Annotated in this window: 49 protein-coding genes and 1 other RNA gene (2 of these 50 running past the window's edge); 21 read left to right on the top strand and 29 right to left on the bottom strand. The window is 65.5% G+C overall.

Annotated features, from left to right (window positions below; all coding sequences use genetic code 11):
* The 3 genes in view from OMP44_RS09490 to OMP44_RS09480 are tightly spaced (at most 16 nt apart) and all read right to left on the bottom strand, a layout consistent with a single transcriptional unit that may run on beyond the window.
* Positions 1-142, bottom strand: the 5' end (the start) of a protein-coding gene (locus OMP44_RS09490; protein WP_280307516.1) for an ABC transporter permease. It extends 836 nt beyond the left edge of the window; 142 of the gene's 978 nt are visible here — the first part of the coding sequence; its start codon is at positions 140-142; its stop codon lies off the left edge, out of view.
* Positions 139-1,695, bottom strand: coding sequence for a sugar ABC transporter ATP-binding protein (locus OMP44_RS09485; protein ID WP_280307515.1), 1,557 nt, complete (start codon positions 1,693-1,695; stop codon positions 139-141). Before OMP44_RS09485 ends, OMP44_RS09490 begins: the two co-directional genes overlap by 4 nt.
* A 16-nt stretch (positions 1,696-1,711) precedes the next feature.
* Positions 1,712-2,668: a sugar ABC transporter substrate-binding protein gene (locus OMP44_RS09480; RefSeq protein WP_133860613.1), complete on the bottom strand. Its 957-nt coding sequence runs from the start codon at positions 2,666-2,668 to the stop codon at positions 1,712-1,714.
* Between the two features lie 208 nt (positions 2,669-2,876).
* Between OMP44_RS09480 and OMP44_RS09475 the strand changes: the two genes are divergently transcribed.
* Positions 2,877-3,425, top strand: a complete 549-nt coding sequence (locus tag OMP44_RS09475; RefSeq protein WP_187979347.1) for an adenine phosphoribosyltransferase — start codon at positions 2,877-2,879, stop codon at positions 3,423-3,425.
* 403 nt (positions 3,426-3,828) lie between these two features.
* On the opposite strand, the gene OMP44_RS09470 is transcribed toward OMP44_RS09475, so the two are convergent.
* From OMP44_RS09470 to pnuC, 5 genes are all read right to left on the bottom strand, one after another.
* Positions 3,829-4,134, bottom strand: a complete 306-nt coding sequence (locus OMP44_RS09470) for a putative quinol monooxygenase (RefSeq protein ID WP_280307514.1) — start codon at positions 4,132-4,134, stop codon at positions 3,829-3,831.
* Positions 4,135-4,198: 64 nt separating this feature from the next.
* Positions 4,199-4,747: a GTP cyclohydrolase I FolE gene (folE, locus tag OMP44_RS09465; RefSeq protein ID WP_133863117.1), complete on the bottom strand. Its 549-nt coding sequence runs from the start codon at positions 4,745-4,747 to the stop codon at positions 4,199-4,201.
* Positions 4,748-4,810: 63 nt separating this feature from the next.
* A complete protein-coding gene (locus tag OMP44_RS09460; RefSeq protein ID WP_280307512.1) occupies positions 4,811-5,365 on the bottom strand; it encodes a Smr/MutS family protein in 555 nt (184 codons plus the stop codon).
* A gap of 37 nt (positions 5,366-5,402) precedes the next feature.
* Positions 5,403-5,930, bottom strand: coding sequence for an AAA family ATPase (locus OMP44_RS09455; RefSeq protein WP_187979344.1), 528 nt, complete (start codon positions 5,928-5,930; stop codon positions 5,403-5,405).
* Entirely contained in the window at positions 5,927-6,490 is a 564-nt protein-coding gene (gene pnuC, locus OMP44_RS09450) for a nicotinamide riboside transporter PnuC (protein ID WP_280307727.1), read from the bottom strand. The genes OMP44_RS09455 and pnuC overlap by 4 nt, the downstream gene beginning before the upstream one ends.
* Before the next feature lie 266 nt (positions 6,491-6,756).
* Here pnuC and OMP44_RS09445 point away from each other — a divergent pair, with 266 nt between their 5' ends.
* From OMP44_RS09445 to OMP44_RS09435, 3 genes are all read left to right on the top strand, one after another.
* The gene (locus OMP44_RS09445; protein WP_158896727.1) at positions 6,757-7,593 is read left to right on the top strand and encodes an undecaprenyl-diphosphate phosphatase; all 837 of its coding nucleotides are present in this window, start codon (positions 6,757-6,759) and stop codon (positions 7,591-7,593) included.
* Positions 7,590-8,090 carry a DUF1294 domain-containing protein gene (locus tag OMP44_RS09440; RefSeq protein WP_273861501.1) on the top strand — a complete coding sequence of 167 codons (501 nt, stop codon included), beginning with the start codon at positions 7,590-7,592 and terminating at the stop codon, positions 8,088-8,090. Before OMP44_RS09445 ends, OMP44_RS09440 begins: the two co-directional genes overlap by 4 nt.
* Positions 8,091-8,167: 77 nt before the next feature.
* A complete protein-coding gene (locus tag OMP44_RS09435) occupies positions 8,168-9,961 on the top strand; it encodes a gamma-glutamyltransferase family protein (protein WP_431312629.1) in 1,794 nt (597 codons plus the stop codon).
* Between the two features lie 142 nt (positions 9,962-10,103).
* On the opposite strand, the gene mqo is transcribed toward OMP44_RS09435, so the two are convergent.
* From mqo to OMP44_RS09420, 3 genes are all read right to left on the bottom strand, one after another.
* On the bottom strand, positions 10,104-11,600 hold the full coding sequence (gene mqo, locus OMP44_RS09430) for a malate dehydrogenase (quinone) (RefSeq protein WP_187979341.1): 1,497 nt from the start codon (positions 11,598-11,600) through the stop codon (positions 10,104-10,106).
* 455 nt (positions 11,601-12,055) lie between these two features.
* On the bottom strand, positions 12,056-13,645 hold the full coding sequence (locus tag OMP44_RS09425) for an ABC-F family ATPase (protein ID WP_187979340.1): 1,590 nt from the start codon (positions 13,643-13,645) through the stop codon (positions 12,056-12,058).
* A gap of 240 nt (positions 13,646-13,885) precedes the next feature.
* Complete coding sequence (locus OMP44_RS09420) at positions 13,886-14,302, bottom strand: response regulator (protein ID WP_273861502.1); 417 nt, start codon at positions 14,300-14,302, stop codon at positions 13,886-13,888.
* Between the two features lie 250 nt (positions 14,303-14,552).
* On the opposite strand from OMP44_RS09420, the gene OMP44_RS09415 reads away from it, so the two are divergent.
* Positions 14,553-14,747, top strand: a complete 195-nt coding sequence (locus OMP44_RS09415; RefSeq protein WP_280307509.1) for a hypothetical protein — start codon at positions 14,553-14,555, stop codon at positions 14,745-14,747.
* A gap of 71 nt (positions 14,748-14,818) precedes the next feature.
* On the opposite strand, the gene OMP44_RS09410 is transcribed toward OMP44_RS09415, so the two are convergent.
* Positions 14,819-16,027: an MFS transporter gene (locus tag OMP44_RS09410; protein ID WP_280307508.1), complete on the bottom strand. Its 1,209-nt coding sequence runs from the start codon at positions 16,025-16,027 to the stop codon at positions 14,819-14,821.
* Positions 16,024-17,232, bottom strand: coding sequence for an MFS transporter (locus OMP44_RS09405; protein WP_187979335.1), 1,209 nt, complete (start codon positions 17,230-17,232; stop codon positions 16,024-16,026). Before OMP44_RS09405 ends, OMP44_RS09410 begins: the two co-directional genes overlap by 4 nt.
* 145 nt (positions 17,233-17,377) lie before the next feature.
* Here OMP44_RS09405 and OMP44_RS09400 point away from each other — a divergent pair, with 145 nt between their 5' ends.
* Positions 17,378-17,770 (top strand): DUF192 domain-containing protein, encoded by a 393-nt coding sequence (locus tag OMP44_RS09400; protein ID WP_273861505.1) that lies wholly within the window; start codon positions 17,378-17,380, stop codon positions 17,768-17,770.
* Positions 17,771-17,981: 211 nt separating this feature from the next.
* On the opposite strand, the gene OMP44_RS09395 is transcribed toward OMP44_RS09400, so the two are convergent.
* On the bottom strand, positions 17,982-19,337 hold the full coding sequence (locus OMP44_RS09395; protein ID WP_280307506.1) for a substrate-binding domain-containing protein: 1,356 nt from the start codon (positions 19,335-19,337) through the stop codon (positions 17,982-17,984).
* A 69-nt stretch (positions 19,338-19,406) separates the two neighbouring features.
* Positions 19,407-20,219 carry an exodeoxyribonuclease III gene (gene xthA / locus OMP44_RS09390; protein ID WP_187979332.1) on the bottom strand — a complete coding sequence of 271 codons (813 nt, stop codon included), beginning with the start codon at positions 20,217-20,219 and terminating at the stop codon, positions 19,407-19,409.
* A gap of 121 nt (positions 20,220-20,340) precedes the next feature.
* On the opposite strand from xthA, the gene OMP44_RS09385 reads away from it, so the two are divergent.
* From OMP44_RS09385 to OMP44_RS09350, 8 genes are all read left to right on the top strand, one after another.
* Positions 20,341-22,074, top strand: coding sequence for an autotransporter assembly complex protein TamA (locus OMP44_RS09385; RefSeq protein ID WP_280307504.1), 1,734 nt, complete (start codon positions 20,341-20,343; stop codon positions 22,072-22,074).
* Complete coding sequence (locus OMP44_RS09380) at positions 22,071-25,763, top strand: translocation/assembly module TamB domain-containing protein (protein ID WP_280307502.1); 3,693 nt, start codon at positions 22,071-22,073, stop codon at positions 25,761-25,763. The genes OMP44_RS09385 and OMP44_RS09380 overlap by 4 nt, the downstream gene beginning before the upstream one ends.
* Before the next feature lie 79 nt (positions 25,764-25,842).
* The gene (gene tpx, locus OMP44_RS09375; protein WP_273861508.1) at positions 25,843-26,343 is read left to right on the top strand and encodes a thiol peroxidase; all 501 of its coding nucleotides are present in this window, start codon (positions 25,843-25,845) and stop codon (positions 26,341-26,343) included.
* 158 nt (positions 26,344-26,501) lie between these two features.
* On the top strand, positions 26,502-27,737 hold the full coding sequence (locus tag OMP44_RS09370) for an MdtA/MuxA family multidrug efflux RND transporter periplasmic adaptor subunit (protein WP_133863099.1): 1,236 nt from the start codon (positions 26,502-26,504) through the stop codon (positions 27,735-27,737).
* Between the two features lie 9 nt (positions 27,738-27,746).
* The gene (locus tag OMP44_RS09365; RefSeq protein WP_280307500.1) at positions 27,747-30,878 is read left to right on the top strand and encodes a multidrug efflux RND transporter permease subunit; all 3,132 of its coding nucleotides are present in this window, start codon (positions 27,747-27,749) and stop codon (positions 30,876-30,878) included.
* A gap of 1 nt (position 30,879) precedes the next feature.
* Positions 30,880-33,990, top strand: coding sequence for an efflux RND transporter permease subunit (locus tag OMP44_RS09360; RefSeq protein ID WP_280307499.1), 3,111 nt, complete (start codon positions 30,880-30,882; stop codon positions 33,988-33,990).
* Positions 33,987-35,468, top strand: a complete 1,482-nt coding sequence (locus OMP44_RS09355; RefSeq protein WP_280307497.1) for an efflux transporter outer membrane subunit — start codon at positions 33,987-33,989, stop codon at positions 35,466-35,468. Before OMP44_RS09360 ends, OMP44_RS09355 begins: the two co-directional genes overlap by 4 nt.
* Positions 35,469-35,613: 145 nt before the next feature.
* Positions 35,614-36,030: a DUF6232 family protein gene (locus OMP44_RS09350; RefSeq protein WP_280307496.1), complete on the top strand. Its 417-nt coding sequence runs from the start codon at positions 35,614-35,616 to the stop codon at positions 36,028-36,030.
* Positions 36,031-36,202: 172 nt separating this feature from the next.
* On the opposite strand, the gene OMP44_RS09345 is transcribed toward OMP44_RS09350, so the two are convergent.
* Entirely contained in the window at positions 36,203-36,514 is a 312-nt protein-coding gene (locus OMP44_RS09345) for an SCP2 sterol-binding domain-containing protein (protein WP_007158414.1), read from the bottom strand.
* A 258-nt stretch (positions 36,515-36,772) separates the two neighbouring features.
* On the opposite strand from OMP44_RS09345, the gene sohB reads away from it, so the two are divergent.
* Together sohB and OMP44_RS09335 are read left to right on the top strand one after the other, a co-directional pair.
* Positions 36,773-37,798: a protease SohB gene (gene sohB / locus OMP44_RS09340; RefSeq protein WP_280307494.1), complete on the top strand. Its 1,026-nt coding sequence runs from the start codon at positions 36,773-36,775 to the stop codon at positions 37,796-37,798.
* Positions 37,799-37,847: 49 nt separating this feature from the next.
* Positions 37,848-38,840 (top strand): YhdH/YhfP family quinone oxidoreductase, encoded by a 993-nt coding sequence (locus tag OMP44_RS09335; RefSeq protein ID WP_280307492.1) that lies wholly within the window; start codon positions 37,848-37,850, stop codon positions 38,838-38,840.
* Between the two features lie 58 nt (positions 38,841-38,898).
* Here OMP44_RS09335 and OMP44_RS09330 read toward each other — a convergent pair whose 3' ends face one another.
* The 10 genes from OMP44_RS09330 to OMP44_RS09285 all read right to left on the bottom strand — a co-directional run bounded on the left by OMP44_RS09330 (position 38,899) and on the right by OMP44_RS09285 (position 48,315).
* Positions 38,899-39,399 carry a DUF934 domain-containing protein gene (locus tag OMP44_RS09330; RefSeq protein ID WP_133863093.1) on the bottom strand — a complete coding sequence of 167 codons (501 nt, stop codon included), beginning with the start codon at positions 39,397-39,399 and terminating at the stop codon, positions 38,899-38,901.
* Positions 39,383-41,041 carry a nitrite/sulfite reductase gene (locus tag OMP44_RS09325; RefSeq protein ID WP_280307491.1) on the bottom strand — a complete coding sequence of 553 codons (1,659 nt, stop codon included), beginning with the start codon at positions 41,039-41,041 and terminating at the stop codon, positions 39,383-39,385. The genes OMP44_RS09330 and OMP44_RS09325 overlap by 17 nt, the downstream gene beginning before the upstream one ends.
* A gap of 203 nt (positions 41,042-41,244) precedes the next feature.
* Positions 41,245-41,320: non-coding RNA, sX9 sRNA (locus OMP44_RS09320), on the bottom strand.
* Positions 41,321-41,381: 61 nt separating this feature from the next.
* Positions 41,382-42,197, bottom strand: coding sequence for an iron uptake system protein EfeO (gene efeO / locus OMP44_RS09315; protein WP_280307490.1), 816 nt, complete (start codon positions 42,195-42,197; stop codon positions 41,382-41,384).
* Between the two features lie 21 nt (positions 42,198-42,218).
* A complete protein-coding gene (gene efeB / locus OMP44_RS09310) occupies positions 42,219-43,511 on the bottom strand; it encodes an iron uptake transporter deferrochelatase/peroxidase subunit (protein ID WP_280307488.1) in 1,293 nt (430 codons plus the stop codon).
* Positions 43,508-44,662, bottom strand: coding sequence for an iron uptake system protein EfeO (gene efeO / locus OMP44_RS09305; RefSeq protein ID WP_280307722.1), 1,155 nt, complete (start codon positions 44,660-44,662; stop codon positions 43,508-43,510). Before efeO (OMP44_RS09305) ends, efeB begins: the two co-directional genes overlap by 4 nt.
* A gap of 41 nt (positions 44,663-44,703) precedes the next feature.
* Positions 44,704-45,558, bottom strand: a complete 855-nt coding sequence (gene efeU, locus OMP44_RS09300; RefSeq protein ID WP_133863088.1) for an iron uptake transporter permease EfeU — start codon at positions 45,556-45,558, stop codon at positions 44,704-44,706.
* 149 nt (positions 45,559-45,707) lie between these two features.
* Entirely contained in the window at positions 45,708-46,730 is a 1,023-nt protein-coding gene (locus OMP44_RS09295) for a twin-arginine translocation pathway signal protein (RefSeq protein WP_280307487.1), read from the bottom strand.
* A gap of 51 nt (positions 46,731-46,781) precedes the next feature.
* Complete coding sequence (locus OMP44_RS09290) at positions 46,782-47,186, bottom strand: 3-phosphoshikimate 1-carboxyvinyltransferase (protein WP_133863086.1); 405 nt, start codon at positions 47,184-47,186, stop codon at positions 46,782-46,784.
* 100 nt (positions 47,187-47,286) lie between these two features.
* Entirely contained in the window at positions 47,287-48,315 is a 1,029-nt protein-coding gene (locus OMP44_RS09285; RefSeq protein ID WP_280307486.1) for an RNA methyltransferase, read from the bottom strand.
* 85 nt (positions 48,316-48,400) lie between these two features.
* On the opposite strand from OMP44_RS09285, the gene OMP44_RS09280 reads away from it, so the two are divergent.
* The gene (locus tag OMP44_RS09280; protein WP_133863084.1) at positions 48,401-48,703 is read left to right on the top strand and encodes a DUF1883 domain-containing protein; all 303 of its coding nucleotides are present in this window, start codon (positions 48,401-48,403) and stop codon (positions 48,701-48,703) included.
* Positions 48,704-48,738: 35 nt separating this feature from the next.
* Here OMP44_RS09280 and OMP44_RS09275 read toward each other — a convergent pair whose 3' ends face one another.
* Positions 48,739-49,866, bottom strand: coding sequence for a PQQ-dependent sugar dehydrogenase (locus OMP44_RS09275; RefSeq protein WP_280307484.1), 1,128 nt, complete (start codon positions 49,864-49,866; stop codon positions 48,739-48,741).
* A 93-nt stretch (positions 49,867-49,959) separates the two neighbouring features.
* A complete protein-coding gene (metH, locus tag OMP44_RS09270) occupies positions 49,960-53,670 on the bottom strand; it encodes a methionine synthase (protein WP_280307482.1) in 3,711 nt (1,236 codons plus the stop codon).
* A gap of 233 nt (positions 53,671-53,903) precedes the next feature.
* Between metH and OMP44_RS09265 the strand changes: the two genes are divergently transcribed.
* The 3 genes from OMP44_RS09265 to nfuA all read left to right on the top strand — a co-directional run bounded on the left by OMP44_RS09265 (position 53,904) and on the right by nfuA (position 56,539).
* The gene (locus OMP44_RS09265) at positions 53,904-54,905 is read left to right on the top strand and encodes a response regulator (RefSeq protein ID WP_133863081.1); all 1,002 of its coding nucleotides are present in this window, start codon (positions 53,904-53,906) and stop codon (positions 54,903-54,905) included.
* Between the two features lie 2 nt (positions 54,906-54,907).
* Positions 54,908-55,873 carry a sensor domain-containing diguanylate cyclase gene (locus OMP44_RS09260; RefSeq protein ID WP_017640577.1) on the top strand — a complete coding sequence of 322 codons (966 nt, stop codon included), beginning with the start codon at positions 54,908-54,910 and terminating at the stop codon, positions 55,871-55,873.
* Between the two features lie 81 nt (positions 55,874-55,954).
* Positions 55,955-56,539: a Fe-S biogenesis protein NfuA gene (nfuA, locus tag OMP44_RS09255; protein WP_133863080.1), complete on the top strand. Its 585-nt coding sequence runs from the start codon at positions 55,955-55,957 to the stop codon at positions 56,537-56,539.
* A gap of 59 nt (positions 56,540-56,598) precedes the next feature.
* Here nfuA and OMP44_RS09250 read toward each other — a convergent pair whose 3' ends face one another.
* The gene (locus OMP44_RS09250; protein ID WP_133863079.1) at positions 56,599-57,009 is read right to left on the bottom strand and encodes a PA2817 family protein; all 411 of its coding nucleotides are present in this window, start codon (positions 57,007-57,009) and stop codon (positions 56,599-56,601) included.
* A 142-nt stretch (positions 57,010-57,151) separates the two neighbouring features.
* Here OMP44_RS09250 and OMP44_RS09245 point away from each other — a divergent pair, with 142 nt between their 5' ends.
* Positions 57,152-57,229: the start of an ABC transporter ATP-binding protein gene (locus tag OMP44_RS09245; RefSeq protein WP_133863078.1), read on the top strand. The gene runs 855 nt beyond the window's last position; 78 of the gene's 933 nt are visible here — the first part of the coding sequence; its start codon is at positions 57,152-57,154; its stop codon lies beyond the right edge, outside the window.

The raw sequence follows: 57,229 nt of genomic DNA, 5'->3' as shown, positions 1-57,229 counted from the left end.
TGAAGGTGGCGTAGGAGAGAAAGTGGCTGCTCATCAGGGAGAACAGCACGATCATGGTCAGCAGGGCAGCGGCCAGGCCGATGTAGGTGCCCAGGCCCAGGCCGAAGGCGCGCCGGGAAGAGGTGACGGGAAGGCTGCTCATCGAATGGCTTCCTGAGAAAGGGTTTGCGGCGGGACAGGTTCTTCCAGCAGGGCTTCGCGGGAGCGATAGCCGGCGAAGGCGGCGGCCAGCAGCCGCTCCTGATCCCAGTCATGGCGTTCAAAGGTGGCTTCCAGGCGGCCGGCGGAGATCACGCCGATCCGATCGCAGATCAGCATCAGCTCGCGCAGGTCGCTGGAGACCACGACCAGGGCCTTGCCCTGGCGGGTGAGTTCGGCCAGCAGGCCATAGATCTCGAACTTGGCGCCGACGTCGATGCCGCGCGTGGGTTCGTCGAACAGCATCACCTGGCAATCGCGTTCCAGCCAGCGTCCGATCACCACCTTCTGCTGGTTGCCACCGGAGAGTTCGCCCACGGGCTGGGTGCCGTCGTTGCAGCGGATGCGCATGCCCTTGATATGGCGCTCGGCCAGGGCCGCTTCGCGTGTGCCGCTGACCAGGCCCTGTCGCGCGACCTTGGCCATGTTGCCCAGGGCGATGTTGGCGCTGATCGGCTGGCTGAGCAGCAGGCCTTCGCCCTTGCGATCCTCGGTGATGAGGGCGATGCCCTGGCGCACTACCTTGGCCGGCGAACCCAGGTCGACCGGCTTGCCGGCCAGGTGCACCGTGCCGGAATCGGCGCGATCGGCGCCGAAGATCAGGCGCAGGAGTTCGGTCCGTCCGGCGCCGATCAGGCCGGAGATACCATAGATCTCGCCAGCGCGGACGCTGAAGGAGACATCCTGGACCTTGTCGGCGCGCGAGAGACCCTTGACCTCCAGCAGGGGCGGGCCGAAGCGGCGTTCGCCCATGTCGAGGTGCTCGCCGAGATCGCGGCCGACCATGAGGCTGACGATCTGGTCGGTGCCATACTCGGCCATGGGCGCATCGGCCACCTGCCGACCATCACGCAGCACCACCAGTTGCTGGGCGATGCGCTTGAGTTCTTCCAGGCGATGGGAGATGTAGACCAGGGCCACGCCCCGGGCGCGCAGGCGCTCGATCTGCTCGAACAGCAAATCCACCTCGCGCGAGGTGAGCATGGCGGTCGGCTCGTCGAGAATCAGCACCCGGCAATCGCCGATCAGGTTGCGGGCGATTTCCACCATCTGCTGGTGACCTACACCCAGTTCGGCGATGGCGGTATCCGGATCTATGGCCTCCAGGCCGACCTGGGCCATGGCCAGCCGCGCCTGCTCGCGCAACTGGCGGCGGTCGATCCAGCCCAGTCGCCGGGGCAGGCGATCGAGAAAGAGATTTTCCGCCACGGTGAGGGTGGGCAGCAGATTGAGTTCCTGCATGACCATCCGCACGCCCTGGGCTTCCGCCTCACGGCGGCTGCCCGGGGCATAGGGTCGGCCGAGGAAGCTCAGCTCGCCGGTGGTGGGTTGCACCAGGCCACAGAGGATCTTGGACAGGGTGCTCTTGCCGGCGCCGTTTTCCCCGGTGAGCGCCAGCACCTGGCCGGCGCGCAACTCCAGGTCCACGCCGCCGAGTACCGGCTGGGCATAGGTCTTGCCGATGCCACGGGCGCTGAGGATGACCTCGGACGACATGGGGGCTCTCCTTGGCTCAGGGCTGGGTGACGAGTTCGACCGGCGTCTCGATCACGCCGTCCTTGGCACCGGTGGGCTCGCCCTTGACCAGCTTGAGCGCGGCGTCGATACCGAACACGGCCTGCTTGGCGGCGAACTGGTCGGCGGTGGCGAGGACGCGACCGTCTTTCAGCATCGGGTGGATGGCCTTGATGTTGTCGTAGCCGACGATCTGCACCTGACCTTTCTTGCCCGCGGCCCGTACGGCGGAGACGGCGCCCAGCGCCATGCTGTCGTTGCCGGCCAGCAGGGCCTTCAGGTCGGGGTATTCGTTGAGCATGGCTGCGGCGACGGCGTTGCCCTTGTCGATTTCCCAGTTGCCGGACTGCACGCCGACGATCTTCATGCCGGCCGCTTCCATGGCGTCCTTGAAGCCTGCGGTGCGCTGCTGGGCGTTGGTGGTGGTGGAGACGCCCTCGATGATGCCGACCTGATCACCCTGCTTGAGCTGCTTGGCGAGGTACTCGCCCACCAGGCGTGCGCCCTTGCGGTTGTCGGGGCCGACGAAGGGAATGTCCAGGGACTTGGACTTGAGCACCTCGGGATCCAGGCGATTGTCGATGTTGACCACCTTGATGCCGGCGTCGCTGGCTTTCTTCAGCACCGGGACCAGCGCCTTGGAGTCGGCCGGGGCGATGACCAGGGCGTCGACCTTGGACACGATCATCTGCTCGACGATACGGATCTGGCTGGAGGTGTCGGTCTCGTCCTTGATCCCGTTCGAGATCAGATCGAAGTCGGCGGAATGCTCTTTCTGGTAGGTCTTGGCGCCGTCTTCCATGGTCAGGAAGAATTCGTTGGCCAGGGACTTCATGACCAGCGCGACCTTGGGCTTTTCGGCGGCCGTGGCATGACTGGCGGTGAGCGGCAGGATCAGCGAAGCGGAGGCGAGAGCGATAGCCGCCAGCAGGCGGGCAGGGCGAAAGGCCAGCATAGGGGAATCTCCGAATTCTTATGGTTCTTGTGGTCGCGCAAACGTTTGCGCGTTATCGAGGATGTCCGCTTCGCTGGTAGCTGTCAACGCGACTCACTACATGAATCGATTCAGCGCGCAGGGATGGCGGGTTGGCCCTGGCCGGGCGGGCACCGGTATACTGGGCAATCGTATTCAACCAGGCGCCCGGCGCCCAAGAGTCTCTGCCATGTCCTTTTCCGAATCCGCCCTGAAGTCCCTCATCCGTGCCGTGCCCGATTTTCCCAAGCCGGGGGTGATCTTCCGGGACATCACGCCACTGTTCCAGTCGCCCGAGGGGCTGCGCGCCGTCATGGCGGAGCTGCTAGAGCGCTATCGTTCGGCGACCTTCACCCACGTCGGGGCGCTGGATGCGCGCGGATTCCTCATCGGCCCGATCCTGGCCTACGAACTGGGCAAGCCGCTGGTGCTGTTCCGCAAGCAGGGCAAGCTGCCCGCCGAGCTGCTGACCGAGGTCTACAGCACCGAATACGGCGATTCGGTGATCGAGGTACACAAGGACAGCGTCGGTGCCGGTGATTCGGTGCTGCTGGTCGACGATCTCATCGCCACCGGCGGTACCCTCGTCGCCGCCGGCAACCTGATCCGCCGCCTGGGCGCCGAAGTCCACGAAGCCGCCGCCATCGTCGACCTGCCCGAACTGGGCGGCTCCAGGCGCCTAGAAGCCGCCGGCATCCCCACCTTCGCCCTGACGAGCTTCGCGCTGTCCGAGTATTGAGTTGCAGTCGATCGCGACCATCGCGGTCCGCACTGCTGTGCCTTTGCTCTCGTTTATCGCGGCCATGGGCCGCTCCTACAGGTACACCGAACAAATGTAGGAGCGGCCCATGGCCGCGATTGCGTCCAGCCCGTAGCGTGGAAAACCGCGTAGCGTTTTCCACCTGATGCCGATGCCCGTTCGTGGACAAGGCTGCGCCGTTGTCCACCCTACGACGGTGGTACCTTTGCGGGACCGGCCGCGTCTGCAGATCGCCATGGCCGTAAAAGGTCAATCAAGTCGTAGGTTGGGTTGAGCGCAGCGAAGCCCAACAGCTCCTGCCTTTGCATCGGTCCCGTTGGGCTTCGACGAGGGAGCCGTCTCGGCCCACTCTACGCTTCATCGCAACCCAGGCAGCCTGTCGTCAAAGCTCAGCCGTAGGCTTTTTGGGCGCCAGCGGATACAGATCCACCTCGTCCGCCAGCTTGGGCAGCTCGTCGAGGAAGGCGAGGGTGTGTGGCTGGTTGAAGTGGTCGTCCTGGGCGGCGACCGAGATCCAGCGGGCCTGGACCACCCAGACGTCATTGTCCTCGCTACCCTGGAATACCCGATAATCCAGGCACCCCTCGTCGTGCACTGCCACCGCGGCCAGATCCAGCAGGTGGGCGCCCAGCGCCTGGGAACGTTCGGGTTGGGCTCTGAACAGGGTAAGGCTGTGGACGTCCGCCATGGCGTGCAGGTCTCCTGGAGATTCCAGGCTTCGACCCTCCGGGCTGGCGGACGTCGCGGCCGACTCAGCGATTGATCAGGCTGAGGAATTCGGCGCGGGTGGCATCGCTGGCGCGGAACTGGCCGAGCATCACCGAGGTGACCATGGAGGAATTCTGCTTCTCCACGCCACGCATCATCATGCACATGTGCTGCGCCTCGATGACCACCGCAACACCGGCCGCACCGGTGACCTTCTCGATGGCTTCGGCGATCTGCCGGGTCATGTTTTCCTGGATCTGCAGTCGGCGGGCGAACATGTCGACGATGCGTGCCACCTTGGACAGCCCCAGCACCTTGCCCTTGGGCATGTAGGCGACGTGGGCCTTGCCGATGAAGGGCAGCATGTGGTGCTCGCACAGCGAGTAAAGCTCGATGTTCTTGACCAGCACCATCTCGCTGTTGTCCGAGGTGAAGAGCGCCTCGCCCACCACCTCTTCCAGCGTCTGGGTATAGCCGCGGCAGAGGTACTGCATGGCCTTGGCCGCGCGCTTGGGCGTGTCCACCAGCCCCTCCCGGCCGATGTCTTCGCCAAGTCCGGTCAGGATCGAGGAGTAGTGCTGTTCGAGAGACATTTGGGTTCCTGTTTGTCGATAAGGAGGTTGGCGCTCGGATGAGACGTCATCCGAGTCGCGGAGTCACTCGTCGTGACCTTCGAGCATGGTGCGCTTGAGCAACACATAAAGCGAGCCGGTGCCGCCGTGGCGGGGCAGGCAGGAGGTGAAGCCCAGCACCTGGGCGTGCTGGCGCAACCAGGTGTTGACGTGACTCTTGATCAACGGCCGACGCCCATCGACGCGCGCGGCCTTGCCATGGGTGATGCGCACGCAGCGGATTTCCAGGCGGGTGGCCTCGGCAAGAAAGTCCCAGAGGGTCTCCCGGGCTCTTTCCACGGTCATGCCGTGCAGGTCCAGGCTGCCCTCGAAGGGGATCTGGCCGCTCTTGAGGCGCTTCAGCTGGGTGTCCTGGACACCATCGCGGCCCCAGTAGAGTTCGTCTTCGGCGCCTACATCAATGACGAAGGCATCGCTCAGGCCATCCACCCGGGTCGTGGTCGAGGTCCTGGTCGCATTGGCCCGGCGCTGGGCGATCTGGCCCAGGTCGGCGCGTGACTTGCCGGTGTCGGCGCGATCCTGCCTGAGCGGACGGATCCCGCGGGTGAAGTCAGCGAAAGAGGCATCGTCGTCGTGCATGGCGTTCTCCGGTGTAGGACGTCATTCTACCGACGGGTCAAGACTCGTGCAGCAATCGGCTCACCGCGGCCAGCGCGGCCCTTTGCCGCTCGGGCCAGTCGCCGGCGATTTCCAGCACCGGCTGGCCATGGGTCCGCAGCCAGTCCCGGCAGTTGGCGAAGAATGCCAGGCGCTCGGTGAGCTCCGGCTGGCAGCGCTGACCGTCGTCCTGCCAGGCGACGTCGCGCGGGTCGAGCAGCAGATGCAGGTCATAGCGGCGTGCCAGCAGCGCCGGTTCCAGCCAGGCGGGCGCGGCATCGAACAGCAGGCGACTCCACAGCAGGTTGCTCAGCAGATGGGTATCCAGCAGCAGCAAGGCCGGTGCACTGGCCCGCGCCTGGTCTTCGCGACGCAATTGCTCGCGGGCGATGAGCTCCACATCCGCCAGGCTGGTGTCGGTGCCATGCGCCTCGCAGTATTCGCGAACGTACTCGTCGACCCGGACACCGCCGAATCTCTCGCTCAGGATCGTCGCCAGCCAGGATTTGCCACTCGATTCGGGGCCGGTCAACACCACCACCTTCATCGTGCGGTCGCCAGGGCGCGGCGCCAGTCCAGCCAGCCATAGGCGGCGAGGCCGACAAAGACCGCATAGAGGATCGCGGTGGGGTAGAGGCCCTTGTAATAGAAGAGGCCCACATAGATGACGTCCAGCACGAACCACAGCATCCAGCATTGCAGCCGCTTCTGCGCCATCCAGAACTGCGCGACCAGGCTGAAACCGGTAAGCGCGGCATCCAGCCAGGGCAGGGCGGCGTCGGTATGGGTGCCCATGAGATAGCCGAGGGCAAGACTACCCAGCGCACCTACGGCCAGACCCGTCAGCAGGGGCCTCGCCGCGAGGGAGCTGACCACCCGACCCTGGTGCTGCTGGCCACCCCTCAGCCATTGCCACCAGCCATAGAGCTGCAGCACTGCATAGATGCACTGCAGCAGCATGTCGGAATACAGCTTCACGTCCAGGAAGATCCAGGCGTAGAGCACCACCATCACCAGCCCGATGGGCCAGGCCCAGATGTTCTGGCGGACCGTCAGCCAGACGGCGATCACCCCGAGAACGGCGGCCAGCAGCTCCACGGGCGACATGCCCAGCAGGGTGGTGAGGGACTCCAGAAACGACATGCTTCACATCCGGAAAGATTGGATTTGTCATTGTACGGCACCTAATGGCCGTCTATCGGTCTCTTCAACCGGTCTCGCTCTGGTAAGGTGCCGGGCGCTGACTTCAGCACATGCTGTCTTGGGTACCGCGAAGGGCCATGCCCTGCGGAGCGTCACGGTTCGAACCCCGTTGCCGCCGGAGCCTGCAGCTCCGGCTACCTGCAAATGTTTCACTTGGATGGAGTAATACCATGGACCTATGGAGTGCCTTGCAGGCGCTGATTCTGGGGATCGTCGAGGGCATCACCGAGTTTCTGCCGGTTTCCAGTACCGGCCACCAGATCGTGGTGGCGGATCTGATCGGCTTTCGCGGCGATACCGTCATTGCCTTCAACATCGTGATTCAGTTGGCGGCCATCCTGGCCGTGGTCTGGGAGTACCGCTTCAAGGTCTTCGAGATCGTCACCGACCTGCCGCGCAAGTCCTATGCGCAGCGCTTCACCGGCAATCTGATCGTCGCCTTCCTGCCCGCTGCGGTGCTGGGCGTGATCCTTGGTGATCTGATCCACGAATACCTGTTCAACCCCATCACCGTGGCCTTCGCCCTGGTGATCGGCGGCGTGATCATGATCTGGGCGGAAAAGCGCAAGCATCGCATCCGCGTGGAGGAGGTGGACGACATGCGCTGGCATGACGCCCTCAAGGTCGGCTGCGCCCAGTGCCTGGCGATGATTCCGGGCACCTCGCGCTCCGGTTCCACCATCATCGGCGGCCTGCTATTCGGCCTGTCGCGCAAGGCGGCCACCGAGTTCTCCTTCTTCCTGGCCATGCCGACCATGGTGGGTGCGACGGTCTACTCGGTCTACAAGTACCGCCACATGTTCGTTCCCAGCGATGCGATGATCTTCGCGGTCGGCTTCGTCACCTCCTTCATCTTCGCCATGCTGGCGGTGAAGGCGCTGCTGAAATTCATCGGCAACCACAGCTATGTGGTCTTCGGCTGGTACCGCATCGTCTTCGGACTGCTGATCCTGGCCACCTGGCAATTCGGCTGGATCGACTGGCACGCGGCCAAGGCGGCCGGGTGAAACCCGAGCAGGAACAGCAGAGCCGGCGCAAGCCGGCTCGTGCGGCTACGCAGAACGCGTCCCCCAAGGCCGCCAAGCGGGCAGGGTCGCTGACGCCCTACCAGCAACGCGCGGCCATCGCCCGCCAGGACATGCTGGCGCTGTTGCAGATCGCGGTCTTCATCCTGCCCTCGGTGGGCATGCTGTCCCAGGCCTTCGGCCGCGGGGTGCTCTGGCCGTTGCCGCTCTATCTGGTCGCGAGCATCGTCACTTACCTGCTCTACAAGCACGACAAGCAGCGCGCCCGCGACAAGGGCTGGCGCGTGTCGGAGCGCATGCTGCACCTGGGCGAACTGCTCGGCGGCTGGCCGGGCGCCCTGATCGCCCAGCAGCGATTCCGCCACAAGACCGTCAAGCTGAGCTTTCGGCTGGTGTTCTTCGCCATCGTCGCCCTGCACCAGCTGCTCTGGCTGGATGTGCTCTGCGGCGGCTTTCTGCATCGTCACCTGCCGCTCTAGGGCAGGCGCGGCGGCGCAGGGCCGGATGATGGGCTAGGCTTGGCGGGCGAAAGCCCCCGTTGCCCAGGAGCCCCACGTTGCGAACCCCCTTGTCGATCCTTACGCCTCTCTTCCTGTCCCTGACTCTCGCGGCCTGTAGCCAGAGTCGCGAGACCTCCTTGCCCACGGCTCCCGAGGCCGGTTCCGGTTACCGCCCTGGGTTGACGGCCAGCGCAGCCACCCGGCAGATGGCGGCGGCGGCCAACCCCCTGGCCGCCGAGGCAGGGCAGGAGATCCTGCGCCAGGGTGGCTCGGCCATCGATGCCGCCATCGCCATGCAGGCGGTCCTGACCCTCGTCGAGCCGCAATCCTCGGGAATCGGCGGCGGCGCCTTCCTGCTCTACTGGGACGGTCGCAAGGTCCAGGCCTACGATGGTCGCGAGACCGCGCCGGCGGGCGCCACGGAAAGGCTCTTCCTGCATGCGGATGGTAGCCCCATGGCCTTCGAGGAGGCGCGTATCGGCGGCCGTTCGGTCGGGGTGCCCGGGGTGTTGCGCGCCTTGGAGCTGGCGCATCGCGACCACGGCAAGCTGGCCTGGCAGGTGCTGTTCGAGCCGGCCATCCGCCTGGCCCGCGAGGGTTTCCCGTTGTCGCCGCGACTGCATAACCAGCTTGTGCACGATCCCTTCCTCAAGCAGTCGCCCGGCATGGCCGCGCTGTACCTGGATGCCCAGGGCCAGGTGAAGCCGGTGGGTACCCGGCTGCGCAACCCCGAGTTGGCCGAGACCCTGGCGCTGATCGCCCGGGAAGGCGCCGCGGCGCTCTATCGTGGCGACCTGGCCAAGGCCATCGCCACGGCGGTGCAGCAAAGCCCCAATCCCGGCAGCCTGAGTCTCCAGGATCTGGCTGGCTATCGTGCCAGGACCCGTACGCCACTGTGCACCGACTACCAGCACTGGCGTGTCTGCGGCATGCCACCGCCCGCCGGCGGCATCACCGTGGCCCAGACCCTGGGCATCCTCCAGGCCCTGGAAGCCCGTGATCCGGCCTGGGCCCTGGCGCCGCTGCGGCCGGTGCCGACCGCGCTGCCGGCGGGCCAGGAGCCGCGTCCCGAAGCCGTGCATCTGATCGCCGAGGCCGAGCGCCTGGCCTATGCCGATCGTGCCCAGTACGTGGCCGATCCGGAGCTGGTGCCGGTCAATGTCAAGGGTCTGCTCGATCCGGGCTATCTGGCCAGTCGCGCCCAGCAGGTTGGTGAGCGCAGCCTGGGCAAGGCCGCGCCGGGTGTTCCGCCCGGACCGACCCTGGCCTGGGCGCCGGACCGCTCGCCGCTGCGCATCTCTACCTCCCAGGTCGTGGCCGCGGATGCCTGGGGCGGCGCCCTGTCCATGACCACTACGGTGGAGAGCTACTTCGGCTCCCATCTGATGGTAAAGGGCTTCATGCTCAACAATCAGCTGACGGACTTTTCCTTCGTGCCGCAGGAGAAGGGCCTGCCGGTGGCCAATCGGGTGGAGCCGGGCAAGCGACCGCGCTCGACCATGTCGCCGACTCTGGTATTCGATCGCCAGAGCGGTGAGCTGCTGGCCGCGCTGGGCTCGCCGGGCGGTTCACAGATCGCCGGCTATGTGGTCAAGACCCTGGTCGGCCTGCTGGACTGGCAGCTGGATCCCCAGGCGGCGGCGGGCCTGCCGAATTTCGGCAGCCGCAACGGCCCCACCGAGCTGGAGCGCGGCGAGACCACCCCGGCCCTGCGCCAGGCGCTGGAGCAGCGTGGGCATCAGGTGCGCGAGGACGAGATGACCAGCGGCATCCAGGTCATTCGCCGGGTCGGATCTGGCTGGCAGGGGGGTGCCGATCCGCGGCGGGAAGGCGTGGCGCTGGGGGATTAGGCGGAAGCCTGGCGGATAAAGACTCCCTCACTCCAGCCCTCTCCCGGGCGAGGAGGAGGCGATTGGACGGGATAGGGAGCTTCGAAGCAGGTTTGCGGGGAAGAAGACGCCGGACCGGGTGAACGGTCCGGCATCTGCGGCATCACGCCGGCTGGTCGAGTTGCAGCACCCGGGTGGTGCGTTCGCGCACTTCGCGCAGCAGCTCCGGTTCTTCCGCGAGCTTGTGGCCGAAGGCCGGGAACATGGTGCGCAGCTTCGCCTGCCACTCTGCGCTCTGATAACGGCTGGGGAAGCAGCGCTCGACCAGGGTCAGCATGATGGACACCGAGGTGGAAGCGCCCGGGGAGGCGCCCAGCAGGGCGGCGATGGTGCCGTCGCCGGAGGCGACGATCTCGGTACCGAACTGCAGGACACCGCCTTTCTGCGGATCCTTCTTGATGATCTGCACCCGCTGGCCGGCCACTTCCAGGCGCCAGTCCTGCTTGCGCACGGCGGGGTAGAAGGCACGCAATTCCTCGACGCGCTGGTCGAATGACTGCAGCACCTGGCCGACCAGGTAGCGGGTCAGCGGCATGTTGTCCCGCGCCACGGCGAGCATGGGGCCGATGTTGCCCGACTTGATCGACTTGGGCAGGTCGAGGAAGGAACCGCGTTTGAGGAACTTGGTGGTGAAGCCGGCAAAGGGTCCGAACAGCAGCGACTTCTTGCCATCCACCACCCGGGTGTCCAGGTGCGGGACCGACATCGGCGGCGAATTGACCCCGGCCAGGCCGTAGACCTTGGCCTGGTGGCGCTCGACGATGTGCGGATCGTCGCAGCGCAGCCACTGGCCGCTTACCGGGAAACCGCCATAGCCAGCGCCTTCGGGGATGCCCGACTTCTGCAGCAGCGGCAGGGCCGCGCCCCCGGCGCCGAGAAAGACGAACTTGGCGATCAGCGTCCGGGTGGCACCCGAACGACTGTCCTCGATGGTCAGGCGCCAGCGCTGGTCGGCCTCGCGGGTCAGGTCCACCACCTTCTGGTTGTAACGGACCTGGGTGCCGGGGCGGGTCTGCAGGTGGCCCAGCAGGCTCATGGTCAGGGCGCCGAAGTTGACATCGGTCCCCCCGGCCACATGGGTCGCCGCCACGGCTTCGGTGGCCGGCCGGCCTTCCATCACCAGCGGCATCCACTCGCGCAGCTTGGCGTGATCCTCGGAATACTCCATGCCGTCGAAGCAGGCGTGGTCCTTGAGCGCTTCATAGCGCTTGCGCAGGAAGGCGATGTCCTTGGCGCCATGCACGAAGGACATGTGCGGCACCGGGCTGATGAAGGCACGCGGCGAACCGAAGTGGCCTTCCTCGACCAGGTAGGACCAGAACTGCCTGGAGGCCTCGAACATGCCGTTGATGCTGAGGGCCTTGGTGACGTCGATGCTGCCGTCCGCCTTTTCGGGCGTGTAGTTCAACTCGCAGAGGGCCGCATGGCCGGTTCCGGCGTTGTTCCAGGGGTTGGAACTCTCCGCCGCGCCTACGTCGAGCAGTTCGAGTACCTCGACGGTACTCGTGGGCTCCAGCTCCTTGAGCATGACCGCCAGGGTCGCGCTCATGATTCCCGCGCCGACGAAAACGAAATCCGACTCTTCGTTACCACTGTGCATTCATCGTACTCCTGAGACAGTGTCTCGCTTTACACCTGAGGGAGAGCGGGCGTCGGAGCCCGACCTCGAGTTGGGCAACCCCGAGCTGGCCGCGAACGGACAGGCAGGGGTGGGCAACCGGTAGGGCATGGCAGTCAGTTGCGACAGCAGCCGTCCGGCAATGTTCTGATTTATTGAGTGGGGGCCAAGCGTCCTGGCAGGCCGGCGGAGGCCGGTGCCAGGAGGGGCGATCAGGATGCGACAGGGAACCCGTCGAGCGTGCCGGAAGGGGGCGCTACGTGTTACGAGACGTGGCAGGAGACCCCTGGTCTCCCGGCGCAAACGATAGGTGATGATCGCGGCGATCCTGGTCGAGTACCCGTTTCGGTGCGAAATGATACCTAGGGTAACTGCTTAGGGCACCATCTATTTTGTTCGTGTAGTGGGTGGCGCGACCCACTACACGAACCCTGGGGTCAGCCGTTGATGCCCTGGCTGCGCAGGTAGTCGTCGTAGCTGCCGCTGAAATCGACCACGCCGGTCTCGCTCATGTCGAGGATGCGGGTCGCCAGGGACGAGACGAATTCGCGGTCGTGGCTGACGAAGATCAGGGTGCCCGGATAGTTTTCCAGCGCCAGGTTCAGCGCCTCGATGGATTCCATGTCCAGGTGGTTGGTGGGCTCGTCCATCACCAGCACGTTGGGCTTCTTCAGGATCAGCTTGCCGAACAGCATGCGCCCCTGCTCACCACCGGAGATGACCTTGATCGATTTCTGGATGTCGTCGCTGGAAAACAGCATGCGACCCAGGGTGCCGCGTACCATCTGCTCGCCGCCCTGCGTCCATTGGCCCATCCACTCGAACAGGGTGGCATCGTCAGCGAAGTCCTCGGCATGGTCCTGGGCGAAATAGCCGACATCAGCGCTGTCGGTCCACTTCACTTCACCGCTCTGAGGAGCCATCTCGCCCACCAGGGTGCGCAGCAGGGTGGTCTTGCCAATGCCGTTGGGGCCGATGATGGCGACCCGCTCGCCGGCTTCGATCTGCAGACCCAGACGCTTGAACAGCGGGGTGCCGTCGAAGCCCTGGGTGACGTTTTCCAGGGTCACCGCCTGGCGGTGCAGCTTCTTGTTCTGCTCGAAGCGGATGAAGGGGCTGACGCGGCTGGACGGCTTGACCTCGTCCAGCTGGATCTTGTCGATCTGGCGCGCCCGGCTGGTGGCCTGCTTGGCCTTGGAGGCGTTGGCCGAAAAGCGGCTGACGAATTGCTGCAGTTCGGCGATCTGGGCCTTCTTCTTGGCATTGTCCGACAGCAGGCGCTCGCGTGCCTGGGTGGCGGCGGTCATGTACTCGTCGTAGTTGCCCGGGAACAGACGCAGTTCGCCGTAATCCAGGTCGGCCATGTGGGTGCAGACGCTGTTCAGGAAGTGGCGGTCGTGGGAGATGATGATCATGGTGCTGTTGCGCGCGACCAGGATGCCTTCCAGCCAGCGGATGGTGTTGATGTCCAGGTGGTTGGTCGGTTCGTCGAGCAGCAGCAGTTCCGGATCGGAAAACAGTGCCTGGGCCAGCAACACCCGCAGCTTCCAGCCGGGGGCGACGGCGCTCATGGGGCCGAAGTGCTGGTCCTGGGGGATGCCCAGGCCGAGCAGCAGCTCGCCCGCCCGCGCTTCGGCGGTGTAGCCGTCGTATTCGGCGAACTGCACCTCAAGCTCGGCCACGGCCATGCCGTCGTCTTCGCTCATTTCCGGCAGGGAGTAGATGCGGTCGCGCTCGGCCTTGACCTTGGCCAGCTCGGCGTGGCCCATGATCACGGTGTCGATGACCGTGCAGTCCTCGTAGGCGAACTGGTCCTGGCGCAGCTTGCCCAGGCGCACGTTGGGTTCGAGCATCACCTGCCCGCCGGTGGGCTCGAGATCGCCCCCGAGAATCTTCATGAAGGTGGACTTGCCGCAACCGTTGGCGCCGATCAGGCCATAGCGATGGCCGTTGCCGAATTTGACGGACACGTTCTCGAACAGCGGCTTGGCGCCAAACTGCATGGTGATGTTAGCGGTGGAGATCAAGGGGGGTACCTGTAAGGGGTTTCGGACCGGAGTTCGGCCGCTGTCCGGGCCGGCAGGCGGCCAGGACAGAGCGTTTCGATCGGATGGGCAGAGGTCCAGCGGGCAGGGTCAATGGGCAGCGACGGTGCGCGGCGGCCTGGCTGGGCTGCGGTAAAGGCGGGCGGTGCCCGACATGCCGCCTATTGTGTCATAGCTGCGAGGTCGTTTGTACGGGGCAGGCGGCGGCCGGGTGTCGCTGGACTAGTGGGCGGTCGGGCCGGGAGAGCCAGGGCGTGGTACCACGTTCCAGACCGCGTCGGTCAGTTGATCCAGCGTCCAGGGTTTGTGTAGGAAGGGTATTCCGGACGGAATGTCATTGCGCAGGCCGGTGTAGCCGGACATCAGCACGACGGGCACCCCGGGCCAGCGTTCGCTGACGATCCTGGCCAACTGCACGCCATCGATCACCCCCGGCATCCGCACGTTGGACACCACCACGTTGACCTGCTGCCAATGCCGTTCGAGAAACTGCAGGGCGGCATCGGCAGTGCCAAAGGTCTCCACATGGAAGCCTTCCTGTTTCAGGACCTCACGGACCAGCGCTTGCAGCAGCAACTCGTCTTCCGAAACGACCGCGAGCAGATTCGAGGCGTGAGGGGGGAGAGCGTTGGTTTCCATGGACGGCCTTTCCTGGGTGGAGAATCTTCTCAGTCTAGTCAGGCCTGGACCTTCCGCCTGGCCAATCGCCAGGATGTGCGGCCGCACCTGCTGCCAGGCTTGGCGAATTCTGTCCTGGAAGGTCACCAGCCGCTCTGGCGTACACCAGTCAGTTGCCTGCCATCCGGCGACGTGCGGTAGGGGTCTGGATGAAACATCCGGCCCCGCCGACCTACTAATCTCTGAGACCGACCGGCACAGGAGCCACGGCATGATCCTTTCTCTTTCTCTCGCGCCCGACACCACCTCGCCGCTGGCCCTCTGGCTGGGCGGCGATCAGGCACCGCTGAACGACTCCGACATGGTCGACGAGGAAATCGATACCGAGATCCCCGACGAGATAGTCGAGAACCTGACCGAACCCGCCAAGCCCCCGGCGCCGATCCCGGATCCTGGTCCGCTGTAGGGGTTACAGGAGCCGGCAGGCGACATCCGCTAAGTGATTCGCAGGTGCCTGACGCTGACGCTATCAGTTGGTCAGGTTGGCGGCATGTTCGGCCGCTCACGCAATGCACGGCGGTAGAGCAGGGCGCTAAGGCCCAGGCCAGCCAGGGCCATGAGGCCGGCGAACAGGAAGATGGCACTGAAGCCGAAGCCATTGGCGATGGCACCGGCCAGCGGCCCGGTAATACCGAGCGCCAGGTCCAGGCACAGCGAGTAGGCACCCAGTGCGGCACTGCGATTGGTGGGCGGCACCTTGACGATGGCCTCTACCCCCAGGGCGGGATAGACCAGCGACAGCCCGAAGCCGGCCATGGCCGCGCCGATCAGCGCCATCTGCGGGGTGACTGCCAGCCAGAGCAGTAGCAGACCCAGGGTCTCGACGGTGAAACAGGCCAGGGCGACCCGAAAGCCACCCAGTTTGTTGATGGTGCCGGCGAACAGCAACCGCGCACAGATGAAGGCTGCGCCGAAGGCAGTCAAGCAGAAGGCGGCATTGGGCCAGCCATTGCTCGCATAGTAGAGCGTGACGAAGGTAGCGATGGCGCCGAAGCCGATGGAGCTCAGCAGCAGGCAGAGACCGAAGGGACTGATGCGCCAGAACACCTTGTGAAAGGGCAGTCGCTCACCGGGAATCACCGGCGCCGGTTCCTTGTTCCAAGCCAGGGCCAGGCCCAGGGCACCCAGCAGCGCGATCGCTACGCCCAGGCTCCATAGGCCGAGGCCGGCGACCATGGCCACGCCCAGCGGCGCGCCGATCGCGAGGGCGCCGTAGGCGGCTATGCCATTCCAGGAGATCACCTTGCTCACGTGCTGCATGCCGACGCTGCCCATGCCCCAGCTCAGGCAGCCGGTGCCGATCAGGGCCTGGGACATGCCGAGGATGACCCGGCCGACGATCAGCAGGCCCAGGCTGAGACCAGGCAGGCTCTGCAGCGAGGTGGCCAGTAGGGTCAGCACGCCGCAGGCGACGCAGCCGAACAGACCGTAGATCACGCCGCGCTTGGCGCCAATGCTGTCGGCCAGCTTGCCGGCCAGGGGCCGGGTGAACAGGGTGGCGAGGTACTGGATGCTGATCGCCAGTCCCGCGATCACCGAGCCGTAGCCGAGATCGTCGTGCACGTAGCCCGGCAGGATCGCCAGCGGCAGGCCAATCGCCAGGAACAGCAGGAAGCTGAAGACGACGATTGAGACGATGCGCAGCGTGATGGCGAGCGAGGTAGCGGTAGGGACTGTCGTGGTCATGGCTGTTCTCGAGAGGACTCGTCGAAACGGCAGAGGAGGCGGACGCTGAGGGCGAGCCCGGCGAGCGCGGCCAGGGCGGCGCAGAGAAAGCTGGCGGCATAGCCGAAGTGGGTGGCCACGGCGCCGATCAGGGGCCCGGTCACCGCCAGCGAAAGGTCGATGAATACCGAATAGCCGGCCAGGGCGGCGCCCCGGTTGGAGGACGGGACTCGCTGCACCGCTTCCACGGCGAGTGCCGGGAATACCAGCGAGAAGCCGATCCCGGTGAGGGCGGCACCCATAAGCGCGGTGGTCACGCTGGGCGCTAGCCAGAGGACCGCCAGACCGACCGCTTCCACCGCCAGGCTGACGATGGCGACGCGAAAGCCGCCGTGGCGGTTGATGGCGTTGGCACAGACCAGGCGTACCCCGATGAAGAAGGAACCGAATACGGTCAGGCACAGGGCCGCGCCGCTCCAGCCCTGGCTGGCGTAATAGAGGGTAATGAAGGTCGCCAGGGTACCGAAGCCGATGCCGCCCAGCGCCAGGCCGAGGCCGAAGGGCAGGACCCGACCCAGCACGGTGGTGAAGGGCAGGCGTTCGCCGCGCACCGGGACGATTGGCGGACGGGGTTTGGCGATGCGATAACCCACGGCGGCCAGCCCGATGATGCTGACGCCCATGATCCACAGCCCCAGGGTATCCACCAAGACCACCCCCAGCGGCGCGCCTATGGCCAGGGCACCGTAGCTGGCGACGCCATTCCAGGAAATCACCTTGGCGGTATTGGTCGGGCCGACCCGGCCGATCGCCCAGGAAATGGCACCGGTGCCCGACAGGCTTTCGGCGCAACCCAGCACCAGTCGGCCGAGCAGCAGGGCGGTGAGGCTGACCCAGGGCCAGGCCTGGAGAAGCACCGAGGCCAGCATTAGCACGCCACTGAGGCCGCAGCCGAGCATGCCGTAGAGCACCGACTGCTTGGCGCCCACGGTATCGATGATGCGTCCGGCGTGGGAGCGCGAAAACAGGGTCGCCAGGTACTGACTGCTGATCACCAGGCCGGCGATGATGGAGTTGAAGCCCAGCTGGTCATGCACGTAGCCCGGCAGCACGGCCAGGGGGATGCCGATGGTAAGGTAGGCGATAAAGGTAAAGAGCACCGTGCCCAGGGTAATGCGGGTGGCCAGAGCGGGTGAGGGTGCGGGCGGTAGGCTGGCGGTCGACATCGGACTCGAGAGGTTGTCTGACAATGTGGGATAGATTGCTTTCGTCCGGTAAAGGTCACATGCGATGACATTTTTTGTCCATGCGCGCGAGGAAGCGAAACGAGCGCCAGGTCCTACTTGGGTCGGTTTCCTGCTGTTGGTCGCCATGCCCGGTTGGGCAGCGGAGCGGATCGAATTGCGGATCGGTGGGCAGCGCCTGGCCGTCGAGGTGGTAGCGACACCTGCGCAGCGGGCTCGGGGACTCATGGGGCGACCGCCACTGGGCGCCCGTGAAGGGATGCTGTTCGTCTTTGCCGGGGATGACGAACGCTGCCTGTGGATGCGCGATACCCCCAGCGCATTGGCCGCCGCCTTCATCGACAAGAGTGGCAGGATCCTCAATACCGTCGAGATGCAGCCACTGACCGATACCCATCATTGCTCTAAGGCCCCGGCGCGCTACGCGCTGGAAACCCAAGCCGGCTGGTTTTCAGGGCGTGGGATCAAGCCGGGCGAAGCTGTACAGGGGCTGGAGACGGTCGCGCCTGCCTCCCGATAGTCCTTCGATTTGGTATCAAGATAATTTTATATTGTGTTCTAAATCAATTAGATACGGTTATTTTATAATCTTAATTAGAATCTACTTTTAAGACGTTACCTTAAGTTTTTTACGAATCTGAATTGCCTGGCGACCGCTGTGCGTGCACTGCCGGCTGGCGCTGTAGGGGTGTGCTATACCTCTTCACGTTCTTGGCATAACACCTTGATTACTATTGAATCCAGGCCTCGACACGCCGGTTCTTTACTCGGCCATTGGGCGACAGTCCTGCAACGGGCAGCTGGTCGCCAAGAGAAAGCAATTCGCCGGCAAAGGCCTGCTGGTGACGCAACGCCGTGGCGACCGCGGTGGCTCGCAGGCGTGCCAGCAGGGAGGCGCGTGCCGGATCTTCAGTGGCATCGTTGAAGCCCACCAGAATCAGCTGCCGACCGGCATTTTCCGGCTGGCGCATGAAGGTGGCCAGCCGCTCGACATCACGCAGCGCCTTGTTGTCCAGGCGCGCGCTGCCGGCGGTGAAACGGAAGTTTACGGTGAGGCGCTGCGCCCGGCGCGCCAGTTTGCCGTAGGCCGGTGGCATGCCGCGGGTGCCGTCTATGGTCAGAGGCTCGATGCGCTGGGCGACAAAGCCGCTTTGTTGCACCACCGCCTGACCCGTCGGGGTCTGGCTGAATTCCAGCAGACTCTGCGCCCAGTCCGAACGCTGGGCAGGCGGCGCATAGAGGAAGAGGCGGCGGGCGAGCGGATAGTCTTCGGTGGCGATGCTGGCTTCGCTCGGCGCTATGGCGCGGCCTTCACCGTCGCGCAGGGCGAGCTTTGGCGACCCGGCAGCCGCCGCCAGGCTGGTGAAGCCTATGCCGGCGGGATCCTCGGCCACCCGCTGCGCCAGTTCTTCGTTGGATTCGAAGCGCCTGGCGGCAGCACTCAGGCGTTTGCCGGCAGGACTCAACACCAGCTCGCGAAAGGTGTCGTAGGTGCCCGAGCGATCATCCCGCGCATAGAGTCGGATCGGGCTGGCCTTGCCGCCCAGTTGCTGCCAGTCGCCGATGTCGCCGGAGAAAATCTGCGCCAGCTGCTGCAGATCGAGTTCTCGCAGCGGATTGCCGGGATGCACGATGATCGCCAGGCCGTCCAGGCCGATGACGTACTCCGCCTCCTTGCTGCGCAGGTCACCCAGGCCGGCCAGGGTGTTCACCTCGGCATCGGTGACCGGGCGCGAGGCGGCAGCGAGATCGGTTGTGCCCGCCGCCAGGGCGGTAAAGCCGGTACTGGAGCCATGGGCCGCGATCTGCACGGCCACGCTAGCGCCGTTCGGGGCGCGCGCCACCAGCTGCCATTCGTCCATCACCGCGGTGGGTACCACCTGGGGATCGCGGAAGCCGCGCTCGGCGAGCAGGGCCGCGACCAGGCGCGGACCCAGGCGGGCGTTGATGGTATTGGAGCCCTGCAGGCGCAGGCGGGTGGTTGGGGCGTCGTTGGCCAGCAGGGGGAGAGGCAGCAGCGGAAGCAAGGTCGCGAGCGCCGCTCGCCGCAGCAAGGCGCGACGGAATACCGGAGCAGAGCAGTTCATGGGTCGGCCTCGAGCCTAAGGCGAGGCCGACACCTTAGGGATGTCGCATGACGTCGATGTGACAGGACCTCACGTCAATTCCAGCCAGATCGGCGCGTGGTCGGAGGGTTTCTCCATGCCGCGGATGTCGTAGTCCACGCCGGCGGAGACGATACGCTCCTGCAGGATCCGCGAGGCCAGGATGGTATCGATGCGCAGGCCGCGCTTGGGTTCGTCTTCGAAGCCGCGACTGCGATAGGGGAACCAGCTGAAGCGGTCGTCGACCTCAGGGTGCAGCTGGCGGTAGCTGTCGATCAGGCCCCAGCCGAGCAGCCGCTGCATCCATTCGCGTTCTTCCGGCTGGAAGCTGCAGGCGCCGGTACGCAGCCAGCGCTTGGCGTTGGCTGCGCCGATGCCGATGTCGTGATCCTGGGCGGAGATGTTGAAGTCGCCCATGAGCAGCAAGGGTGTGTCCGGTGAGAAGCGCTCTTCAAGTAGATTCTGAAGATCCGCGTAGAACTTCCTCTTGCCTGGGAATTTTGTCGGGTGGGCAATGTTCTCGCCTTGAGGAAAATAGCCGTTCATGACCACCAGCGGCTGACCCTGGCGATCCGCGAAGACGCCATAGATGAATCTCTTCTGGGATTCTTCACCATCGCCCGGAAAGCCCTTGTGCAACTCCAGCGGCGCCAGGCGTGACAGCAGGGCCACCCCGTAGTGGCCCTTCTGCCCGTGGTAGTGCACGTGATAACCCAGGGCCTCGACCTCAGCCAGGGGAAACTGGTCATCCGCGACCTTGGTTTCCTGAAGACCGATCACATCTGGATCATAGCGTTCGATGATGGCGGAAAGTTGATGAGGTCTTGCGCGCAAGCCATTGATATTGAAGCAAACTACCTTCATGACACCCTCCCGAAACGTGGATGGCCCTAGCCTAGCAGAAAGCTTCTTGCCGAAACGGCCACCTGGCGAACCCTGGCCACTCCCGTTTGTCTCACAGCGCAACGCCCGTTAGCATCCCTGTATGAATAAGCCGAACGCTCTACGCCGCGCCCTGATTGGAATTTGTTGTCTGCACGGCGTGGCCTGGGCGGCACCGGCCGAAGTCAGCGTTCGCGTCCAACCCGCCAACAACGCGTTGCGAGACAACATCCAGGCCTATATCGGCTCGGTCGAGGGACGGGATGTCGCCGGGCTGCAGCGCCTGCGTCCGGCGACGGAACGGCAGGCCGAACAGGCCGCCCAGGCACTCGGCTACTACCACGCGCAGATCGAGACCCGGGTCGAGCCGGGGGAGACGCCACGGCTGGTGGTCGAGGTACGGCCGGGCGAGCCGGTCAGGCTGCGCAACGTCGATATCCGCATCGAACGTCCGGCGCGCGAGTTGCGCGCCTTTCGCCAGCCGGTTCCGGCCGGGCTCAAGGCGGGCCAGCCGCTGAACCAGGGTCTCTACGAAGACGCCAAGAGCCTGATCCAGAACCAGGCGCAGCGGTATGGCTTCTTTCGTGGCACCTTCACCCAGCATCAGCTGCGTATCGATCCCGCCACCGGCTTTGCCGATATCGCCCTGGTGTTCGCCAGCGGGCCACGCTTTGTCCTTGGCAAGGTGTCCTTCGAAGGGGATGCGCCCTTCGATCCCGATCTGCTCCAGCGCATGGTGCCTTTTGCCCAGGGCACGCCCTACGATTCCGAGCTGATCGCCGACTTCCAGAGCAACCTGCTGGCCAGCGGCTTCTTCGATGGCGCACGGCTTGACACCTATCCCAAGCAGGAAGGCGCCGCCGAGGTGCCGGTGACGGTCACGCTGCGGACCCGCAAGCCACGGACCTTCGGCTTCGGCCCCGGCTATTCCACCGATGTCGGCCCCCGGCTGAGATTCACCTGGGAAAACCACTGGCTCAATCCTCAGGGTCACAGCCTGGGTGCGGAAGCGGAGCTGTCGGCGCCACGCCAGAGCATTGCCACCTGGTACGACATTCCCGGGCAGGACCCGATCAATGACAAGTTCCGCTTCGCTGGCGGCTACCAGTACGAGCAGATCGCCAACGACGACTCCCTCAGCCAGTTGCTGACCGTGGGCCCCGAGTGGCATCGCAAGTTTCCCAACGGCTGGGAGCGGGTGCTCTCGCTCAAGTGGCGCAACGAAAGCTATCGGCTGGGTAATGACGAGGGCACCTCCAATCTGGTGATGCCCGGGGTGGATTTCTCCCTGCTGCGCAGCGACAACCGCATCGACCCCAATCGCGGCTACCGTCTGCAATTCGGCGTGTCGGCGGCGAAGGAAGGACTGCTCTCGGATGCCAACATGATCCATGCCACGGCGCTGGCCCGTGGGCTGATCACCGTGGGCGACGGGCACCGCTTTCTCGGGCGCCTGCAACTGGGTGGCAACTTCACCAACGGCTACAACAAGGTCCCGCCGTCGCTGCGCTTCTTCGCCGGCGGCGATCAGAGCGTTCGCGGCTACGACTACCAGACCCTGTCGCCGGAAAACGATGAGGGCGACTACGTGGGCGGTCGCTACCTGGTCGCCGGTGGGGTCGAATACCAGTATCCCCTGCGCGACAAATGGCGGCTGGCCACCTTCATCGACCAGGGCAGCGCCTTCAACGACCTCAACAATTACGAGCTCAAGACCAGCGTCGGCGTGGGCGTGCGCTGGGTCTCGCCGGTAGGACCGATCCGTGTGGACCTGGCCCACGGTCTCGACGAACCCGGCGGTATCCGCCTGCACTTTTCCATAGGGCCTGAGCTGTGAAGTCGGTAGGCGGTGTCATCCTCGGTGTACTGGCGGCCCTGCTGGGCGCCCTGGTTCTGTTGCTGGCCCTGATGCTGGGTAACGGCAGTATCGGCCGCCTGGTGCTGGATCACGTTCCTGGTCTGACCCTGAGCGATTTCCAGGGTCGCCTCGGTGGCCACTGGCAAGCCCGGCAGCTGGTGTGGGACGGTGGTGCTACCCGGGTGACGGTCGAGACGCCCGAATTCGCCTGGCGACCCGGCTGCCTGCTCAGATTGCAGCTGTGCATCGATACCTTGGTCGCTTCGCGCATCGCCATCGACCAGGCGCCCAGTCCCGAGCCTACGCCCGAGCAAAACGGGCCCATCCAGTTGCCCAGCCTCGGCTTGCCGCTGGGGGTGCAGCTGGGCGAGGTGCGAATCGGCGAAATCCGCTACAACGGCGCCGAACAGGCTCGCGACCTGGCACTCCAGGCGCGCTGGCAGGCTGAGGGCATCGTCATCGAGCGGCTGGCCGGCCTGGCCCACGGCATCACCCTGGATATCCATGGCCAGCTGCAACCGAGTGGCGCCTGGCCGCTGCAGTTGCAGGGCACCCTGGGTCTGCCCGCGCCGGAGGCCGCGCCCTGGTCGCTGGCGCTCAAGCTGGACGGTGAATTGCAGAAGACCTTGCACCTGGAGGCTGACAGCAGCGGCTATCTGCCCGGACGCCTGACCGGCACGGTGCAGCCGCTGGTGGAAAACGTCCCGGCCGACCTGCAGCTGGTGGCCGATGGCTTCAAGGCGGCCGCCAGCCTGCCCGATACCCTGCGGCTCAACGATCTCAAGCTGACCGCACGGGGCGACCTGGCCGCGGGCTACGCCCTGGTCGGCCAGGCCCGGTTGCCGGGCGAGGGCGGTCCGGTGGAGCTGAATCTGGATGGCCGCGTCGATGCCCAGGGCGCGCGCATCGCGGCGCTGCGCTTGCAGGCCGCGCCCGAACAGCGCGTGGCACTGGCCGGACAGGTCGACTGGCACCAGGGACTGGCCGCCGATGCCACGCTGGATTGGCGTGATTTCCCCTGGCGGCGGCTGTATCCCATGGCGGAGCCACCGGTGAGTCTGCAGCGCCTGCAAGGCGAGGTGGCCTACCGGGACGGCGCCTACCTGGGCAATCTCAAGGCCGCCGCCACCGGCCCGGCCGGCGCCTTCACCCTGGCCACCCCCTTCAGTGGCGACACCACTCAGCTCAATCTGCCATCGCTGGATCTCCAGGCTGGCCAGGGGCGGGCGCAGGGCAAGGTCAATTTGGGCTTCACCGACGGCGTCAGCTGGCAGGTGGCCCTGGACCTGAGCCGCCTCGATCCGGCCTTCTGGGTAGCCCAGCTGCCCGGCAGCCTGGGCGGTCCGCTGCGCAGTTCGGGCGCCTTCAAGGATGGGCGCCTGCAGCTGGATGCCGATCTGGACCTCAAGGGTCGACTGCGCAACCAGCCGGCCGTGCTGGCGGCCAAGGCCAAGGGCGCCGGCGAGCAGTGGCAGGTATCCGAGCTCGACATTCGCCTGGGTGACAATCGGATTCAGGGGCAGGGCGCCCTCGACCAGCGTCTGCGAGGTCAGCTCCAGCTGGACCTGCGCCGCCTGGCCCAGCTCTGGCCCGACCTTTCCGGAAGCGCCCAGGGCCGCCTGGACGTGGCCGGGACCCTCAAGGCCCCTGCCGGTCAGTTGCGCCTCGACGGTCGCCAGCTGGCCTATGCCGACAACCGCATCAGCAGCCTCGCGCTGGCCGCCAACCTGGATGATCGCCAACGCGGCACCCTGGACCTTACCGCCCAGGGGCTGCAGGCCGCTGGTCGTGATTTCGGTGTCCTGCGCCTGCAGGGGCAGGGTGATCGTCGTCAGCAGCAGGCGGATCTCTCGCTCAAGGGGTCGCAACTGAACCTGATGCTCGCAGCAGGTGGCACGCTGGCCGACAACGGGGACTGGAAGGGTCAGCTGGCGCGTGGCTCGGTCGCCGCCAGTGGCCAGAACTGGTCGCTGCAGAGTCCGGCACGCATCGAGCGCCTGGTCGACGGGCGCCTGGAGCTGGGCCGCCACTGCTGGCGTTCCGGTGCGGCCAGCCTCTGTGGCGACGATCAGCAACTGCTGCCCGATACCCGCCTCGCCTGGCACCTGCGCGCCTTCCCGCTCGCCAGTCTGCAACCGCTGCTACCGCCGGAGCTGGCCTGGCAAGGCACCCTCGACGGCGACGTCGACCTGCGCCTGTCCAAGGCCGGACCCGATGGCGAAATCCGCCTCCAGGCCGGGCGCGGCAACCTCAGGCTGCGCGACGCTGCCGGTCAGTGGCAGACCTTCAGCTACGACAGCCTGGACGTCACCAGCGCCCTGAAGCCGCAGCAGGTCGACACCCAGGTGCGCCTGGCCAGTGCCGATCTGGGCCGGCTCGACGTCCAGGCCCGCCTGGATCCCCGCGATCCGAGCCAGGCACTGACCGGTCGTTTCCAGTTGCAGGGCCTGAATCTGGCCCTGGGCAAGGCCTTCGTCGAAGGCATCGAACACCTCGAAGGCAAGATCAATGGCGCCGGCGAACTGGGAGGGACGCTGCTGCAACCCCGCGTCAATGGTCAGCTCCAGCTCAGCGGTGGCGACATCGGCGGTGGCAGCGTGCCAACGCGCCTGCAGGATCTCGGTCTGACCGCCCGCATCCAGGGCGATAGCGCCGTGCTCGATGGCGGCTGGCGCAGCGGACCCCAGGGGCGTGGCCAGATCCAGGGTAGCGTCGGTTGGGCCAATGGCCTGGACGTCAACGTGGCGGTCACCGGCGACAGGCTGCCGGTCAACGTCGAGCCCTATGCCCAGCTGGAAGTGGCGCCCAATCTCAAGATCCTGATGAAGGATGGTCGTCTGGCCCTGGCCGGTGAGGTGCGGGTGCCGCGCGGGCGCATCCGGGTCCAGCAGCTGCCGCCGTCCACGGTCAAGGTGTCGGACGATGCCGTCATCGTCGGCCAGGAAGCGCCCGCCAGGCAGCAGGCCATGCAGATCGCCATGGACGTCGATGTGCTGGTCGGTTCCGATAAGCTCACCTTCGATGCCTTCGGCCTGTCCGCCGAAATCGTCGGCAAGGTGCATATCGGCGACAATCTCGACACCCGCGGCGAGCTGAATCTGCGCAACGGACGCTACAACGCCTACGGTCAGCGCCTGACCATGAGACGCGCCCGGCTGTTCTTCCAGGGCCCCATCGCCCAGCCCTATATCGACGTGGAAGCCGTGCGGGTGGTGCAGGAGCAGAATGTCACCGCGGGCCTGCGGCTCTCGGGCTTTGCCCAGCAGCCCCGTATCGAGGTGTTTTCCGAGCCGAGCATGAGCCAGGAGCAGGCGCTGGCCTACCTGGTCCTGGGCCGCCCGCTGTCCAGCGGTAGCGAAGGGGACAACAACGTGCTCGGCCAGGCGGCGCTGGCCCTGGGCCTGGCCGGCAGTTCCGGCACCGCGGGTGCCCTGGCGCAGCGGTTGGGCATCCAGAACTTCCAGCTGGATACGGCGGGTTCGGGGGACAAGACCAGCGTGGTGGCCTCGGGCAACCTGACCGACAGGCTGTCGGTGCGTTATGGGGTCGGGGTGTTCGCTTCGGCGAACACCGTCGCCCTGCGCTACCAGCTCACCAGGCGGCTCTATCTAGAGATCGCCAGCGGTCTCGCCAATTCCCTGGATTTCTTCTATCGCCGCGATTTTTGAAGCCGGGGCGCGTAACGCTTTGATCGCCTGCGGAAAACGTGTTTACTCCCTGTCCCGTCTCATGAGAAAGGAGCAGTTCATGGCAACCGTCAATTTGCGTGGCAACCCGGTCGACGTGCAAGGCAGCCTGCCGCAGCCTGGGCAACAGGCCCCGGCCTTCAGCCTGGTCAATGGTGATCTGCAGGACGTCACCCTGGCCAGCCTCGCCGGCAAGCGCAAGGTGCTCAACATCTTCCCCAGCGTCGATACCCCGACCTGCGCGACCTCGGTACGCAAGTTCAACTCCGAAGTCGACAAGCTGGATAACACCGTGGTGCTGTGCATCTCCGCCGACCTGCCGTTCGCCCAGAAGCGTTTCTGCGGCGCTGAAGGCCTGGAGAAGGTCGTGAACCTCTCCACCCTGCGTGGTGCCGAATTCCTCCAGGACTATGGCGTCGCCCTGGCCAGTGGTCCGCTGCAAGGCCTGGCCGCCCGCGCCGTGGTCGTGCTGGACGAGCAGGACAAGGTGCTGCACAGCGAGCTGGTGCCCGAGATCGGCCAGGAGCCGGATTACGCGGCGGCACTCGCCGTTCTCGGCTGATCGCCGACGACCCAACGCCCAGTGCGGTGGGTGCTTCGAAACGGGCAGGCGCCTCTCGTGCCTGCCCGTTTTGCTTTAGGTAAAAACGCAGTAAAGGGGCTGGTTAGCCGTCTCGCTACTGCTTATCTTCCGTCTTTCGCAGCGTGTACGTATTCTCGATGTCCGACTCTTCGCCTCGCTCTTCCTCCCGTCGCCGACTGGTCTGGCTGCTCGTCCTCGTGGCGCTGGCGGCCGCGGGTGGCTGGTATTGGTATCACCAGCACGGACAGAAGGGCGAGGCCGCCGCCGGCAAGGGCGCGCGCTCGCCCTTCGGCATGACCGGTCCGACTCCGGTACGGGTGGTGGCGGTGGAGCAGCGCAGCTTTCCCATCGTGCGCAAGTCCATCGGTACGGTGACGGCCCTCAATACCGTCAATGTGCGCACCCGGGTCGCCGGCGAGCTGGTACGCGTCGCCTTCGACGAAGGCCAGAAGGTCAAGGCCGGCGACCTGTTGGCCACCATAGATCCACGACCCTATCAGGTGGCGCTGCAGCAGGCCGAAGGCACCCTGCAGCAGAATCAGGCGCAGCTGCGCAATGCCGAGCTGGACCTCAAGCGCTACCAGGGTCTGTTCCGTGAAGACAGCATCGCCAAACAGACGCTGGATACCCAGGAAGCCCTGGTCAACCAGTACCGCGGCACCCTCAAGAACAGCCAGGCGGCGGTGGCCGATGCCAAGCTGAATCTGGCCTTCACCCAGATCAAGGCGCCCATCGCCGGGCGCGTCGGCCTGCGCCAGCTCGACGGCGGCAACCTGCTGTCCGCCAACGACAGCACCGTGGTGGCCGTGATCACCCAGACCCAGCCGATCTCGGTGGTCTTCACCCTGCCGGAAAGCCAGCTCGGCGAGCTGCTCAAGCGCGCCCGCGCCGGCCAGACCCTGGCGGTCGAAGCCTGGGATCGCGGTGGCTCGCGCAAGGTCGCCGATGGCACCCTGCAGAGCTTCGATAACCAGATCGACACCGCCACCGGCACCCTCAAGTTCCGCGCCCGCTTCGCCAACGGCGACGAGGCGCTGTTCCCCAATCAGTTCGTGACCGTACGGGTGCGCGAACAGGTGCTGGACCAGGCGCTGGTGGTGCCTTCGGCAGCCATCCAGTTCGGCTCCAATGGCACCTTCGCCTACGTGGTGGGGCCCGACAACAAGATCCAGGTGCGCAGCCTCAAGCTGGGCCCGGATGACGGCAGCCTGACCGTGGTTACCGAAGGCCTGGCCGCTGGCGACCGGGTGGTGACCGAAGGCACCGATCGGCTGCGCGAGGGCAACGAGGTGGAGGTGGTCACCGGGGCTTCGGCGGCGCCCAGCGAACCGGCCAAGCCGGCGGTACGCAAGCCCGGCAAGACCCAGGGCTGATCGGCCGCGATGGATATCTCGCGCCCCTTCATCCTGCGCCCGGTCGCCACCACCCTGTTGATGGTGGCGCTGCTCATCGCCGGTCTGCTGGCCTATCGTCTGCTGCCGGTGGCGGCCTTGCCGCAGGTGGACTATCCCACCATCCGCGTGCTCACCCTCTATCCCGGTGCCAGCCCCGATGTCATGACCAGCGCCGTCACCGCGCCGCTGGAGCGTCAGTTCGGCCAGATGCCGGGCCTGTCGCAGATGGCCTCCACCAGCTCTGGTGGTGCCTCGGTCATCACCCTCAGATTCAACCTGGAACTGGACCTGTCGGTCGCCGAACAGGAAGTCCAGGCCGCGATCAATGCGGCCAACAACCTGCTGCCCAACGATCTGCCGGCACCACCGGTGTACAACAAGGTCAATCCGGCCGATACGCCTATCGTCACCCTGGCGATCAGCTCCAGGACGCTGCCGCTGCCCACGCTCTACGACCTGGTCGACACCCGCATGGCGCAGAAGCTCGCCCAGGTGACCGGGGTCGGTATGGTCAGCCTCGCCGGCGGCCAGCGCCCGGCGGTGCGCATCCAGGTCGATCCGGACAAGCTCGCGGCCCACAACCTGACCCTGGCCGATGTGCGCAGCCTGGTCACCAGCGAGAACACCAACCAGCCCAAGGGCAGCTTCGACGGCCCCACCCGGGTCGCCACCCTGGACGCCAACGACCAGTTGCGCGATCTCAAGGCCTATGGCGACCTGATCCTCAACTACGCCGACAACGGCGCCCTGCGCCTGGGTGACGTGGCCACCATCGCCCAGGGTGCGGAAAACGACCGCCTGGCTGCCTGGGCCAATCGCAGCGGTGCCATCCTGGTCAACGTCCAGCGCCAGCCGGGTGCCAACGTCATCCAGACCGTGGATCGCATCCAGGCGCTCCTGCCCAGCCTCAGGGAAAGCCTGCCGGCCGGTCTCGACATCGCCGTGCTCAGCGACCGTACCGAGACCATCCGCGCCGCGGTCACCGACGTCCAGCACGAGATGCTGCTGGCGGTAGGACTGGTGGTCATGGTCACCTTCGTCTTCCTGCGCCGGTTCAGCGCCACCCTGATTCCCTCGGTCACGGTGCCGCTGTCGCTGATCGGCACCTTCGGCGCCATGTACCTGGCCGGCTTCTCGCTGAACAACCTGTCGCTGATGGCCCTGACCATCGCCACCGGCTTCGTCGTCGACGATGCCATCGTCATGCTGGAAAACATCTCCCGGCATCTGGAAGAGGGCGCCACACCCATGGAAGCGGCGCTCAAGGGCGCCCGCCAGATCGGTTTCACCCTGGTGTCCCTGACCGTTTCGCTGATCGCGGTGCTCATCCCGCTGCTGTTCATGCAGGACGTGGTCGGCCGGCTGTTCCGTGAATTCGCCATCACCCTGGCGGTGGCCATCCTCATCTCCCTGGTGATCTCCCTTACCCTGACACCGATGATGTGCGCGCGGCTGCTCAAGCGCGAGGAGGCGGGCGAGCACCAACTGGTCTGGCTGGAGCGGCTGATCGCCGGCTATGGCCGCGCGCTGCGCTGGTCGCTGGCGCACCGGGCGCTGATGCTGCTGCTGGCGGTGGCGACCTTCGTGCTCACCGCAGTGCTCTACCTGCTGGTGCCCAAGGGCTTCTTTCCGGCCCAGGACACCGGCTCCATCCAGGGCATCACCGAGGCGCCCCAGTCGATCTCCTTCCGCGGCATGAGCGAGCGCCAGCAGGCACTGGCCGAGGTGGTGCTGCAGGACCCGGCGGTGGCGAGTCTGTCCTCCTATATCGGCGTCGACGGTGACAACGTCACCCTCAACAGCGGTCGCCTGCAGATCAACCTCAAGCCGCAGGGCGAGCGCGACGTCACCGCCCAGGAAGTGATCGACCGCCTGCGTCCCGCGGTCGCCAAGGTGGTGGGCATCACCCTCTACATGCAGCCGGTGCAGGACCTCAGCGTCGAGGACCGGGTCAGCCGGACCCAGTACCAGCTGAGCCTGGACTCGCCCGACGCCAGCCTGCTCGACACCTGGGTGCCGCGCCTGATCGAGGCGTTGCACGAGCGCCCGGAACTCACCGATGTCACCAGCGACCTGCAGAACAAGGGGCTGCAGCTGTACCTGACCATCGATCGCGACGCCGCGGCGCGGCTCGGCGTACAGGTCTCGGCCATTACCGATGCCCTCTATGACGCCCTCGGTCAGCGGCAGATCTCGACCATCTATACCCAGGCCAACCAGTACCGGGTGGTGCTGGCCAGCGCCGCCGCCGACAGCCTGGGACCGGATGCCCTCAGCCAGGTCTGGGTGAAGGCGGGCAGTGGCTCCTCGTCCAGCGGCAGCAGCGGCACCGGTACGGCCACCAACTCCGAGACCACCACGGACACCAGTCGCGCCCCGGTGCGGCTGTCCAGCCTGGTGAAGATGGAGCAGCGGCCGACCCGTCTGGTGATCAACCACCTGAGCCAGTTCCCGGCGGTGACCCTGTCGTTCAACCTGGCCAGCGGCGTTTCCCTGGGCGCCGCGGTGGCGGCCATCGACGCGGCCAAGCAGGAGATCGGCCTGCCGGTGGGCATCAATACCCACTACCAGGGCGCGGCAGCGGCTTTCCAGGCTTCGCTGTCCAGTACCCTGCTCTTGATCCTGGCGGCGGTGGTGGTGATGTATATCGTCCTGGGGGTGCTCTATGAGAGCTTTATCCATCCGCTGACCATCCTCTCGACGCTGCCCTCGGCGGCCATCGGCGCGCTGCTGGCGCTGCTGCTCACCGGCAATGACCTCGGCCTGATCGCGGTGATCGGCATCATCCTGCTGATCGGCATCGTCAAGAAGAACGCCATCATGATGATCGACTTCGCCCTGGATGCCGAACGCCACCAGGGACTGCAGCCGGAGGAGGCCATCTACCAGGCGGCGCTGCTGAGATTCCGGCCGATCCTCATGACCACCCTGGCGGCGCTGTTCGGCGCGGTGCCGCTGATGCTGGCCACCGGCGCCGGCGCCGAGTTGCGCCAGCCGCTGGGCCTGGTGATGGTCGGCGGCCTGCTGGTCAGCCAGGTGCTGACGCTGTTCACCACCCCGGTGATCTACCTGGCCTTCGACAGCCTGGGCGAGCGCCTGGGTCGACGCAGGGCGGTCTGAGGTGAATCTCTCGGCGCCCTTCATCGCCCGGCCGGTCGCGACCTTGCTGCTGAGCCTGGCGTTGCTGCTGCTGGGCGCCATCGCCTTCCGGCTGTTGCCGGTGGCGCCCCTGCCGCAGATGGACTTTCCCACCATCACGGTCTCGGCGACCCTGTCCGGGGCCAGTCCCCAGGTGATGGCCTCCAGCGTCGCCACGCCGCTGGAGCGTTCCCTGGGCACCATCGCCGGCATCAGCTCCATGACCAGCCGCAGCAGCCAGGGCTCGACGCAGATCATCATCCAGTTCGATCTGGACAAGAACGTCAACACCGCCGCCCGCGAGGTGCAGGCGGCCATCAATGCCTCGCGCAACCTGCTGCCGAGCGGCATGCGCCAGATGCCACGCTATCGCAAGGTCAATCCGTCCCAGGCACCCATCATGGTGTTCTCGCTGACCTCCAAGACCCTGAGCAAGGGCGAGCTCTACGACCTGGCGTCCACGGTGCTGGCCCAGAGCCTGTCCCAGGTCAGCGGCGTGGGCGAGGTGCAGATCGGTGGCAGCTCCCTGCCGGCGGTGCGCATCGAGCTGGAACCGCGCCAGCTGGAGCATTACGGGCTGGCGCTGGACGACGTCCGTACCGCCATCAACAGTGCCAACCAGCGCCGCCCCAAGGGCGCGGTGGCCAATGACGAACACAATTGGCAGATCCAGGCCAACGACCAGCTGTTCAAGGCCGCCGACTATGCGCCCCTGATCATCCGCTACCAGGATGGCGCGACGTTGCGCCTGCGCGATGTCGCCAAGGTCAGCGATGCCGTGGAAGACCGCTACAACGCCGGCTTCTACAACGACCAGAGCGCCGTGCTGCTGGTGGTCAATCGGCAGGCCAATGCCAACATCATCGAGACCATCGCCGCGCTCAAGGCGCGCCTGCCGGCGCTGGAGGCCATCGTCCCGGCCAGCGCGCACCTGGAAGTGGCCATGGACAGATCCGGGGTGATCAAGGCCACCCTGCATGAAGCCGAGCTGACGCTGATCATCGCCGTCTTCCTGGTGATCGGCGTGGTCTGGCTATTCCTCGGCCGGCTGCGCAGCGCGGTGATTCCGGCCCTGGCGGTGCCCATCTCCCTGGTGGGTACCTTCGCCGTCATGTACCTGCTCGGCTTCTCGCTCAATACCCTGTCGCTGATGGCGCTGATCCTGGCGGCGGGGCTGGTGGTGGACGATGCCATCGTGGTGCTGGAGAACATCGCCCGGCACATCGATAACGGCATGGCGCCGCTCAAGGCGGCCTACCAGGGCACCCGCGAGGTGGGCTTCACCCTGCTGTCGATGAATGTTTCCCTGGTGGCCGTCTTCGTCGCCATCCTCTTCATCGGCGGCATCGTCGAGAAGCTGTTCCGCGAATTCTCCCTGACCCTGGCCGCCGCCATCCTGGTGTCGCTGGTAGTGTCCCTGACGCTGACGCCCATGCTCTGCGCGCGCTGGCTCAGGCCTCACGATCCCGCCACCGAAAGCCGCCTGCAGCGCTTCAGCGAGCGGGCCCATCGCCGGCTGGTGGCGGGTTACGACCGCAGCCTCGGCTGGGCCCTGCGTCATCGGCGGCTGACCCTGCTGAGTCTGATCGCGACCATAGCGCTCAATGTGCTGCTCTATGTCGTGGTGCCCAAGACCTTCATGCCCCAGCAGGACACCGGCCAGCTGATCGGTTTCATCCGCGGCGACAATGCGCTGTCGTTCCAGGTCATGCAGCCGAAGATCGAGATCCTGCGCAAGTCGCTGCTGGCCGATCCGGCGGTGGCCAGCGCCTCCGGCTTCGTCGGCAGTTCCGGCTCCGGCAGTGGGGTGAACAACGCGGTGATGCTGATTCGCCTCAAGCCCATCGCCGAGCGCCAGCTGGATGCGCAAAAGGTCATCGAGCGCATCCGCGCCAACGCGCCCAAGGTGCCGGGCGCCCAGCTGTTCCTCATGGCCGACCAGGACCTGAGATTCGGCGGTCGTCAGCAGAGCACCTCGTCCTATGAGTACAACCTGCTCTCGGGCGACGTCGGGCTGCTGGAAACCTGGCAGCCCAAGGTATTGGCCGCACTCAAGGCGCTGCCGGAGCTGACCGCGGTGGACGGCCGCGAAGGCAGCACCCAGCAGATCACCCTGCAGATCGACCGCGAGAAGGCCAAGCGCCTCGGCGTGGACATGGAGACCGTCGCTGCGGTGCTCAACAACTCCTTCGCCCAGCGGCAGATCTCGACCATCTACGAGCCGCTCAACCAGTACAAGGTGGTGATGGAGATCAATCCGCGCTATGCCCAGGACCCGACCGTCCTCGAGCAGGTGCGGGTCATCACCGCCAGCGGCGCCCAGGTCCCGCTGTCGGCCTTCGCCTACTACACCAACAGCCTCGCCGAGGACCGGGTTACCCACGATGGCCAGTTCGCCTCGGAGAGCATCAACTTCGACCTGGCGCCGGACGTCAGCCTGGAACAGGCGACCCGGGCGGTGCAGCGCGCGGTGGCGGCCATCGGCTTGCCGACCGATGTCCAGGGTCGCCTGGGCGGATCCGCCAACATCTTCGCCAGCACGGTGTCGGGGCAACCGCTGATGATTCTCGGCGCCCTGGTGCTGGTCTATATCGTCCTAGGCGTGCTCTACGAGAGCTACGTGCATCCCCTGACCATCCTCTCGACGCTACCGTCGGCCGGGGTAGGGGCCTTGCTCGCCATCCAGCTCACCGGTGGCCAGTTCAGCCTGATTTCCATGCTCGGCCTGTTCCTGCTGATCGGGGTAGTGAAGAAGAATGCCATCATGATGGTGGATCTGGCCCTGCAGCTGGAGCGCCAGCAGGGACTGACGCCCGAGGAGGGCATTCGCCAGGCCTGTCTGTTGCGCCTGAGGCCCATCCTGATGACCACCATGGCCGCCATCCTCGGTGCCGTACCGCTATTGATCGGCAATACCGAAGGCGCAGAGATGCGCCAGCCACTGGGCCTGGTGATCGTCGGTGGCCTGGTCTTGAGCCAGATCCTCACCCTCTACACCACCCCGGTGGTCTATCTCTATTTCGAACGCCTGCGCCGCCGCGTCAATCGCTGGCGCGGCATCCGTACCGACGCTGCCCTGGATACGCCGCTATGACTCCAACCCTGCGCCTGCCGACGCTGACCCTGGCTCTGCTACTGGCCGGCTGTACCCTGGGCCCGGATTACCAGCGGCCAACCACTGCGGTGCCGGTCGCCTACCGTCATGCCGAGGGCTGGCAGGCCGCCGCGCCCAAGGATCTGGAGGTCCGTGGCGACTGGTGGCGCCGCTACGATGATCCGACCCTGGATCGCCTGATGGTCCAGCTGAACCAGCGCAACCAGAGCCTGGCCCAGGCGGAGGCGACCTATCGGCAATCCCTGGCCCTGGTCAGTCAGGCGCGGGCCGCGTTGTTCCCGACCCTGTCCAGCAGCCTGGGCGCCACCCGCTCCGGGCGCGGGGGCGGTTCGGGCAGCAACACCGTCATCCGCAACTCCAATGGCACCAGCAGCACCTTCAGCAGCGGTGGCACCAGCACCATCAGCAACGCCTACGACGCCAGCCTGGGGGTGAGCTGGGAGCTGGATCTCTGGGGGCGCGTAAGGCGCCAGGTGGAGGCGAATCGGGCTTCCGCGCAGGCCAGCGCTGCGGAGCTGGCGGCCACCCGCCTGAGTCTGCAGACGCAACTGGCGACCAACTATTTGCAGTTACGGGTGCTGGACGCCCAGCAGCGGTTGCTCGACGCCACCGTGTCCGCCTACGAGCGATCCCTGCGCCTGACCCAGAACCAGTACCGCGCCGGCATCGTCACGCCGGCGGATGTGGCCCAGGCGACCACCCAGCTGAAGAGCACCCAGGCCGACGCCATCGACCTCAGGTACCAGCGTGCCCAGCTGGAAAACGCCATCGCGGTGCTGGTCGGCGAAGTCCCGGCCAATTTCCAGCTGGCCGCGGTCAAGACAGTTCCCGAATTGCCGCCGCTGCCGAGCGCCGTGCCCTCGACCCTGCTGGAGCGGCGTCCGGACATCGCCCAGGCCGAGCGCCAGGTCATGGCCGCCAATGCCGCCATCGGCGTCGCCGAAGCGGCCTACTACCCGGACCTGACCCTGAGTGCCAGCGGTGGCTACAGTGCCAGCCAGTGGGGCAATCTGATCAGCACGCCGAATCGCTTCTGGTCGATCGGGCCATCCTTTGCCCTGTCGCTGTTCGATGGTGGCCTGCGCCGCGCGCAGGTGGAGTCGGCCGAAGCCAGCTACGACGCCAGCGTCGCCGGTTATCGCCAGACCGTGCTCGATGGCTTCCGCGAGGTGGAGGACTATCTGGTGCAGCTGCGCACCTACGGCGACGAAGCCGGCGTGCGCCAGGAGGCCCTGGATGCTGCGCGCCGCGCCCTGCAACTGGCCGAGAACCAGTACCAGGCCGGGTTGATCGGCTATCTCGACGTGGTCACCCTGCAGACCACCGCCCTGAGCAACGAACGCACCAACCTGACCCTGCTGGGTAGCCGCCTCAGTGCCAGCGTCCAGCTGATCGCCGCGCTTGGCGGTGGTTGGGATGGCAACGTCACCCCACCGGCGCCGCCGCAGCGACCCTGACTGCATTTCTAGTCCTGGGTACAGCTGCAACGAAACGCGCTCAGCCTGCCGTTATGCCCTTTCGTCAGGCTCAGCCCCTTTGTTGGGTTTTGAATCGCGTGGTGTAGATGATAGTTTTGGTCCTTTGCTATCAGGTAAGGACAGCATGGAAAGCGAAGTCAGTTTGGAAAAAACATTTTATACGTCGAGCAGTATCAAGGTTACGAATACGCGATTCATTGTGAATCAGAAAACCTATGCAATGGCCTCGGTCAGCTCCGTCAAGGTTGGATCAGCCGATAAAACTCCATCAAAATCCAACGCTGTGATTGTGTTTTTCGTTGGTCTTGCGCTCTTCTTTATTGGGATTGGCGATCTAAAGTCTCATTGGCTGATGGCTACGATAGGTGTGGGCTTGCTTGTTCTCGGTATTAAAATGTACCGCGCTATCAAGCCAGTATACGAGTACAAGCTAATCTTAACTACTTCATCTGGAGAAACTACCGCTCTTAGCAGTAATGAAGAGTCAGACATTCGTGCGGTCGAGTCTGCCCTAAATGACGCAATAGTTTTTAGGGGCTGAGTTGGCGGGAGGGTGTTGGCAGCGCGAACTGCTTCAATGGGTCAGTTATAACTCAAGCCACCCTCTTAGGGTGGCAATAGCGGGTTCAATTTATTCGCTTTACACTTGATTCAGGGTCTTAAAAAGAGCACAAAAAAGCCGGGCGATTGCCCGGCTTTTTCATGACTGGCGCTTAGTTGGGGAAGAGTTCGCCCAGCTTCATGCTCAGCATCATGTTGCCTTCGACGCGCAGTTTGCCGGACATGAAGGCCTGCATGCCGTCGGTTTCGCCGCTGACGATGCCAGCCAGGGTGGCCTGGTCCATGATCAGGGTGCAATCCGGGTCGGCGGCGTCGCCTTGCTGGACGTCGCAGGTGCCGTCCTTGACGACCACGTAGTAGTTGTCACCGCCCTCGACGTCGAATTGATAGGTGAGATCCAGGCCGGCCGCGGCGGAGGGGTCGAACTTGCTCTTCAGGGTGGCGATGGCTTCGGCTGCGCTCATGGCGAGGGTCCTTGTGGTCTTTTTCGATGAGGCCCACTCCGGCGGGAGGGGCAGGGCACTCGACCGAGGGTAGGGGGCGGCAGGAGGCCTGTCAACGGATATTCATACGCTTGTTTGAAAGGCTGGTGCGCGTGCACGGATTGATCGCTGCCAATGGCTAGCCGGTGCCGGAAGACCGCCGGGAATCGCCGAGTTTCTATCGGTCGGGCGACTCGGTATGCTGGGCAGGGCACTGCTGCCGCCATCCTAGGAGAGTCCGTGGAGTTTCTTGCCGACTATGCCAGTTTCCTGGCCAAAACCGTCACCGTGGTGGTCGCCATCATCGCCGTGCTGCTGTTCACCGTCGCCGTCCGCGGCCGCAACCGGCGCAGCTCCGCTGGCCAGTTGCAGGTACAGAAGCTCAATGACTTCTATCGCGATCTGCGGCTGAGGTTGCAGCAGAGCGTGCTGGGCAAGGAAGCCTTCAAGGCCCTGCGCAAGCGCGAGACCAAGGCCGAGAAGACCAAGCGCAAGAGCGAGACCGGCAAGTCGCGGGTCTATGTGCTCGATTTCCATGGCGACATCAAGGCCACGGCCAACGAACACCTGCGCAACGAGATCACCGCCGTCCTGACCCTCGCGACGCCCAAGGACGAGGTAGTGGTGCGGCTGGAAACCGGTGGTGGCCTGGTGCATAGCTATGGCCTGGCCGCCTCGCAACTGGCGCGCATTCGCCAGGCGGGAATTCCCCTGACCATCTGCGTCGACAAGGTAGCGGCCAGTGGCGGTTACATGATGGCCTGCATCGGCGACCGTATCCTCTGTGCGCCCTTCGCCATCCTCGGCTCCATCGGCGTGGTCGCCCAGTTGCCCAATGTCCACCGCCTGCTGAAGAAGCATGACGTGGACTTCGAGGTCTTTACCGCCGGCCAGTACAAGCGCACCGTCACGGTGTTCGGCGAGAACGACGAGAAGGGCAAGGAAAAATTCCAGCACGATCTGGATACCACCCATGTGCTGTTCAAGAATTTCGTCGCCCACTACCGGCCGCAGCTCAATATCGACGAGGTCGCCACCGGAGAGGTCTGGCTCGGCCAGGCCGCGTTGGGCAAGCAACTGGTGGACGAGCTGCGCACCAGCGACGAATACCTGGCCGAACGGGCCCAGGTGGTCGAAGTCTTTTCGCTGCGCTTCGTCGAGAAGAAATCGTTGCCCGAGCGCCTGGGCATGGCCGCGAGCCTCGGGGTCGACCGCCTGGTGAGCACCTGGTGGGAGCGCCTGGCCGAATCGACCCGCTGGCGCTGAGGTCCAAGGGACTGACGGCCCATAACAAGACTCCAACGGAGGTTCTGCGATGAGCAATTTTCAGGCGCTCTGGGTGACCGAAGGGGCCCATGGTGCTTTCCGGCAAGAGGTGGTGACGCGCCGCCTGGACGACCTGCCCGCGGGCGAGGTGCTGATCCGGGTGCGCTACTCCTCGCTCAACTACAAAGACGCCCTGTCGGCCATCGGCAACCGCGGCGTAACCCGGCGCTATCCCCATACCCCGGGTATCGACGCTGCCGGGGTGGTGGAGCACTCCAGCGCTGGCGAATTCGCCGTGGGCGATGAGGTACTGGTCACGGGCTACGACCTGGGCATGAGCACTCCCGGCGGCTTCGGCCAGTACATCCGGGTGCCGGCCGCCTGGGTGATCCGCCGCCCGGACAATCTCGGCCTGCGTGAGGCCATGGTGCTGGGCACCGCGGGGCTCACCGCGGCGCTGTGCGTCGAGAAGCTCGAACAGATGGGCCTGACCCCGGAGGCCGGTACCGTGCTGGTCACCGGTGCCAGTGGTGGCGTGGGCAGTCTGGCGGTCAAGTTGCTGGCACGCCTGGGCTATCACGTGGCAGCGTCCACCGCCAAGCTGGAGCGCGCGGAGTGGCTGCATCGCCTGGGTGCCCGGCAGATCCTCGACCGCGCCACCCTGGCCGATGGCGTCGGCAAGCCGCTGCTGGACCAGCAGTGGGCCGGGGCGGTGGATACCGTCGGCGGCGACATCCTCTTCAACGTCATCAAGTCGCTGGAATATGGCGGCAGCGTGGCCTGCTGCGGCATGACCGCCGGCACCACCTTCGCCGCCGGGGTTTTTCCCTTCATCCTGCGCGGGGTGAATCTGCTGGGCGTGGATTCTGTCGAGTTGCCACTGATGGCCAAGGCCGCGCTCTGGGACAAGCTTTCGGTGCAGTGGAAGCTGGACGACCTGGACAGCCTGACCCGCGAGGTCGGCCTTGCCGAACTGCCCGACACCATCAGCCAAATCCTGGCGGGTAAGATGGTGGGGCGCGTGGTGGTCGATCTCGGGTGAGCGAAGGCCAGACAAAAAGAAACCCGCCGCGGCGGGTTTTCTTTTGTGCCCATGGCGATCAGGCCTGGCGGCGGCGGAACAGCGGCTCGGCCTGATCGACCGCGCCCTGATAGGTCACGCTGAAGTCGCGCAGACCGGCCAGGGCCGCTTCCGGATCGCGGTCGGCACGGACCACATAGGCATCGAAGCCGCAACGCTTGAGGAAGAACAGCTGGTCCTGCAGGACATCGCCGATGGCGCGCAGCTCGCCGGTCCAGCCGAAGCGTTCGCGCAGCAGGCGGGCATAGGAATAGCCACGCCCGTCGACGAAGGCCGGGAAATTGATGGCGATCAGGGCGAAGTGCGCGAGGTCGCCAGCGATGCTTTCCGGTTCTTCGTCGCTGTCCAGCCAGATGCCCAGCTTGCCGTCACGGCAGGTAAGCGCATGGCCGTGCTCCAGCCACAGGGCGGCCGGGATGATCACGTCGTCGCTGTTGGGGACGTCTGCCAAGGCGACGTCCTTGGGCAGCAGGTGCCAGTTGTCGGTGACCAGCTGGTCGCCCTTAATGATTCTTTGCATAGACGCGCTCCTTGAAGGGGTCGATACCGATACGGCGGTAGGTGTCGATGAAGCGCTCGTCTTCGGTGCGTTGCTCGACGTAGACGTTGATCAGCTTGCCGATCACCTCGGGCATCTGATCCTGGGCGAAGGAGGGGCCGAGGATCTTGGCCAGGGTGGCGTCGCGGCCGGCGTCGCCGCCCAGGGACACCTGGTAGAACTCCTCGCCCTTCTTGTCCACGCCGAGGATGCCGATGTGGCCGACGTGATGGTGACCGCAGGCGTTCATGCAACCGGAGATGTTGAGGTCCAGTTCGCCGATGTCGAACAGGTAGTCCAGGTCGTCGAATCGGCGCTGGATGGCTTCGGCGATGGGGATCGACTTGGCGTTGGCCAGGGAGCAGAAATCACCGCCCGGGCAGCAGATCATGTCGGTCAGCAGGCCGATGTTGGGGGTGGCGAAGCCATGCTCGCGCAACTCGTGCCAGAGCTCCAGCAGCTGGTCCTGACGGACGTCGGCGAAGATGACGTTCTGCTGGTGCGAGGTGCGCAGCTCGCCGAAGCTGTAGCGATCGGCCAGCTCGGCCATGGCGTCCAGCTGGAGATCGGTCACGTCCCCCGGCGCGACGCCGGTGGGCTTGAGCGACAGCGTCACGGCGACATAGCCCGGACGCTTGTGGCGGAAGGTGTTGCGCTGGCGCCAGCGGGAGAAACCGGGGTGCTCGGCGTCCAGGCGGGCGAGGGCGGCGTCCTGGTCCTGCAGCTCGGCATAGGGCGGATCGACGAAGAAGGCGGAGACCCGCGCGACCTCGGCGTCGGTCAGGGTGACGGGGCCGTCCTTGAGGTGGGCCCACTCGGCCTCGACCTTTTCGGCGAAGGCGTCGGCACCCAGCGCCTTGACCAGGATCTTGATGCGCGCCTTGAACTTGTTGTCGCGGCGGCCGTAGCGGTTGTAGACCCGCAGGGTGGCTTCCAGGTAGCTGAGCAGGTGCTGCCAGGGCAGGAATTCACGGATGAATTCACCGGTGTGGGGAGTACGGCCCTGGCCGCCGCCGACCAGCACGCGGAAGCCCAGCTCACCGGCCTCGTTACGCACCGCTTCCAGGCCGATGTCGTGCACCTCGATGGCGGCGCGATCCAGGGCGGCGCCGTTGACGGCGATCTTGAACTTGCGCGGCAGGAAGGCGAATTCGGGGTGGAAGGTCGACCACTGGCGGATGATCTCGCACCAGGGGCGCGGATCGATCAGTTCGTCATGGGCGACGCCGGCGAACTGGTCGGTGGTGGTGTTGCGGATGCAGTTGCCGCTGGTCTGGATGGCGTGCATCTGCACGGTGGCCAGCTCGGCGAGGATCTCGGGGACGTCTTCCAGCTCCGGCCAGTTGAACTGGAAGTTCTGCCGGGTACTGATGTGGGCGTAGCCCTTGTCGTAGTCACGGGCGATCTGCGCCAGCTTGCGCACCTGGGTAGTGTTCAGCAGGCCGTAGGGCACCGCGACCCGCAGCATGGGCGCGTAGCGCTGGATGTAGAGACCGTTCTGCAGGCGCAGCGGGCGGTATTCTTCGCCACCCAGCTCTCCGGCCAGGAAGCGGCGGGTCTGGTCGCGAAACTGGGCGACACGCTCTTCGACGATCCGCTGATCGTACTGATCGTAAACGTACATGGTCATCCTGCTGTCAGGCGGCGCGCACGGCTGCGCGTGATCGAAGTCCTGGGCACCCCTGGGGTGCTCTGGAGACTTTTCTAGGCCGTGCACGATAGCAGCAGGTCTATATGCTTAAAAGCGATGTTTCTTTATATATAAATCTATTCCGGCGATAAGCGAGAGCAGGGTGGGCGGCGCCGGATACCACTTATGAATACCGTGGTTGATAAAACGTAGCGAGCGGCTGTCAGGCGGGTGCGCGCGGCGCGCAGGAACCGGAGTGTACGAGCGGTACATGAGGATTCCGAGCACTGCACGCGCCCGTTTGGCGGACGCGCAGTAGTTTTAGCAGCCGCGGTTAGTTCAGGCCCAGCTTGCCGCGCAGGGTGGAGAGATCTTCCGCCAGGGTGTTGACCGGACCGACCAGGGCCTTGCGATCACGCTCGCTGACCTTGTCGTAGGTCTCGAAGCCGCCGTCCTTGGTCTTGTACTTGGCCAGGATCCTGTCGACCGTGGCGAAGTTCTTGTCGACCTTGGCGACGAAGGCCTGGTCCTGCTTCTCGATCTGCGGGCGGAACAGGTCGACGATCTTCTTGGCGCCATCGACGTTGGCCTGGAAGTCATAGAGGTCGGTGTGGCTATAGCGCTCTTCCTCGCCCGACACCTTGGTCGCCGCCACTTCCTCCATCAGCGCCGCGGCGCCACCCACCACCTTTTCCGGCGGGAAGGTCAGGCCATCGACGCGGGCCTGCAGGTCCTTGACGTCTGCCAGCAGCTTGTCGGCGAGGGGACCCTGGCCTTCGGTGGTGTTCTGGGTAAAGAGGGCGTGCTCCAGGCGATGGAAGCCGGTGAAGTCCTCGGATTTGACCCCCTGCTCGTGGTCGTCTTCGCGGGAGTCGATGGCGGCGTCGAGGTCGCTGAAGAGTTCGGCGATGGGCTCGACCTGCTCGTAGGAGACCCGCGTCGGGGCATAGAGCCTGCGCGCGGTGGCCAGGTCGCCGCGCTTGACCGCCGCGGTGAAGGCCTGGGTCTGCTCGGTGAGCTTGGCCAGGTTGTCGGTGACATAGATCTTGTAGTCGGAGATGGGGCCGACCAGATCCAGCGGCGAGTTGGCAGCGAAGGCCGGCGTGGCGAGGGCCAGACTGAGGGCAGCGGCGAGGAACGAGCGTTTCATTCGACTTCTCCTGTCGAGGTTTTAAAGCGATGCGGCGGCCAGCAGGCTGCGGCCGAGATAGTCCTTGGCATCGGTGATCCCCGGCAGGACGAAGAAGTAACCGCCGCCGATGGGCTTGATGTATTCCTCCAGGGGCTCGCCATCCAGGCGTTTCTGTACGGCGATGAAGCCCTGCTCCAGATCGGCCTGGTAGGCGATGAACAGCAGGCCCATGTCGAGCTGGCCGTTCTTGCGCACGCCATTGGAGTAGTTGAAGGGGCGGCGCAGGATCAGGTTGCGCTGGCTCTCCGGGGTACGGGGATTGGCCAGGCGGATATGGGCGTCCAGCGGCGTGACCTTGCCCTTGGGATCGCTGGCGTAATCCGGCACATCGGTCTCGTGACCGCCGGCCATGGGCGCGCCACTGGCCTTGCGCCGCCCGAAGATGGCTTCCTGCTCCTGCAGCGGGGTGCGATCCCAGCGCTCGACGAAATTGCGGATGATGCGCACCGCCTGGTAGCTGCCCTGGGCGGCCCAGGCGGGCTCGCCGCTGCCGGGCTGGACCCAGACGATCCGGTCCATCGCCTGGGCGTCGGTGGAATCGGGGTTGGCCGAGCCGTCGCGAAAGCCGAGGAAGTTGCGCGCGCTTTCCGCCGGTTGCCCGGGTGGCGGATCCTGCACCGGCACGCTGCCTTCCTGCTTCCAGCGGATCGCCAGCAGGTCGGGCAGATTCTTCAGGATGTCGCGCAGGGCGTGGATGTTGGTGTCCGGGGTATTGGCGCAGAACTGCAGGCAGAGATCGCCGTGGCAGCAGTCCGCTTCCAGGGCGTCGTTGGGAAAGCCGGTCATGCGCTGCAGCTGGCGCGGCTTTACCGTGCTCAGGCCGAAACGGTCGTCGAACAGCGACTCGCCCACCGAGACGGTGATGGTGAGGTTGTCCGGCGTCACCACCGGACCGAGGATGCCGGAATCCAGCGGCGGCAACCTGGGATCGACCTCCGGTACCGGGCCGCCCTGCATGAGAAAGCGGATGCGCTCGTCGAGGGTCCGCAGCAGGCGTTCCAGGTCGTCACGGTCGCTGGCCAGCACATCGAAGGCCACGATCATCCCGGCCGCCGGCCGTGGGGTGACGATGCCGCTCTGGTGCTGGCTGAGGAACGCCTGGCGCTGGTGGGTATTGGCGCTACCGGGGGCACGGGTCACCTCGGCGGTGCTGGCCGCGCGGGCGTGCATCGGGCAGAGCCCGGCACCGGCCAGGGCCACGCTGGCGGCGCCAAGGCCACCCAGCAGGCGGCGACGGTCGATATTGGGCTGATCGGGAGCGGACTTCTTCATGACGTGGTCTTGGTCGCGGCCAGGCCCAGGGCCGGGGCGACTTGGTCGAGGGAGTCGGCCAGGGCCTGGGCCGCGGCGGCGATGCGCTGGCGGTCGTCAGGGGAAAGGGAAGAGTAGGGACGCTGAACATCGCCCAGGGCCGCGGCCAGGGCGTCGGCCTGGGTATCCAGGCTTTGCTGCAGCTCGGGATGCCCCTTGCCGAGCAGCGGGCGCAGCAACTCGATCACCTTGCGCGTGCCGTCCAGATTGGCGGCGAAACCGGGCAGCACGAGCTGGCTGTAGCGTTCTTCCTCGCCCGAGATCCGGGTGTTGGCCAGGTTGTGCAGCAGGCGTGCGGCGTTGCCGCTGAGTTGCTCGGGCGGCAGCGACTGGCCGAGCAGGGCATCGCGCAGGGCGGCGGCGTCCTGTTGCAGGCGGGCAGCAACGGGTTCCAGGTCCCGGGTGCTGTTGCCGGCGAAGAGGCCTTGTTCGAGCCGATGGAAGCCGCCGAAGGCCGGATCCTGTTCGCGCTTTTCGTAGTAGTCGGCGCGGGCGTTGAGGCGATTGTCCAGTTCGGCAAAGCGCTGCGCGGTTGCCGCTAGGCGCTGGTAGGGCAGGCGAGCGGCGGCATAGGCGGCGCTCGCCTGCGCCAGATCGCCCGCGGCCAGGGCCTGCTGGAGGGTAGTGAGACCCTGCAGCAAGAGGCGGCTCTGCTGATTCAGATAGACGCGGTATTCCGACAGCGGACCGACGAACTGGGTCAGGGTCGGGCCGGCCTTGCTGGCGGCTTCCGAGGCGGCGGTCGGGAGTACCTTCAGCGTACCCCGCGGATTGCTCAGCAGCCCGCAGGTGATGGCGTAGTCGCCAGGCGCCAGGGTGGCATTGATGACCTGGCTGAGACCGGGGGCGATGTTCTCGCGCTCCTCGACCACCAGGACGCCGTCGAGGATTTCCCACTCCACCGCCCGATCCGAGCGGTTGACGATACGAAAGCGCGCCGGTCCGGCAGGCACTTCCAGGGCGTTGGGCTCGCAGCGATTGGCCAGGATATCGACCTTGATCTCGCCGTCGGCGACGGTCGCGTGACGCTCGCCTGCGGAGCGCGAGGCGTAATAGAAGGCGGCGCCCGCGGCGATCAGCAGGGTTGCCGAGCCGATCAGGGCCAGGCGCATGGCCGTGGAGCCCTGCTTCGGCGAATGGGGGTTGGCGTTGTTCAAGACGGGCGCTCCAGCGAGGCGGGGGTGGTTACCACAGGACGCTGGGGCGGCGCCGGGGTGCGGAAGAACAGCGGCAGGGTGACCGCCAGGAACAGCAGATAGGCGCCGAGGGTGCTCACGGTCGGGGTGTCCTGGTAGCCGAACATGCCGGCCAGCACCGTACCCACCGGGCCGTCGGCGGGCAGCACGTGGCTCCAGTCGAACAGCACCTGCTGCAGCGAATTCCACAGGCCGGCTTCATGCAGGGCCTTGACCGAGTTGGTGAACAGGCCGGCCGCGACGAAGAGGATGAACAGGCCGGTGAAGCGAAAGAACTTGCCCAGGTTCAGTCGCACGCCGCCGGTATAGAGGCCGTAGCCCACCGCGATGGCGATGATCAGGCCCAGCAGGGCACCCAGGGGCGCACCGGGGCCGGCGCTCTGCTGGAAGATGGCGAGCAGGAAGAACACGGTTTCCAGGCCCTCGCGGGCCACCGCCAGAAAGACCATGCCGATCAGGGCATAGACCTGGTTGCGCGAGGCGGACAGGGCGTTTTCCAGGGAGTCGTGCAGTTCGGTCTTGATCGAGCGCGCCGCCTTGCGCATCCAGAACACCATGGAGGTGAGGATGGCGGTGGCGGCCAGGCCGACTACCGCTTCGAACAGTTCCTGCTGACGCTGCGGGAATTCGGCGCTGGCCAACTGCAGTCCGGCGCCCACGAACAGGGACAGGGCGGCGGCCAGCATCACCCCGATCCAGACCGCGGGCATCCAGTGGCCACGACCGGTGCGTTGCAGATAGCTGGCGATGATGCCAACGATGAGCGCCGCTTCGATACCTTCGCGGAGCATGATCAGAAAGGGAACGAGCATGAAAGCTATCACCGACGGAAGCTAAGGGCGCAGAGGCGCTCGGAGGTCGGTGATTTGTATCACAATGATTCGGATTGTTAAATGCGGATGATTCTCGTGCCTTGCGGATCCGCCGACTGGTTGGCAGCGGGTCAGCGTGCAGGCGCGCGTCAGGCCTGGAAGACCACGGCGGTATCCGGAGCCTTGCCGGTGGCGAAGCGACGGATCTCCCGCCAGTTGCGCAGGTCGACCACTGCCAGCTGATTATCTTCCAGCGCCGCGAACAGCCGCTCGCCGCGGGGATCGAGGTTGAGGCCGGGCACCGCGCTGCCCATGGGCAGATAGGCCACTTCGGCGAGGGTATCGGGCCGCAGCAGCGAAAGACTCTTGTCCGCCAGATTGGACACCAGCAGGCGGCCATCGGGCAGGGCGGCTACCCGTACCGCTTCGCCCCGCAGCTTGATCTGGCGGATCGGCGCCAGGTCGCGGGCATCCAGCGCATGGAGGATGCCGGCGAAACGGTCGAGTACATAGAAGGTACGCTCGTCCGGACTCAGGCAGCAGCCCTCCGGCGCCTGGCCGAGATATTTCTTGACCGGCAGCACGGCGGGATTGTGCGCGTCCACCAGGATCACCAGGCCGCTCAGGGTATCCGCGACGTAGGCACGGCGTCCGTCACGGGTCAGTACGAAGTAGTGGCTGCGGGTCCCGCCGACCGGGACGATCTGGCTGGGCGATTCGGCGGTGGCGGGGCGATCGAAGCGGATGAGCAGCGAGTCGGTTTCGCTGAGCACATAGAGGCGACCCTGGTCGTCCAGGCGCATGCCGTGCAGGCGGTGATAGGGCGACAGGTCGATGGATCTCACCAGGCGGCGCTCGGCGAGATCTATCACACTGACCTGGTGGCCGCCCTCGCCAGGCGCCTGCCAGCTCTTGACGCCATACTGGCCGACATAGGCATAGCGACCCTGGCGGTCGGCGACGATCTCATGGGGTTGCTCCGGCAATTCCAGACTGCCGACGCGCTTGCCATCGGCCAGGCGATAGAAGCCGATGCCTGGGGCTTCCTTCTCGACCAGGGCGAGGTATTCATCGCCCGCTGCGAAGGCGCGGAGCGGATAGCCGCCCAGCAGGGGCAGGGCGGCACTGGCAGCCAGCAGGCCGAGGGTCTGACGGCGATTCAGGTGGGGCATAGGAGGTCTCCCAAGGGGCAAGCCTCCCTGCCAGGGTCAAGCGAATCCGTGCTACTCGAATAGACCCTTGAACCAGGTCCAAACTCCGAAGGAGTAGTCGGGAAAGATGTCGATGCCCAGCGCGGACTTGAGCAGATAGAGCAGCAAGAGGCCCACCAGGCCGCAGGCCAGCAGGATCACCGCCAGCACCGTGGCCTTGCCGAGCAGGGACAATTCCTGCTCCAGGCGCGAGAGTTGACGGTAGTTGCGACCGGCGAGGAAGACGAAGTAGTAGCGGCGGTGCCAGAACTTGACGGTGCCGCGCAGATCGACGCTGTGCTTACCCCAGCTGCGGGTGCCGAAAGCCAGCTTGAGGGCTTCCAGCTGCTCCTCGGTAAAGGATTCACGCAGCGCTTCGGGCAGGCGTTCCTTCAGACCGGCGATGAAGGGGTCGTGGCGTTTGATGCGATCCTGCATGGAAAAGCTTCCCTCTGAATGGTGCGAATGCACTCTGAGGGGGCGCCCGACCGGGCGTTCCGCCGCACCTGATGGGCGGGGCCCCGCGCATGACGATCGGTCAGGCGCTGACCCGTACGGGGCGCAGCACCTCGGCCCGGGCGCGCAACTGGCCGCAACCGCCGTCGACATCCTGGCCCGCGGAATTGCGCACCTTGGTCAGCAGGCCGCGGCTGTGCAGGTAGCGCACGATCTGCACGATGCGCTCGCCGTCGGGGCGCTGGTAGTCGTCCACTTCCAGGCTGTTGTAGGGAATCAGGTTGAGTACGCCGTACTTGCCCTTCATCAGCCGCAGCAATTCGTCCATCTCGTCCTGGCCGTCGTTGATGCCGGCGAGCAGCGTCCACTGGTACTGGATGGGATAGCCGATCAGTCGGGCATAGGCTTCACCCTGTTCGATCAGCTCGCCGGGTTCGTAGCGGGGCGCCTTGGGCAGCAGGCGGGCCCGACGCTCGGCATTGGTGCTGTGCAACGACAGCGCCAATGCCGGCCTGACCGTCTGCTGGGGCAGTCGCTCGAACACCCGCGGATCGCCGACGGTGGAAAACACCAGGTTGCGATGGCCGATACCGCCGGCGGTGCCCAGCAGGTCGATGGCCTCCAGCACGTTGTCCAGGTTGTGCGCCGGCTCGCCCATGCCCATGAAGACCACCTTCTTGACCGCCCTGAGGCGTCGCGCCAGGGCGACCTGGGCGACGATCTCGGCGCTGCCCACCTGGCGCAGCAGGCCGCTCTTGCCAGTCATGCAGAAGACGCAGCCCACCGCGCAGCCGACCTGGGACGACACGCAGAGCCCGTCGCGCGGCAGCAGCACGCTTTCCACCGCCTGGCCATCGCCCAGGGTCACCAGCATCCGCGCCGAACCGTCGGCTCCCGGATGCTCCGAGGTCACCCGGGCCAGGCCTTCCAGCCGCGCGGTCAGTGCCGGGATGGCCTGGCGTACCTCCAGCGGCAGGAAGTTTTCCGCCTGCTGGCGCCGGGTGCCGGTATCCAGGGCCAGTCCCTGGCACCAGGCGCGCAGGATACGGGCACTGTGCTTGGGCTTGGCGCCAGCATCGGCGAGCAACTGGACGACATCGGAAATACGCATGGGAAAAGGGCAGGTCGAGGGCGGGCGGCGATAATAGGACAGGGCAGGGATGCTATCCTAGTCCTTTGCAAGACGAGGACCCGTCATGAAGTTCATCCACCAGCGCGAGCATCTCAACGAGGGCGATCTGGTCGTCATCCAGAGTTCGGGGGTGTGCAACATCCGCCTGATGAACGATGCCAATTTCCGCAGCTTCAAGAACGGCGGCCGCCACTCCTATCACGGCGGCGCCTTCGACACCTTTCCGGCGCGCATCACCGTCCCGAGCACCGGCTTCTGGAACATCACCCTGGACACCGTCACCAAGCGGCCGATCAGCGTTACCCGCAAGCCCGAGATCAAGCACTCGATCAAGATCGTCCGTCGCTCGCCTTCCGAGTTGCGTTGAGACAGCGGTCACCCGTCCCTGGGTGATCCTGCTGGCTATTTCGGCTGCAACTCCAGCAGCCGTGCGTTGGCGCCGTCTTCCAGTACCCAGAGGCTGCCGTTGGGACCTTCCTCGACGTCGCGGATGCGCGTGCCCATGGCATAGCGCTCGACTTCGCGTGCCTCTTCGCCCTTGAGTTCGATCCGCACCAGCGCCTTGGAAGACAGGCCGCCGATGAAGGCATTGCCTTTCCAGGCCGGGAAGCGGCTGCCCTCGTAGATCATCAATCCGGCCGGGGAAATCACCGGCGTCCAGGTGATCTTCGGCGGGATGAATTCCGGGCGGGTCGCGTGATCCGGGATCGGCTTGCCGCCATAGTGATCGCCGTTGGAGACCTCGGGATAGCCGTAATTGCCGCCGCGCTGGATCAGGTTCAGCTCGTCACCGCCCTGGGGACCCATCTCTTGTTCCCACAAGCGGCCTTGGGCATCGAAGGCGATGCCCAGCGGGTTGCGGTGACCCAGCGACCAGACCTGCGCCGCTACGCCGCCCTGCTGGGCGAAGGGGTTGTCCGCAGGCGTACTACCGTCATCGTTGAGGCGGATGAGCTTGCCCAGGTTGCCGGTCATGTCCTGGGCCGGGGTGAATTTCTGCCGCTCACCCGAGGTGATCCACAGCTTGCCGTCCGGGCCGAATCTCATACGATGGCCATAGTGACCGTTGCCACTGACCTTGGGGGTCTGCCGCCAGATCACCTTGAGGTCACTGAGCGACCCGCTGCCATCTTCTTTCAAGGTCAGCTTGGCACGGGCCACGGCGGCACCCTGGGTACCGTCTTCGCCGGCTTCGGCGTAGCTCAGGTAGATCAGCTGATTACTGGCATATTGCGGATGCAGGATGACATCGCCCAGCCCGCCCTGGCCGGCGGCGACCACCTTGGGCACACCGCCGATGTCCTGCGCCTTGCCAGTCTGCACGTTCAGGTGCTTGAGGACGCCGCCTTTCTCGGTGAGCAGCGCCGTGCCGTCCGGCAGGAAGGCGATGGCCCAGGGCGCATCCAGGGTGGCTCGTGACGTCGCGGTGAAGGGCCACTGAGCTTCACTCAGCGCCTGGGGCGCGGCATTGGCGTTCAGGGTGGCGAGACCGAGCAGGAGACTGCCGGCGGCTAAGGTAAGGCCTTTCATGGGCACGCGGTCCTCGTCGATGGAAGTCCCTACACCCTAGTAGGGACGCCCGCGAAAAGGGCTGCGTTTTTGTTACCTGAGGCGTCTGCCGGGCTAGTTGTCATACCCCAGATTCGGCGCCAGCCACCGCTCCGTCACCGCCAGCTCCTGGCCCTTGCGCTCGGTGTAGCTGCCTACCTGATCCCGGTCGATCTTGCCCACGGCGAAGTACTGGGCTTCGGGATGGGCGAAGTACCAGCCGCTGACGGCGGCGGCCGGGAACATGGCGTAGTGCTCGGTGAGGAAGACGCCACTGCGACCGGCCTCGTTGAAGCTGGCCTCGGGGTCCAGCAGCTTGAACAGGGTGGCCTTCTCGGTGTGATCGGGGCAGGCCGGATAGCCGGGGGCAGGGCGGATGCCCTTGTACTGCTCGCGGATCAGCGCCTCGTTGTCCAGGGTCTCGTCCGCGGCATAGCCCCAGTGCTCCTTGCGCACCTGCTCGTGCAACCATTCGGCGCAGGCCTCGGCGAGGCGGTCGGCGAGGGCCTTGACCATGATCGAGTTGTAGTCGTCGCCCTTGCGCTCGTAGTTCTTGGCCAGTTCCTCGGCGCCGATGCCGGCGGTGACGATGAAGCCACCCATGTAGTCGGTCACGCCCGTCTCCTTTGGCGCGACGAAGTCGGCCAGGGACAGGTTGGGCTTGCCCTCGGGCTTGATGGTCTGCTGGCGCAGGTGGTGCAGGGTGGCCAGGGGCTGGCCGTCCTCGCCGTAGACTTCCAGGTCGTCGTCACGGACCTGATTGGCCGGCCAGAAGCCGAACACGGCGCGGGCCTTGATCAGCTTCTCGTCGATCAGCTTGCGGAGCATGGCCTGGGCATCGTCGAACAGCGCGGTGGCGGCTTCACCCACCACCTCGTCGCTGAGGATGCGCGGGTACTTGCCGGCCAGGTCCCAGGAGATGAAGAAGGGGGTCCAGTCGATGTACTCGGCCAGCACCGCCAGGTCGATGTCTTCCAGCACCCGGGCACCCGTAAAGGTCGGTTTGGGTGCCTTGTAGCCGAGCCAGTTGAAGGCCGGCTTGTTGGCCACGGCCTTTTCGTAGGAAAGGCGTTCGGTGCGGGCGCTGCGGTTGGCGGTGCGCTCACGGACCTCGACGTAGTCGGCGCGAGTGCGCTCGACGAAGCCGGCCTTGAGTTCCTTCGACAGCAGCTGGGTAGCCACGCCCACCGCACGGGAGGCGTCGGTGACATAGACCACGGCATCGTTCTTGTACTGCGGCTCGATCTTGACCGCGGTATGGGCCTTGGAGGTGGTGGCACCGCCGATCATCAGCGGCAGGCTGAAGCCCTGGCGCTGCATTTCCTTGGCGACGTGGACCATCTCGTCCAGCGAGGGGGTGATCAGGCCGGACAGGCCGATGATGTCGCACTTCTCGGCGATGGCGGTCTGCAGGATCCTTTCCGCCGGGACCATGACACCTAGATCGACGATGTCGTAGCCGTTGCAACCCAACACCACGCCGACAATGTTCTTGCCGATGTCGTGGACGTCGCCCTTGACCGTGGCCATGAGGATCTTGCCCTTGGCCTCGGGCTTGTCGCCTTTCTCCGCCTCGATGAAGGGGATCAGGTGCGCCACCGCCTGCTTCATCACCCGGGCGGACTTGACCACCTGGGGCAGGAACATCTTGCCCGAGCCGAACAGGTCGCCGACCACGTTCATGCCACTCATCAGCGGACCTTCGATGACCTCGATCGGGCGCGCGCATTGCTGGCGGCACTCCTCGGTGTCCTCGACGATATAGGTGGTGATGCCCTTGACCAGCGCATGCTCCAGTCGCTTGCCCACCGGCAGGCCGCGCCATTCCTCGGTCTCGGCTTCCTTGACCGCGCCGCCGCCCCTGTAGTCGTCGGCGATGGCCAGCAGGGCATCAGTGCCGGCCGGGGTGCGGTTGAGCACCACGTCCTCGACCCGCTCGCGCAGGGCGGCCGGGATCTCGTCATAGATCTCCAGCTGGCCAGCGTTGACGATGCCCATGGTCAGGCCGTTCTGGATGGCGTGGTAGAGGAAGACCGAGTGGATGGCCTCGCGCACCGGGTTGTTGCCGCGGAAGGAAAAGGAGACGTTGGACACGCCGCCCGAGGTCAGGGCGTAGGGCAGGTTGTCGCGGATATAGGCACAGGCGTTGATGAAGTCGACCGCATAGTTGTTGTGCTCCTCGATCCCGGTCGCCACGGCGAAGATGTTGGGGTCGAAGATGATGTCTTCCGGCGGGAAGCCGACCTGGTTGACCAGGATGTCGTAGGAGCGCGCGCAGATCTCGTTCTTGCGCGCCTCAGTGTCGGCCTGGCCGTCTTCGTCGAAGGCCATGACCACCACCGCCGCGCCGTATCTCTTGCACAGCCGGGCGTGATGGATGAAGGACTCGACGCCTTCCTTCATGGAGATGGAATTGACGATGCCCTTGCCCTGGATGCACTTGAGACCGGCCTCGATCACCTCCCACTTGGAGGAGTCGATCATGATCGGCACCCGGGAGATGTCCGGCTCGGAGGCGATCAGATTGAGGAAGGTGACCATGGCCGCCTTCGAATCCAGCATGCCCTCGTCCATGTTGATGTCGATGACCTGGGCGCCGGCTTCCACCTGCTGCTGCGCCACTTCCAGGGCCTCGGCGTAGTTCTCTTCGCGGATCAGGCGGGCGAACTTGGCCGAGCCGGTGATGTTGGTGCGCTCGCCGACGTTGACGAACAGCGACTCGCGGCTGATGGTGAAGGGCTCCAGGCCGGAGAGGCGGCAGGCCTTGGGGATATTCGGCAGCCGCCGCGGCGCATGGCGGGCGACGGCTTCGGCGATGGCCTGGATATGCGCCGGCGTCGTGCCGCAGCAGCCACCGACGATGTTGAGCAGGCCGCTGGCGGCGAATTCCTCGACCACCGCCGCCATCTGCTCGGGGCTTTCGTCGTATTCGCCGAAGGCATTGGGCAGGCCGGCATTGGGGTGGGCGGAGACGAAGGTGTCGGCCTTGGTTGCCAGCTCCTCGACGTAGGGCCGCAGTTCCTTTGCCCCCAGCGCGCAGTTGAGGCCCACGGAAATCGGCTGGGCATGCCGCACCGAGTTCCAGAAGGCTTCGGTGGTCTGGCCGGAGAGGGTGCGGCCGGAGGCGTCGGTGATGGTGCCGGAGATCATGATCGGCAGCTCAATGCCGACCTCCTCGAACACGCCCTGGACGGCGAAGATCGCGGCCTTGGCGTTGAGGGTGTCGAAGATGGTCTCGATCAGGATGAGGTCGGCGCCGCCTTCGATCAGGCCACGGGTGGCCTCGGTGTAGTTCTCCACCAGCACATCGAAGGTGACGTTGCGGTAGCCGGGGTTATTGACGTCCGGGGAGATGGAGCAGGTCCGACTGGTCGGGCCGAGGACCCCGGCGACGAAGCGTGGCCGATTCGGGGTCTCCAGGGTCTTGGCATCGGCCACCTCGCGGGCGACCCGGGCGCCGGCCAGGTTCAGTTCGTAGGTGATCTCCTCCATGCCGTAGTCGGCCTGGGAGACGCGGGTGGCGTTGAAGGTGTTGGTCTCGAGGATATCGGCGCCGGCGTCCAAATAGGCCTTTTCGATCTCGGCGATGATCCGCGGCTGGGTCAGCAGCAAGAGGTCGTTGTTGCCCTTGACGTCACTTGGCCAGTCGGCAAAGCGCTCGCCGCGGTAGTCCGCTTCTTCCAGCCGATAGCTCTGGATCATGGTGCCCATGCCGCCGTCGAGGATGAGGATGCGCTGCGCAAGGGCGTGGCGGAGGGCGGCGAGGCGAGAGCTGCGATCGGTCATGGGCATTCCACAGAGATGAAGAGACGCTGGACAAAGGGTGGCAGCATAGCAAAAGCTGGCGCCCGCCTCGGTATCGGCAGTGGTCCATGATGAGCAGCGCTCATGAAGGGTCGGCGAGTCTTTCATGCCAGGGATATTTGGCGATCTAGAGCGGCCGGTGGGCAAGCCCTCGAAGTGCTGCTTTACTGACAGATGACCGACGTTTACTGTGCGTCAAAACTGCGTCATGGAAGGTGGCCGTGATTCCTCTGGTGATATGCGACGACTCGAACATGGCGCGCAAGCAGCTGGTTCGCTCCCTGCCCGAAGGCTGGGCGGTATCCATCACCCAGGCCACCCATGGCGAGGAAGCCCTCACGGCGCTGCGCCAGGGTCTGGGCCAGGTGATGCTGCTGGACCTGACCATGCCGATCCTGGATGGCTATGGCACCCTGGCGGCCATCCGCAACGAAGGCCTGGCGGTCAAGGTGATCGTCGTCTCCGGCGACGTCCAGGAGCAGGCGGTGGCCCGGGTACGTGAACTGGGCGCCCTGGACTTCCTGCGCAAGCCCGCCGATCCCGCCGAACTGGCCGCGGTGCTCGCACGCCACGGCCTCTACAGCCCCAATCCGGCGGTGCCGGCGGAGCCCGTCCCGCGCCCCGAGCTGGAGGTCAGTTTCCGCGATGCCTTCCGCGAGGTGGTCAACGTTTCCATGGGCCGTGCGGGGGCGCTGCTGGCCAAGGCGCTGAACGTCTTCGTCCAGCTGCCGATTCCCAACGTCAATATCCTGGAAGTCAGCGAGCTGCACATGACGCTGGTGGACGCCCAGCGTGAGGATCGCCTCAGTGCGGTCTGCCAGGGCTACATCGGCGAGGGCATCGCCGGCGAGGCGCTGCTGATCTTCCATGATTCCGAACTCGACGACATGGCCCAGCTGGTGCGCTGGCGCGAGGCGGGGGAGTCCGGCGACATCGAGATGCTGCTGGACCTGTCGAGCATCATCATCGGCGCCTGCCTGGCCGGCATCGCCGAACAGTTCGACATCCGCTTTTCCCAGGGCCACCCGACCATCCTCGGTCACCATGCGTCCATCGACGAACTCATCGTCGTCAACAAGACTCGCTGGAAGAAGACCTTGGCGGTCGAACTCAGCTACAGCCTGGAAGGCCATAACGTCCACTTCGATCTGCTGCTGCTGTTCACCGAGGATTCGGTGAAGCGCATCACCCGCAAGATCGGCTACCTGATGAGTTGAGCATGGCCGCACAGATCGATATCAACGAACTCCACTGGTTGCTGGACATCGTGCAGAACATCGATGTCGGCGTGGTGGTGCTGGATCTCGACTACCGTATCGAGGTCTGGAACAGCTTCATGGAAAACCATTCCGGGCGGATCCTCAGCGAGGTCAGCCAGCAGTCGCTGTTCGCCGTCTTCGCCGAGATCGACGAAGCCTGGTTTCGCGCCAAGGCCGAGAGCGTGGTGCTGCTGGGCACCCGGGCCTTTTCCATCTGGGAACAGCGACCCTACCTGGTCCACTTCAAGAGCTACCAGCCGATCACCGGCGTGGAAGCCTTCATGTACCAGAACGTGACCCTGCTGCCGCTACGGGATTCCACCGGGGCCATCGCCCACATCTGCGTGGTGATCTACGACGTCACCGATGTCGCCATCAACAAGCGGCAACTGGAGCTTTCCAACGACAAGCTGCAGGAGCTGTCGCGCACCGATCGCCTCACCGGGCTGGCCAATCGCGGTTACTGGGAAGAGCGGCTCACCGAGGAATTCGCCCGCCACCAGCGCTATGGCGGCCGCCTGGCGCTGATGATGCTCGACATCGACCACTTCAAGCGCATCAACGATACCCACGGCCACGCCGTCGGCGATCAGGCGATCAAGGCGCTGGCCGGGGTGATCAAGACCCATGTGCGCAATGCCGACATCGCCGGGCGCTACGGTGGCGAGGAATTCGGCGTGGTGCTGCTCGACACCGGCGTGGAAGGCGCGCGGCTGCTCGCCGAGCGCCTGCGCGAGGCAGTGGAGGCCATGCGTCTCGATGTGCTGGGAACACCCATCGCCTTCACCATCAGTATCGGCCTCACCGATCTGTCGGTGCCCCTGGGCAATCACGAGCAGATGATCCAGCAGGCGGACAAGGCGCTCTACGAGTCCAAGCACGCCGGGCGCAACCGGGTGACCAGTTTCGTGCAGCGGCTCGATTGAGTCGATTATCCGACTGTTTCACTAGGGCTTTCGTCGCGGGGTGGGGTGGCGTAAACTTGGGACACCTGTTGAGGAGTGACCATGAGCGCCATCACGATTACCGACGCGGCTCAGGATTACCTGGCCGACCTGTTGGAAAAGCAGAACACCCCCGGGATCGGTATCCGCATCTTCATTACCCAGCCCGGCACCCAGTACGCCGAGACCTGCATCGCCTATTGCAAGCCTGGCGAAGAGAAGCCCGATGATCAGCCCGTAGGGTTGAAGAGCTTTACCGCCTACCTCGATGCCATCAGCCAGCCCTTCCTCGAAGACGCCCTGGTGGACTACGCCACCGACCGTATGGGTGGCCAGCTGACCATCAAGGCGCCCAATGCCAAGGTGCCCATGGTCAACGAGGACAGCCCGCTCAACGAGCGCGTCGACTACTACCTGCAGACCGAGATCAATCCGGGGCTCGCCAGCCACGGTGGCATGGTCAGCCTGGTGGACATCGTCGACGACAACGTGGCCGTGCTGCGTTTCGGCGGCGGCTGCCAGGGCTGTGGCCAGGTCGATCTGACCCTCAAGGATGGCGTCGAGCGCACCCTGCTGGAACGGATCCCCGAGCTCACCGCCGTGCGCGACGTGACCGACCATACCAACCGCGAAAACGCCTACTACTAGAGATAGCGCGTTTTGCGGGTACGAAGGGCTATCGACCGGTTCGATAGCCCTTCGGCGTTTCAGTGGCGCGCGGCGTCAGCCGGCAGGGCCATCAGGCGCTGTTCCTGCGCCCAGTCGAAGACCTCGCCGCGGGATTCCGCCTCGTGACGACGCTCGTCCAGTCGCTGATAGAGCGCCAGCTCTTCGTCCGGCATGAAGTGCAGGCAATCGCCGCCAAAGAACCACAGCAGGTCGCGTGGTACCCGGTGGGCGATCTGCGGATAGCGGCTGAAGATCTGGCTGAGCAGGTCCTGGCCGAGATAGGCGTATTCTTCGGGCGCCTGCGGCAGGCCGGCGACCAGCTCGTCGAAGCGGTCGAGGAACAGCGCGTGATTTTCCGACGGCACCTGCTCGGCCGTGCCGACGTCGGCCAGGAGCGCACGCAACTGGGCGAGGAGGGCAACGTGGTGGTCGAGATAGGAAGTGGCCATGGGTGTCTCCTGAAAAAGCGGCTGCGCAGTATAGGGGCACTGTCCGACGTTGTCTGGTTCGACTAGGATCGAACCTTTGCCCTCTGCCGGGGTTATAGGAAGTAGCACTTTTCTTTGCGAATCAGTTCTTGCCGGGAGGCACATGAGTCTAGCTCTCTCCATTCGCGGTCTGACCAAGACCTACAACAACGGCTTCACCGCCCTCAAGGGCATCGACCTC

Source organism: Pseudomonas flavocrustae (assembly GCF_029872515.1).
In the GTDB taxonomy this organism is placed as follows: Bacteria; Pseudomonadota; Gammaproteobacteria; order Pseudomonadales; family Pseudomonadaceae; genus Chryseomonas; species Chryseomonas aestiva.
This window is presented reverse-complemented; position numbering and strand designations above follow the sequence as displayed.

Excerpts from the sequence above, each read along its gene's own strand:
- OMP44_RS09485 (WP_280307515.1), bottom strand. The coding sequence starts at position 1,695 with ATGTCGTCCGAGGTCATCCTCAGCGCCCGTGGCATCGGCAAGACCTAT.
- OMP44_RS09480 (WP_133860613.1), bottom strand. The coding sequence starts at position 2,668 with ATGCTGGCCTTTCGCCCTGCCCGCCTGCTGGCGGCTATCGCTCTCGCC.
- OMP44_RS09475 (WP_187979347.1), top strand. The coding sequence starts at position 2,877 with ATGTCCTTTTCCGAATCCGCCCTGAAGTCCCTCATCCGTGCCGTGCCC.
- OMP44_RS09470 (WP_280307514.1), bottom strand. The coding sequence starts at position 4,134 with ATGGCGGACGTCCACAGCCTTACCCTGTTCAGAGCCCAACCCGAACGT.
- folE (WP_133863117.1), bottom strand. The coding sequence starts at position 4,747 with ATGTCTCTCGAACAGCACTACTCCTCGATCCTGACCGGACTTGGCGAA.
- OMP44_RS09460 (WP_280307512.1), bottom strand. The coding sequence starts at position 5,365 with ATGCACGACGACGATGCCTCTTTCGCTGACTTCACCCGCGGGATCCGT.
- OMP44_RS09455 (WP_187979344.1), bottom strand. The coding sequence starts at position 5,930 with ATGAAGGTGGTGGTGTTGACCGGCCCCGAATCGAGTGGCAAATCCTGG.
- pnuC (WP_280307727.1), bottom strand. The coding sequence starts at position 6,490 with ATGTCGCCCGTGGAGCTGCTGGCCGCCGTTCTCGGGGTGATCGCCGTC.
- OMP44_RS09445 (WP_158896727.1), top strand. The coding sequence starts at position 6,757 with ATGGACCTATGGAGTGCCTTGCAGGCGCTGATTCTGGGGATCGTCGAG.
- mqo (WP_187979341.1), bottom strand. The coding sequence starts at position 11,600 with ATGCACAGTGGTAACGAAGAGTCGGATTTCGTTTTCGTCGGCGCGGGA.
- OMP44_RS09420 (WP_273861502.1), bottom strand. The coding sequence starts at position 14,302 with ATGGAAACCAACGCTCTCCCCCCTCACGCCTCGAATCTGCTCGCGGTC.
- OMP44_RS09415 (WP_280307509.1), top strand. The coding sequence starts at position 14,553 with ATGATCCTTTCTCTTTCTCTCGCGCCCGACACCACCTCGCCGCTGGCC.
- OMP44_RS09410 (WP_280307508.1), bottom strand. The coding sequence starts at position 16,027 with ATGACCACGACAGTCCCTACCGCTACCTCGCTCGCCATCACGCTGCGC.
- OMP44_RS09405 (WP_187979335.1), bottom strand. The coding sequence starts at position 17,232 with ATGTCGACCGCCAGCCTACCGCCCGCACCCTCACCCGCTCTGGCCACC.
- OMP44_RS09400 (WP_273861505.1), top strand. The coding sequence starts at position 17,378 with ATGCCCGGTTGGGCAGCGGAGCGGATCGAATTGCGGATCGGTGGGCAG.
- OMP44_RS09395 (WP_280307506.1), bottom strand. The coding sequence starts at position 19,337 with ATGAACTGCTCTGCTCCGGTATTCCGTCGCGCCTTGCTGCGGCGAGCG.
- xthA (WP_187979332.1), bottom strand. The coding sequence starts at position 20,219 with ATGAAGGTAGTTTGCTTCAATATCAATGGCTTGCGCGCAAGACCTCAT.
- OMP44_RS09385 (WP_280307504.1), top strand. The coding sequence starts at position 20,341 with ATGAATAAGCCGAACGCTCTACGCCGCGCCCTGATTGGAATTTGTTGT.
- tpx (WP_273861508.1), top strand. The coding sequence starts at position 25,843 with ATGGCAACCGTCAATTTGCGTGGCAACCCGGTCGACGTGCAAGGCAGC.
- OMP44_RS09370 (WP_133863099.1), top strand. The coding sequence starts at position 26,502 with ATGTCCGACTCTTCGCCTCGCTCTTCCTCCCGTCGCCGACTGGTCTGG.
- OMP44_RS09365 (WP_280307500.1), top strand. The coding sequence starts at position 27,747 with ATGGATATCTCGCGCCCCTTCATCCTGCGCCCGGTCGCCACCACCCTG.
- OMP44_RS09355 (WP_280307497.1), top strand. The coding sequence starts at position 33,987 with ATGACTCCAACCCTGCGCCTGCCGACGCTGACCCTGGCTCTGCTACTG.
- OMP44_RS09350 (WP_280307496.1), top strand. The coding sequence starts at position 35,614 with ATGGAAAGCGAAGTCAGTTTGGAAAAAACATTTTATACGTCGAGCAGT.
- OMP44_RS09345 (WP_007158414.1), bottom strand. The coding sequence starts at position 36,514 with ATGAGCGCAGCCGAAGCCATCGCCACCCTGAAGAGCAAGTTCGACCCC.
- OMP44_RS09335 (WP_280307492.1), top strand. The coding sequence starts at position 37,848 with ATGAGCAATTTTCAGGCGCTCTGGGTGACCGAAGGGGCCCATGGTGCT.
- OMP44_RS09330 (WP_133863093.1), bottom strand. The coding sequence starts at position 39,399 with ATGCAAAGAATCATTAAGGGCGACCAGCTGGTCACCGACAACTGGCAC.
- OMP44_RS09325 (WP_280307491.1), bottom strand. The coding sequence starts at position 41,041 with ATGTACGTTTACGATCAGTACGATCAGCGGATCGTCGAAGAGCGTGTC.
- efeO (WP_280307490.1), bottom strand. The coding sequence starts at position 42,197 with ATGAAACGCTCGTTCCTCGCCGCTGCCCTCAGTCTGGCCCTCGCCACG.
- efeB (WP_280307488.1), bottom strand. The coding sequence starts at position 43,511 with ATGAAGAAGTCCGCTCCCGATCAGCCCAATATCGACCGTCGCCGCCTG.
- efeO (WP_280307722.1), bottom strand. The coding sequence starts at position 44,662 with ATGCGCCTGGCCCTGATCGGCTCGGCAACCCTGCTGATCGCCGCGGGC.
- efeU (WP_133863088.1), bottom strand. The coding sequence starts at position 45,558 with ATGCTCGTTCCCTTTCTGATCATGCTCCGCGAAGGTATCGAAGCGGCG.
- OMP44_RS09295 (WP_280307487.1), bottom strand. The coding sequence starts at position 46,730 with ATGCCCCACCTGAATCGCCGTCAGACCCTCGGCCTGCTGGCTGCCAGT.
- OMP44_RS09290 (WP_133863086.1), bottom strand. The coding sequence starts at position 47,186 with ATGCAGGATCGCATCAAACGCCACGACCCCTTCATCGCCGGTCTGAAG.
- OMP44_RS09285 (WP_280307486.1), bottom strand. The coding sequence starts at position 48,315 with ATGCGTATTTCCGATGTCGTCCAGTTGCTCGCCGATGCTGGCGCCAAG.
- OMP44_RS09280 (WP_133863084.1), top strand. The coding sequence starts at position 48,401 with ATGAAGTTCATCCACCAGCGCGAGCATCTCAACGAGGGCGATCTGGTC.
- OMP44_RS09275 (WP_280307484.1), bottom strand. The coding sequence starts at position 49,866 with ATGAAAGGCCTTACCTTAGCCGCCGGCAGTCTCCTGCTCGGTCTCGCC.
- metH (WP_280307482.1), bottom strand. The coding sequence starts at position 53,670 with ATGACCGATCGCAGCTCTCGCCTCGCCGCCCTCCGCCACGCCCTTGCG.
- OMP44_RS09260 (WP_017640577.1), top strand. The coding sequence starts at position 54,908 with ATGGCCGCACAGATCGATATCAACGAACTCCACTGGTTGCTGGACATC.
- nfuA (WP_133863080.1), top strand. The coding sequence starts at position 55,955 with ATGAGCGCCATCACGATTACCGACGCGGCTCAGGATTACCTGGCCGAC.
- OMP44_RS09250 (WP_133863079.1), bottom strand. The coding sequence starts at position 57,009 with ATGGCCACTTCCTATCTCGACCACCACGTTGCCCTCCTCGCCCAGTTG.